At 60.5% G+C, this 48,285-nt stretch carries 39 protein-coding genes and 1 pseudogene; 12 read left to right on the forward strand and 28 right to left on the reverse strand.

Annotated features, from left to right (window positions below; translation table 11 throughout):
- Positions 1–290 precede the first annotated feature (290 nt).
- Genes DWZ01_RS08805 through DWZ01_RS08815 form a run of 3 tightly spaced genes read left to right on the forward strand, consistent with a single transcriptional unit; the run spans position 291 to position 4,516 of the window.
- Positions 291–797, forward strand: coding sequence for a MarR family winged helix-turn-helix transcriptional regulator (locus tag DWZ01_RS08805; RefSeq protein WP_117848682.1), 507 nt, complete (start codon positions 291–293; stop codon positions 795–797).
- Positions 790–2,604 carry an ABC transporter ATP-binding protein gene (locus tag DWZ01_RS08810; RefSeq protein WP_117848684.1) on the forward strand — a complete coding sequence of 605 codons (1,815 nt, stop codon included), beginning with the start codon at positions 790–792 and terminating at the stop codon, positions 2,602–2,604. Before DWZ01_RS08805 ends, DWZ01_RS08810 begins: the two co-directional genes overlap by 8 nt.
- Positions 2,597–4,516: an ABC transporter ATP-binding protein gene (locus DWZ01_RS08815; RefSeq protein ID WP_117848686.1), complete on the forward strand. Its 1,920-nt coding sequence runs from the start codon at positions 2,597–2,599 to the stop codon at positions 4,514–4,516. The genes DWZ01_RS08810 and DWZ01_RS08815 overlap by 8 nt, the downstream gene beginning before the upstream one ends.
- Positions 4,517–4,831: 315 nt before the next feature.
- On the opposite strand, the gene DWZ01_RS08820 is transcribed toward DWZ01_RS08815, so the two are convergent.
- The gene (locus DWZ01_RS08820; protein WP_117848688.1) at positions 4,832–5,710 is read right to left on the reverse strand and encodes a LysR family transcriptional regulator; all 879 of its coding nucleotides are present in this window, start codon (positions 5,708–5,710) and stop codon (positions 4,832–4,834) included.
- Positions 5,711–5,943: 233 nt separating this feature from the next.
- Here DWZ01_RS08820 and DWZ01_RS08825 point away from each other — a divergent pair, with 233 nt between their 5' ends.
- From DWZ01_RS08825 to DWZ01_RS08840, 4 genes are all read left to right on the forward strand, one after another.
- Positions 5,944–6,825: an SDR family NAD(P)-dependent oxidoreductase gene (locus DWZ01_RS08825; RefSeq protein ID WP_117770399.1), complete on the forward strand. Its 882-nt coding sequence runs from the start codon at positions 5,944–5,946 to the stop codon at positions 6,823–6,825.
- A 66-nt stretch (positions 6,826–6,891) separates the two neighbouring features.
- On the forward strand, positions 6,892–8,148 hold the full coding sequence (locus DWZ01_RS08830) for an MFS transporter (RefSeq protein ID WP_117646283.1): 1,257 nt from the start codon (positions 6,892–6,894) through the stop codon (positions 8,146–8,148).
- Between the two features lie 68 nt (positions 8,149–8,216).
- Positions 8,217–9,257, forward strand: coding sequence for a Gfo/Idh/MocA family protein (locus DWZ01_RS08835; RefSeq protein ID WP_006235665.1), 1,041 nt, complete (start codon positions 8,217–8,219; stop codon positions 9,255–9,257).
- A gap of 408 nt (positions 9,258–9,665) precedes the next feature.
- Positions 9,666–11,813, forward strand: a complete 2,148-nt coding sequence (locus DWZ01_RS08840; RefSeq protein WP_117848690.1) for a Tex family protein — start codon at positions 9,666–9,668, stop codon at positions 11,811–11,813.
- A 381-nt stretch (positions 11,814–12,194) separates the two neighbouring features.
- Here the strand turns inward: DWZ01_RS08840 and DWZ01_RS08845 are convergent, their stop codons facing one another.
- From DWZ01_RS08845 to DWZ01_RS08865, 5 genes are all read right to left on the reverse strand, one after another.
- The gene (locus DWZ01_RS08845) at positions 12,195–12,899 is read right to left on the reverse strand and encodes a transaldolase (RefSeq protein WP_199412425.1); all 705 of its coding nucleotides are present in this window, start codon (positions 12,897–12,899) and stop codon (positions 12,195–12,197) included.
- A 324-nt stretch (positions 12,900–13,223) separates the two neighbouring features.
- A complete protein-coding gene (locus DWZ01_RS08850; protein ID WP_117635569.1) occupies positions 13,224–14,615 on the reverse strand; it encodes a PTS ascorbate transporter subunit IIC in 1,392 nt (463 codons plus the stop codon).
- 71 nt (positions 14,616–14,686) lie between these two features.
- Positions 14,687–14,962, reverse strand: coding sequence for a PTS sugar transporter subunit IIB (locus DWZ01_RS08855; protein ID WP_022094539.1), 276 nt, complete (start codon positions 14,960–14,962; stop codon positions 14,687–14,689).
- A gap of 75 nt (positions 14,963–15,037) precedes the next feature.
- A complete protein-coding gene (locus DWZ01_RS08860; protein ID WP_089573145.1) occupies positions 15,038–15,484 on the reverse strand; it encodes a PTS sugar transporter subunit IIA in 447 nt (148 codons plus the stop codon).
- Between the two features lie 9 nt (positions 15,485–15,493).
- Positions 15,494–16,204 (reverse strand): transaldolase, encoded by a 711-nt coding sequence (locus DWZ01_RS08865; RefSeq protein WP_117564350.1) that lies wholly within the window; start codon positions 16,202–16,204, stop codon positions 15,494–15,496.
- Between the two features lie 348 nt (positions 16,205–16,552).
- Between DWZ01_RS08865 and DWZ01_RS08870 the strand changes: the two genes are divergently transcribed.
- Complete coding sequence (locus DWZ01_RS08870; protein ID WP_128620070.1) at positions 16,553–17,344, forward strand: DeoR/GlpR family DNA-binding transcription regulator; 792 nt, start codon at positions 16,553–16,555, stop codon at positions 17,342–17,344.
- Between the two features lie 45 nt (positions 17,345–17,389).
- On the opposite strand, the pseudogene DWZ01_RS08875 reads toward DWZ01_RS08870, so the two are convergent.
- From DWZ01_RS08875 to DWZ01_RS08915, 9 genes and pseudogenes are all read right to left on the reverse strand, one after another.
- A pseudogene (locus DWZ01_RS08875) lies at positions 17,390–17,641 on the reverse strand (HAD family hydrolase); the annotation flags it as partial.
- Between the two features lie 191 nt (positions 17,642–17,832).
- Positions 17,833–18,912, reverse strand: a complete 1,080-nt coding sequence (locus DWZ01_RS08880; protein WP_117635571.1) for an alpha/beta hydrolase — start codon at positions 18,910–18,912, stop codon at positions 17,833–17,835.
- Between the two features lie 2 nt (positions 18,913–18,914).
- Entirely contained in the window at positions 18,915–19,859 is a 945-nt protein-coding gene (locus tag DWZ01_RS08885; RefSeq protein WP_117635572.1) for an aldo/keto reductase, read from the reverse strand.
- 97 nt (positions 19,860–19,956) lie between these two features.
- Entirely contained in the window at positions 19,957–20,793 is an 837-nt protein-coding gene (locus tag DWZ01_RS08890) for a PTS system mannose/fructose/sorbose family transporter subunit IID (protein ID WP_117635573.1), read from the reverse strand.
- Complete coding sequence (locus DWZ01_RS08895; protein ID WP_117635574.1) at positions 20,790–21,602, reverse strand: PTS sugar transporter subunit IIC; 813 nt, start codon at positions 21,600–21,602, stop codon at positions 20,790–20,792. Before DWZ01_RS08895 ends, DWZ01_RS08890 begins: the two co-directional genes overlap by 4 nt.
- Before the next feature lie 46 nt (positions 21,603–21,648).
- The gene (locus DWZ01_RS08900) at positions 21,649–22,152 is read right to left on the reverse strand and encodes a PTS sugar transporter subunit IIB (RefSeq protein ID WP_117635575.1); all 504 of its coding nucleotides are present in this window, start codon (positions 22,150–22,152) and stop codon (positions 21,649–21,651) included.
- Between the two features lie 29 nt (positions 22,153–22,181).
- Complete coding sequence (locus DWZ01_RS08905) at positions 22,182–22,610, reverse strand: PTS sugar transporter subunit IIA (protein WP_117635576.1); 429 nt, start codon at positions 22,608–22,610, stop codon at positions 22,182–22,184.
- A 10-nt stretch (positions 22,611–22,620) separates the two neighbouring features.
- Positions 22,621–23,475, reverse strand: a complete 855-nt coding sequence (locus DWZ01_RS08910; RefSeq protein WP_117635577.1) for a class II fructose-bisphosphate aldolase — start codon at positions 23,473–23,475, stop codon at positions 22,621–22,623.
- Positions 23,476–23,589: 114 nt separating this feature from the next.
- Complete coding sequence (locus tag DWZ01_RS08915) at positions 23,590–24,792, reverse strand: MFS transporter (RefSeq protein ID WP_117635578.1); 1,203 nt, start codon at positions 24,790–24,792, stop codon at positions 23,590–23,592.
- Between the two features lie 300 nt (positions 24,793–25,092).
- Here DWZ01_RS08915 and DWZ01_RS08920 point away from each other — a divergent pair, with 300 nt between their 5' ends.
- Together DWZ01_RS08920 and DWZ01_RS08925 are read left to right on the forward strand one after the other, a co-directional pair.
- Positions 25,093–25,956 carry a MurR/RpiR family transcriptional regulator gene (locus tag DWZ01_RS08920; RefSeq protein WP_117635579.1) on the forward strand — a complete coding sequence of 288 codons (864 nt, stop codon included), beginning with the start codon at positions 25,093–25,095 and terminating at the stop codon, positions 25,954–25,956.
- 49 nt (positions 25,957–26,005) lie between these two features.
- Complete coding sequence (locus DWZ01_RS08925; protein WP_117640421.1) at positions 26,006–26,833, forward strand: HAD hydrolase family protein; 828 nt, start codon at positions 26,006–26,008, stop codon at positions 26,831–26,833.
- A gap of 52 nt (positions 26,834–26,885) precedes the next feature.
- Here DWZ01_RS08925 and DWZ01_RS10740 read toward each other — a convergent pair whose 3' ends face one another.
- The gene (locus DWZ01_RS10740; protein WP_158549343.1) at positions 26,886–27,035 is read right to left on the reverse strand and encodes a hypothetical protein; all 150 of its coding nucleotides are present in this window, start codon (positions 27,033–27,035) and stop codon (positions 26,886–26,888) included.
- A gap of 251 nt (positions 27,036–27,286) precedes the next feature.
- Between DWZ01_RS10740 and rlmKL the strand changes: the two genes are divergently transcribed.
- Positions 27,287–29,854, forward strand: a complete 2,568-nt coding sequence (gene rlmKL, locus DWZ01_RS08930; protein WP_117848696.1) for a bifunctional 23S rRNA (guanine(2069)-N(7))-methyltransferase RlmK/23S rRNA (guanine(2445)-N(2))-methyltransferase RlmL — start codon at positions 27,287–27,289, stop codon at positions 29,852–29,854.
- Positions 29,855–29,948: 94 nt separating this feature from the next.
- Here the strand turns inward: rlmKL and DWZ01_RS08935 are convergent, their stop codons facing one another.
- The 5 genes from DWZ01_RS08935 to DWZ01_RS08955 all read right to left on the reverse strand — a co-directional run bounded on the left by DWZ01_RS08935 (position 29,949) and on the right by DWZ01_RS08955 (position 35,718).
- Positions 29,949–30,662: a response regulator gene (locus DWZ01_RS08935; protein ID WP_040359573.1), complete on the reverse strand. Its 714-nt coding sequence runs from the start codon at positions 30,660–30,662 to the stop codon at positions 29,949–29,951.
- Positions 30,663–30,666: 4 nt separating this feature from the next.
- Entirely contained in the window at positions 30,667–32,292 is a 1,626-nt protein-coding gene (locus DWZ01_RS08940; RefSeq protein WP_117848698.1) for an ATP-binding protein, read from the reverse strand.
- A gap of 111 nt (positions 32,293–32,403) precedes the next feature.
- Positions 32,404–32,598 (reverse strand): hypothetical protein, encoded by a 195-nt coding sequence (locus DWZ01_RS08945; RefSeq protein ID WP_199412426.1) that lies wholly within the window; start codon positions 32,596–32,598, stop codon positions 32,404–32,406.
- Positions 32,599–32,659: 61 nt separating this feature from the next.
- Positions 32,660–34,687, reverse strand: coding sequence for a KUP/HAK/KT family potassium transporter (locus DWZ01_RS08950; RefSeq protein WP_117848702.1), 2,028 nt, complete (start codon positions 34,685–34,687; stop codon positions 32,660–32,662).
- Between the two features lie 158 nt (positions 34,688–34,845).
- On the reverse strand, positions 34,846–35,718 hold the full coding sequence (locus DWZ01_RS08955; RefSeq protein WP_117848704.1) for a nitroreductase family protein: 873 nt from the start codon (positions 35,716–35,718) through the stop codon (positions 34,846–34,848).
- A 213-nt stretch (positions 35,719–35,931) separates the two neighbouring features.
- Here DWZ01_RS08955 and DWZ01_RS08960 point away from each other — a divergent pair, with 213 nt between their 5' ends.
- Positions 35,932–38,232 (forward strand): LTA synthase family protein, encoded by a 2,301-nt coding sequence (locus DWZ01_RS08960; protein ID WP_117848706.1) that lies wholly within the window; start codon positions 35,932–35,934, stop codon positions 38,230–38,232.
- A 301-nt stretch (positions 38,233–38,533) separates the two neighbouring features.
- Here DWZ01_RS08960 and DWZ01_RS08965 read toward each other — a convergent pair whose 3' ends face one another.
- From DWZ01_RS08965 to DWZ01_RS08995, 7 genes are all read right to left on the reverse strand, one after another.
- Positions 38,534–39,232 (reverse strand): hypothetical protein, encoded by a 699-nt coding sequence (locus tag DWZ01_RS08965; protein ID WP_117848708.1) that lies wholly within the window; start codon positions 39,230–39,232, stop codon positions 38,534–38,536.
- Between the two features lie 2 nt (positions 39,233–39,234).
- The gene (locus DWZ01_RS08970) at positions 39,235–39,804 is read right to left on the reverse strand and encodes a hypothetical protein (RefSeq protein ID WP_117655348.1); all 570 of its coding nucleotides are present in this window, start codon (positions 39,802–39,804) and stop codon (positions 39,235–39,237) included.
- 1 nt (position 39,805) lies between these two features.
- Positions 39,806–45,280, reverse strand: a complete 5,475-nt coding sequence (locus tag DWZ01_RS08975; protein ID WP_117848710.1) for a hypothetical protein — start codon at positions 45,278–45,280, stop codon at positions 39,806–39,808.
- 3 nt (positions 45,281–45,283) lie between these two features.
- Positions 45,284–45,931: a hypothetical protein gene (locus DWZ01_RS08980; RefSeq protein WP_117848713.1), complete on the reverse strand. Its 648-nt coding sequence runs from the start codon at positions 45,929–45,931 to the stop codon at positions 45,284–45,286.
- A gap of 96 nt (positions 45,932–46,027) precedes the next feature.
- Positions 46,028–46,714, reverse strand: a complete 687-nt coding sequence (locus DWZ01_RS08985) for a hypothetical protein (RefSeq protein ID WP_117655345.1) — start codon at positions 46,712–46,714, stop codon at positions 46,028–46,030.
- A 70-nt stretch (positions 46,715–46,784) separates the two neighbouring features.
- The gene (locus DWZ01_RS08990; RefSeq protein ID WP_158557021.1) at positions 46,785–47,342 is read right to left on the reverse strand and encodes a signal peptidase I; all 558 of its coding nucleotides are present in this window, start codon (positions 47,340–47,342) and stop codon (positions 46,785–46,787) included.
- Positions 47,343–47,646: 304 nt separating this feature from the next.
- Positions 47,647–48,231, reverse strand: coding sequence for a transposase (locus DWZ01_RS08995; protein WP_233506202.1), 585 nt, complete (start codon positions 48,229–48,231; stop codon positions 47,647–47,649).
- Positions 48,232–48,285: the final 54 nt, after the last annotated feature.

Genomic DNA, 48,285 nt, shown 5'->3' on the forward strand with positions numbered 1-48,285 from the left:
GGTCGGCGGGGCCATTGTGGCTCTTGACAGCGGATTGGGTCATATGAGCGAAAACGGCCCCAAGCGAGCAAGGTGACGTGAAATGAAAGGGCGCTGACCCTCTGGTCGCGCCCTTGAAATTGAACGTCAGATTGCCACTTGGGGCCGTTTGCAGCGTCGAGCAGCTACGCGGTTTGGTAAAACCGCGTAACCACTAGTTTGGTACCTTGACATTCATTTCTCATGCTCCTAGATTGGTTAGGCACAAAACAATTCCACTACCTAACTAAAGAAAGGAGCAAAACTAATTCATGTGCGATGAACCTCTTAACCTTTGTTCGCACGAGCCCGGCGGCGACCCGTCACAGCCGGCGGATGCACCCGAAGCGGTTAGCTCAGAAGACAAGCTTGCCAAACGCATCCTCAATGGCCTGGGCTTTTGCGGCCATTACATGCATTTTCATGGCGGAGGCGTGTCCGGCAAGGCGCCCATCATCTGCCTGCTGGCCAAGCAACCCGGCGGCGAGATGTCGCAGCAAGAACTCGGCATGCACTTTGACCTCAAGCCGGGGTCGCTTTCCGAGATCCTGTCCAAGCTCGAGCTCAACGGCCTCATCGAGCGCAGCCGTAACCCCAAAGATCGACGGCAACTCACCATTCGCCTGACCGAAACCGGCCGGGAAAACGCCCGCATCGACCAGGCAGCCCGCATCCGCTTTAGAGAACGGGCCTTTAGCGCGCTCACCCACGACGAGCGCGAGCAGCTCGCCGAAATGCTCGAGAAAATCCGTGTAACCTGGGAGGAACTGGATGATTAAAACCCTCATGGGAAGCATCCGCGACTATATGAAAGTCACCGTTGCCACGCCGTTGCTCGTGCTTGGCGAGGTGCTCTGCGAGATGCTGATTCCATTTATCACCGCCAACCTGATCGACGCTATCAAAGACGGCGCCACCGTAGCCGAGATGCTTCCCACCGCGGGCCTTTTGGTGCTCATCGCGCTGACATCGCTGGCTTTTGGCGCCGCGGCAGGCGTCACCTGCAGCCATGCGAGTTGCGGCTTCGCCAAGAACCTGCGTCACGACCTGTTCTACAAAATCCAGACGTTCAGCTTTGCCAACATCGATGAGTTCTCGAGCTCCTCGCTCGTCACGCGCCTGACCACCGATATCAACAACGTGCAGCAGGCCTTTATGATGATCATCCGTATCGCCGTGCGCGCGCCGCTGGTATTGATCTTCGCCTTTACCATGGCGTTTATCATGGGCGGCAACGTCGCCATGGTCTACCTGGTCATCATTCCGCTGCTGGGCTTTGGACTGTTCTTTATCATCTTTAAGGTGCGCCCCATCTTCTCGCGCGTGTTCCACAAGTACGATGCCCTTAACGAGTCCGTTGAGGAAAACGTCACCGGCATGCGCGTGGTTAAGAGCTACGTGCGCGAAGACTTTGAGAAGGAGAAGTTCGCGGCCGCCGCGCGCGACGTCCAGATGGACTTCACCCGCGCCGAGAAGCTGCTCGCCTTTAACAACCCCATGATGAACATCTGCGTCAACGGCGCGTTTGTCGTCATCATCTACCTGGGCTCCAAGCTCATCATCACGAGCCAGGGTACGCTGTTCGACGTGGGCCAGCTCTCCTCGACCTTTACCTATGGTTTCCAGATTCTCATGAGCCTGATGCAGCTGTCGATGATCTTTGTCATGGTGACCATGGCCGACGAATCGGCACACCGCATTGCCGAGGTGCTGGCCGCCGAGCCCACGATCGCCAATCCCGCCGAGCCCGTGCTCGAGGTTGCCGACGGTTCCATCGACTTTGACCACGTGAGCTTTAAGTATTCCGCGCATGCGAAGCGCCAGGCGCTCGACGATATCGACCTGCACATTACGAGCGGCGAGACCATCGGTATCATCGGCGGCACCGGCTCGGCCAAGTCCACGCTCGTCAACCTCATCGCCCGCCTGTACGACACCACCGAAGGCGCTGTGCGCGTGGGCGGCGTGGACGTGCGCGACTACGACCTGGACGCGCTGCGTCACCAGGTCGCCATGGTGCTGCAGAAAAACGTGCTGTTTAGCGGCACCGTCGCCGAGAACCTGCGTTGGGGCGACCCGAACGCCACCGACGAGGAAGTCCGCGAGGCAGCGCATCTGGCCTGCGCCGACGAGTTTGTCGACGGTTTCCCCAAGGGCTACGACACCTGGATCGAACAGGGCGGCTCTAATGTTTCGGGCGGTCAGAAGCAGCGCCTGTGCATTGCACGCGCCCTGCTGCGTCGCCCCAAGATCTTGATCCTGGACGACTCCACCAGCGCCGTCGACACCAAGACCGACGCAAAGATCCGCGCAGGACTGGCAAGCTATCTGCCCAACACGACCAAGCTCATCATCGCCCAGCGCATCAGCTCCGTGCAGGACGCAGACCGTATCATCGTCATGGAGGGCGGCCGCATCGCGCAGATCGGCAACCATGACGAGCTGCTTAAGACAAGCGAGATCTACCGCGAGACCTTCACCTCGCAAAACAAGATGAGCGCCGAGGGCGAAGGGGCCATCGAGGCCGACACCGAGGCATCCGCAACGCAAGCTCAGACTCAGGAAGGAGGCGAGGCATATGAGTAAGGCAACGACCGCCGAGCGCGCGCTCAACCGTAAGGGCGGCACCATGTCGCGCCTCATCAAGACGCTCTTTGGCTTCTATCCCGTGCTTTTGCCCCTTGTCGTCGCCGGCGTGGTGCTCTGCGCCATCATCAACTCCATCGGCGCGACCTTCCTGCAGAGCGCCCTGCAGATTATTAGCGAATCGTGGCAGTCGGGCGATTGGGAAGCCGCACAGCCCAAGATTCTGCAGCTCGTGACCACCCTCGCCTGCATCTACGGTGTCGGTGTCCTGTCCTCGCTCTTCTGGAACCGCGCCATGGCTATCGTCACGCAGGGCTCGCTCGAGAAGCTGCGCGAGATGATGTTCAACCGCATGCAGGACCTGCCGATCCGCTACTTCGACACGCACCAGCGCGGCGATATCATGAGCCACTACACCAACGACATCGACACGCTGCGTCAGATGATCAGCCAGTCGCTGCCCAACCTGCTCATGACGATCATCATCATCGTCACGGTGTTCTTTATCATGCTGTACTACAGCGTGTGGATGTGCCTGGTCATCATCGCCGGCGTCGCCTTTATGACCTTTATGACCAAGCTGCTCGGCTCCAACTCCGCGCGCTTCTTTATTGCGCAGCAGACCGAGCTCGGCGTGGTCGAGGGCCATATCGAGGAAGTTATGAACGGCCAGAAGGTCGTCAAGGCATTCTGCCACGAGTCTGCCGCCGAGGCCGATTTTGACGAGCGCAACGAAAAGCTCTTCGAGGTCTCCCAGAAGGCCAACATGTACGCCAACATCCTCATGCCCATCCTTATGAACCTGGGAAACCTGCTCTACGTGCTGGTCGCACTGGCGGGCGGCATTTTCCTGGCGCTGGGCGTGCCCAACCTGAGCATCTCGGGCATGGCGCTGTCCATCGCAGTCGTAGTGCCGTTCCTCAACATGACCAAGCAGTTCTGCGGACAGATCGGTCAGATCTCGCAGCAGATCAACGCCGTGGTCATGGGTCTGGCCGGCGCCGATCGCATCTTTGAGCTGCTCGACGAGGAGCCCGAGGCCGACGAAGGCTACGTGACGCTCGTCAACGCGCAGGTGAACCCCGAAACCTGGGAGCTCGAGGAGGCCGACCACCATACTGGCATGTGGGCATGGAAGCATCCGCACCGTGCAACCGGCGAGATCGAGTACGTACCGCTGCGCGGCGACCTGGTCATGGACAACGTCGACTTTGGCTACACGCCCGATCACGAGGTGCTGCACGGCGTATCCGTGTTTGCCAAGCCGGGCCAGAAGGTCGCGTTTGTCGGCGCCACCGGTGCCGGTAAGACGACCATCACCAACCTCATCAACCGCTTCTATGACATTGCCGACGGCAAGATCCGCTACGACGGCATCAACGTCAACAAGATCCGCAAGGCAGATCTGCGCCGCTCGCTGGGCGTGGTGCTGCAGGACGTGAACCTGTTCACCGGCACCGTGATGGACAACATCCGCTACGGCAACCTGGACGCCACCGACGAGGAGTGCATCGCAGCGGCCAAGCTCGCGGGCGCAGACGACTTTATCACCCGCCTGCCCGACGGCTACGACACCATGCTCACCGGCAACGGCGCACAGCTGTCGCAGGGCCAGCGCCAGCTGATCTCGATCGCCCGCGCCGCCGTCGCCGATCCGCCGGCGATGATTCTGGACGAGGCCACGAGCTCCATCGACACCCGCACCGAGGCCATCGTGCAGGCCGGCATGGACAAGCTCATGGAAGGCCGCACGACGTTTGTCATCGCGCATCGCCTGTCCACCGTGCGCAACTCCGACGCGATCATCTGTCTGGATCACGGCCGCATCATCGAGCGCGGCAACCACGACGAGCTGATCGCCAAGCGCGGGTACTACTACCAGCTGTACACGGGTGCGTTTGAGCTCGAGTAGGTAGGTTTGTTTCACGGAGGACCCCCAGGCGGGCCGGGGTGTAACCTCCGTGCTCAAACATTCTCGCTTCGCTGCGAAACTGCGCGCGGAGGTTACACCCCGGCCCGCCTGGGGGTCCTCCTGCGCGCAATCAGCCCGTCGTTTAGAACGGAATAAAAGTTTGCGAGGCCCTGGCCATTTGGCCAGGGCCTCGTTTTGTAAGGATGATTTTTCTGGGACGGGGGTTAAATAAACATTTTGTACCGAATGATTATTTAATCCCCGTCCCAGAAAAATCATCCTCGAAGTAACTAAAAGAGCCCCGTCCCAGGTGAGCTAGGTGAGAAGCTGGGCCATGGCGTTGACGAATTTTTGCACTTGGAGGGTGGGCTCGAGCGGGTAGTGCAGAAAGACTGGCACCTCGCGGCCGCACAGGAACGGCACGCCCACAAAGGCCGGGCGCACGCCCGACCACGCTCCGCAGGTGAGCACCGCATCTCCCTTTTCCTCCGCATCGTTAAAGAGCGCAAAGTCAAAGCTGTCCACGTCGATCACGTCCACGCCGCCATCGGCCAAAAGATCAATGCGCAGGCTGTCCATAGCGTCGTTGCCGTGACGAAGCACGCGCAAGCGCATGCCCTCTAGGTCGGCAACCGTGATGCGCGTCTTGCGCGCGAGTCGGCTTGTGCGCGGCAGATCGATATAAAACGGCACGTTGACGATGCGGAGCTTTTGACAGGCATCGCCCCAACGCGGAGTCGAAAAACTCGACTGCACCACATCCACCTCGCGACCCAGGCTGCGCATGACGGTTTCACGCTCGTCATAGAGGTCGCTCACCGGCACAATCTCAAAGCGCAACGACGGCTCAAGCTCGTGCACGTCCGTCCACATCGACAGCGTCTGGCGCCCCGGGCACATCATCGACACGCCCAGGCGCACGGCACCGCCATCGCCCGCCGCGCGTCGGGCGCGGCGCAACGCGTCCTCGGATTGGCGCATGATCGAGCGCGCATCGTCCACCAACAGAGCACCCGCCGGCGTCACCTTGACGCCCGAGTGCGAGCGCTCGAACAATGTGATGCCAAACTCGGCCTCGAATCCCGACACCTGTTTGACGAGCGCCGGGGTCGACACGCGCAGTTTTGCCGCCGCGCGCGAGAAACTTCCCAGCTCTGCGGCGACCGCTATGGCCTCGAGTCGTCGATCGTACACGTCAATCTCCCGTTTCCAGACGTATGGCCATGCGCTGCCAAAGGGGGTTGTTTTGGCAGGTCACACACTTAATTAAGAACAAATCGTCTTGCAGGCTATAAACCATAGGTTTACGCCATTCTAACAAATATGCAATTCACCTGCGCAAATTCAAAGCATACGATAACCAGCGAAAACCACGTGGGTCGATTAATGGGAGCGGCCCACAAGGAGGCACAAGAAGGGAAGTTCCTATGAGCAACTGGCTTAAGCTCGAGGGCGATGTCTGCGCTGTGACCGGCGCGCTCGGCGGCATGGGCGTCGAGATCTGCCGCGAGTTCGCCCGCAACGGCGCCAACGTTGTCCTGCTCGACCTGGACGAGGAGAAGGTCAAGGCCGCTGCCGCCGACCTCGCCGCCGAGTTTGGCATCCACGCCGAGGGCTACAAGATGAACGCCACCGACGAGGCCGAGGTTCAGGCCGCCGTCGATGCCACCATCGCCGACTTCGGGCGCGTCGACGTCCTTGTCAACACCGCCGGCATCCTGCGCTTTGCCGCTATGGAGGACCTGCCGCTGAGCGACTGGGAGCAGGTGCTCAACGTCAACCTCACCGGCTACTTCATCACCTCGCAGCGCTTTGGTCGCGAGATGATCAAGGCCGGCCAGGGTCGTCTGGTGCACATCTCGACCGTCGCCAGCCACTCCCCCGAGACGTTCTCGGGCGTGTACAGCTCCACCAAGGCCGGCGTCAACATGATGTCCAAGATGCTCGCCGCCGAGTGGGGCCCCTACGGCGTCCGCTCCAACTGCGTCGAGCCTTGCTTCGTTAAGACCCCGATGTCGGCCAACTTCTACGCCGACCCCGAGGTCGAGAAGAGCCGCAGCCGCCTTATCGCCACGCGCCGCATCGGCGAGGTCAGCGATATCGCCAACGCCGTCATGTTCCTGGCGTCAACGCGCTCGGACTTTACCACCGGCGACGCCATCAAGGTCGATGGCGGTTTCTCCAATATGATGGGCGACCTCACCGCCAAGCCCGGCGGCCGTCGCGCCTATGCCGACAACTACCTTAAGAACAAGGGTGTCGAGCTTTGGTCCGACGAGTCCGGCGTCGCAAAGCCGACCGACCAGTAAACCAGCCTGACAGGGAGGCCCCGCGGACGCGTCCGCCCCTCCCCCGCATCGATTAGAAAGAGTCCAATGGCTTCCACCAACTCCAACAAGGGTCGCGCCGTCGTGCTTTCCGCCGCGTGCGTCACCATGTTCTTCATCAGCTCCATCGCGCTGTACTCCGTCGTGAGCAAGAACCTGCTCGCCGTCTATCCCGAGTGGTCCAGCGCCCTTACCTGGGCTTTCCCGGTCTTTCAGACCATCATGGCCGTGACGGGCATCTTCGCCGGTCGCATCTCCGATAAGATCGGCCCGCGCAACGTCGTAATCGCCGCCGCCGTGTGCTACGGCTTGGGCTGGTTCATGTCCGGCACCGTCACCGAGCCGTGGCAGTTCTACCTGTGGTTCTCGCTCGTCGCCGCCATCGGCAACGGCCTGGGCTACAACCCCGCGCTCACCACCGGCCAAAAGTGGTTCATCGACAAGAAGGGCCTGGCCTCCGGCATCACCCTGGCCGCTTCGACCGCCGGCCCCGCCGTGCTGTCCCCGGTGCTCGCCTCGCTGCTCATCCCGAGCCTCGGCATCTTTGGCGCCCTTAAGGCACTCGGCGTCATCTTCTTTGTGACGATCGCCGCCTCCGCCCTGTTCCTGAAGGCCCCCGAGGCCGGTTGGCTGCCCGAGGGCTTCGAGGCCCCCAAGGGCGGCGCGCACGCCGGCACCTTCGGTGACCTCACCCCGGGCGAGATGGTCAAGACCCCGCGCTTCTGGGTCCTCATCGTCACCTTCGCCTTTGCCGCCACCGCGGGCACCCTGCTCGTCGGCAAGGTTGCCTCCATCGCCGCTGTCCAGCTCTTCGCCGACCCCACGAGCGCCGCGGCCGTCGCCCTCGGCGGCGTGGTCGTCTCCGTCAACACCTGCGCCAACCTGGTCGGCCGTCTGTCCTTTGGCCAGATCATCGACAAGCTCGGCGCCTACAAGTCGCTGCTCATCAGCCTTGTCGTCACCATCGTCGCGCTCGTCATCATGTCGATGAGCTTTACGCAGAGCATGTTCTTTGTGGCGCTCGCCCTGCTCGGCTTTAGCTTTGGCGCCCTGCTCGTCATCTACCCGCCGCTCACCGGTGGCGCCTTTGGCACCAGCAACATCGGCGTCAACTACGGCATCATGTTTTTGGGCTATGCCGCTTCCACCTGGATCAGCCAGCCCATCACCGCCGTGCTGTATCACGCCGAGGCCGGCAGCGCCGCCTACCAGCAGTCCTTCTACGGCGCCATTGTGATTGCCGCCATCGCCGTCGTGCTCACCGTCTACATGATGGTCTCCGACAGCAAGAAGAAGTCCGCTTAGTTTTGCTTGACGCGGCAAGGGCCGTTCTCTTGCCGCATTCCACCGGTCACCAGTATTAAGGAGTCGAAATGTCTGAGCTCAACCCCGTCCGCATTGCCGTTATCGGCGCCGGTGCCATGGGCCGCAACCACATCCGCTTTGTCACCGAGGAGCCCGAAGCCGAGCTCGTCGCCATCGCCGACGCCTTTGAGGGCGCCCGCGCCACGGCCGAGGCCGCCGGCGTGCCGTTTTACACCGATCCCGCCCAGATGATGGACGAGGTCAAGCCCGAGGCCGTCATTATCGCCACCCCCAACGACCTGCACCTGGGCGTTGCTCGCGAGGCTGTGAAGCGCAACATCGTGCCGCTGGTCGAAAAGCCGATCTCCAACGATCTCGAGGATGCCCAGGCCTTCGCCGCCGAGGCCGAGACCGCCGGCGTGCCCGTGCTCGTGGGTCAGCACCGTCGCCACAACCCCTTCGTCAACAAGGCCAAGGAAATCATCGAGTCCGGCGAGCTGGGCAAGCTCACCGTGTCGAGCTTCCACTATATGATCTATAAGAATGACGAGTACTTCGATGTCGAGTGGCGCCGCAAGAAGGGTGCCGGCCCGATCCTGGTCAACCTGGTGCACGACGTCGACCTGCTCCGTTACCTGCTGGGCGAGCCCGTTGCCGTCCAGGGTATGCAGTCCAGCGCCGCCCGCGGTTTTGAGACCGAGGACTCCGCCGTGGTCAACGTCCGTTTCGCCGATGGCGCGCTCGCGAGCATGACCATCTCCGACGCCACCGCCAGCCCCTGGAACTGGGAGGCAACCGCCCGCGAGGACCCGCAGTACCGCCCCTTCGACGCCGACGCCTACTTTATCGGCGGCACCAAGGGCGCCCTTTCGCTGCCCCGCCTGCACCAGTTCTCCTACGACGGCGCCTCTAACTGGCACAAGCCGCTGCAGATGGAGATTCCGGCCGTCGACCCGGCACTGCCGCACAAGATGCAGCTTAAGCACTTTGTGAAGGTTGTCCGCCGCGAGGTCGAGCCCGTCGTGACCCCCGCCGATAACGTCAAGACGCTCACGCTTCTCAACGCCATCAAGGAGGCCGCCGAGACCGGCCAGCTCGTCGAGCTGTAACGCCTTAGGGCAGACCGCGGCAAACTTCCCGCCGAGCGCCTCGGCCCGCCACCAACAAGCCCCTCTTCTTTGCCCCGCGAGCAGCCTCCTGCCCGCGGGGCTTTTTGCTACTTCGCTGACGATTTTTCTGAGACGGGGGCCTTTTGCACCTCGGCTTGGTTCGTTCGCCACGAAATGCGCCTATCTACTACGTTTAACCGATCGCCCTCAAGCATGCCGAATTTCGCGAGATAAAAACCGCAGGTAAACGGCTTGCCGACTTTCGGAAAACCCAGGTATGGTCAGCCCCTACGGGTAAAACGTAGTAGATAGGCCGTTTTCGTGGCGCGGCCCCAAAACAGCCTTTTGGGACGGGTGGTATCCTTGGTAGCCCTGTGCCGCAAACGCACCCTAAACGCAAGGAGTCCCATGGATCTTATCGCCCAGCTCGCCCGCGAGCTCAACCTTAAGGCCGCCAACATTGAGGCGGCCGTCAAGCTCATCGACGAGGGCAACACCATTCCCTTTATCTCGCGCTACCGCAAGGAAGCCACGGGCGGCATGGACGACGTCGCCCTGCGCGCCCTCGACGAGCGCCTGTCCTACCTGCGCAATCTTGAGCAGCGTAAAGAGGACGTCATCCTGCTTATCGACGCCCAGGGCAAGCTCACGCCCGAACTCGAACAGCAGATTCGCGAGGCCACGCAGCTCCAGCGTGTCGAGGACCTCTACAAGCCCTACCGCAAAAAGCGCATGACCCGCGCGCAGAAGGCCCGCGAGGCAGGCCTGGAGCCGCTTGCCAACATGATCATCATGCAGGCATCCGCCAAGGGCAGCGCACTCGACACCGCCGCGGCCTACGTCAACGAGGAAGCCGGCTTCGGCACGCCCGAGAAGGCGCTCGCCGGCGCGGCGGACATCGTGGCCGAGACGGTGGCCGAAGACCCCGAGAACGTCGCCGACCTGCGCGCCTTTACGCAAAACACCGCCGACATCATCGTCGAGGCCACCGACCCCGCCGAGAAGACCCCCTACGAGCCGTACTACAGCTATGATGAGCCGCTGCGCCGCATCCCCAACCACCGTGTGCTGGCTATCGACCGCGGTGAGCGCGAGGGCAAGCTCCGCGTGCGCGTGAACGTCGACGGCGCCGCTGCCACGGCACGCCTCGGCAGCCGTTGGCCCCGACGCCAAGGCGTCTTCGCGCCCGTCTTTGACGCCGCCATCGCCGACGGTTACAAGCGCCTGATGGCCCCCTCGCTGGAGCGCGAGGCCCGCGCCAAGCTCACCGTTCGCGCCCAGACCGAGGCCATCAACGTCTTTGCCAAGAACCTTGAGGGCCTGCTCTCGGCACGCCCCGTGCGCGGCGCCCGCGTGCTCGCGCTCGATCCGGGCTACCGCACCGGCTGCAAGGTCGCCGTTATGGACGAGACCGGCAAGCTGCTCGACCACGGCGTGGTCTACCCCACCAAGCCGCGCCACGACGTCGCCGGCACCAAGCGCGAGCTCGCCCGCCTCGTCAAGAAGGACGGCGTCAACACCATCGTCATCGGCAACGGCACCGCCAGCCGCGAGACCGAGGAAGTCGTCTCGGAGTTCATTGCCGAGCAGGCGCCTGGACTGCGATACACCATCGTCAACGAGGCCGGCGCATCGGTATACTCCGCCTCCGAGCTCGCCAGCCAGGAATATCCCGACCTGGACGTCACCGTGCGTGGCGCCATGAGCCTGGGCCGTCGCCTGCAAGACCCGCTGGCAGAGCTCGTCAAGATTCCGCCCCAGTCCATCGGCGTGGGCCAGTACCAGCACGACCTTGACCAGGCCGAGCTTTCGCGCACTCTGGGCCACGTGGTGGAGGACGTCGTCAACCGCGTAGGCGTCGACGTAAACACCGCAAGCGCGAGCCTGCTGGGATACGTATCGGGCATCACGCCAAGCGTGGCCAAAAACATCGTGGCCTACCGCGAGGAAAACGGCGCCTTTACCGATCGTCGCCAGCTCAAGAAGGTCCCCAAGCTGGGACCCAAGGCATATCTCAACGCCGCGGGCTTTTTGCGCATCAGTGGCGGCAAGAACCCGCTTGACGCGACAAGCGTCCACCCCGAGAGCTACGAGGTGGCGACGGCCGTCCTGGAGCGCGCCGGCGTTGCGGCAAGCGAGCTCAGCCGCGGCGGCGTGCCCGACATCGAGCGCCGCCTGGGCAGTATCTCGGCGCTGGCAAGCGACCTGGACTGCGGCACTCTCACGCTCATCGACATTGTCAACGAGCTCAAGAAGCCCGGTCGCGACCCGCGCGACGACGCGCCCGAGGTGGTCTTTAGCCGCTCAGCACTTTCCATCGATGACCTGGAGCCCGGCATGGAACTCAAGGGCACGGTGCGCAACGTCGTCGACTTTGGCGCGTTCGTCGACGTGGGCGTGCACCAGGACGGCCTCGTGCACATCTCCAAGCTGGCCAACCGCTTTGTCAAGCACCCCAGCGACGTGGTGCGCGTCGGTGACACGGTCAAGGTGTGGGTCGAAAAGGTCGATCGCGACCGCAAGAAGATCTCGCTCACCATGGTGCAGGGAAAGTAAACCGCCAAAGCAAGGGTACCCCCTGTAGCGACGTGCAAAATCGCGAGTATTCTGCATATTCCACCGTTCCGGATGCCCCTCAGAGACGAAAAAGCAAGAAACAGCCCCCGTTTTAGCGTCATCAGAGCCAAAACGGGGGCTGTTCCATGCTTCACCCAGCTGGTAAAAGCCTTTACCTTGCTGAATACTCTCAATTTTGCACGGCGCAGGCGGGGGTACCTTTGTCCACGGCAGGATATGGAAGCCTATCACCAACCTACCGGCAAGTTCGTGTCGGCAGCCCCGGCCTTTCCTTTGCCTAGCGCGACCCTCGCGAAGCGCGTGAGCGATAGGGAAAGGAAAGGCCGGGGCGAACAACCCGCGATGTAGCCAGCGTTCGCGTTACGGCAGGATATGGAAACCGAGCGAGGCGATATCCTTGGCAAAACCGCGCACGGTATCGAGCGAGACCTCATACGGGTCACGGCCGATGTTCTTACGCTTGGCCAGGATGCTGTTTGGCACCGTGATGATCTGGCAACCGCATCCTTCCGCCTGGTAAATATTGATAAGCTCACGCGTGGACGCCCACAGGACCTCGCAGTTGGGCTTGGCGGCGGCCTTCTTCACCGACTCCGTCATAAACGGAATGGGATCGACGCCGGTGTCAGCGATACGGCCGGCAAAGAGCGAGATGATGGATGGCGTCTCGGCATCAACGGCCTCGACCATCTCGTCGACCTGCGTAGGCGTAAAGATGGTGGTGACGTTGACCTTGATGCCGTCGGCCGAAAGCTTGCGCACCAGCTCGGCGGTGGACTCGCCCTTGGTAGTCACGCACGGAATCTTGACGTAGACGTTCTCGGCCCAGGTAGCGATCTCGCGGGCCTCGACCTCCATGGTCTCGACGTCGTCGGCAAAGACCTCAAACGAGACGGACACATCGGTGATGTGGGCCAGGACCTCCTTGGCAAACGCGCGGTAATCCGTCACGCCGCCCTTCTTCATAAGGGACGGGTTGGTCGTGAAACCCTGAACGTTGCCGTTCTCGTACATGTCGAGCATGCCCTCGAGGTTTGTACCGTCAGCGAACACCTTGATTGCCATCTGCCTGATTCCTTTCGCTTGCACATGGGCGATAAACTGCTAAACACTTTACCTACGTTTATCAAGGCGTGAGCTGCGGGTTTTCATCTTCTCGGCGAACGGTTTTGCAGTTTTACCATTTTTATATCGACACCCCAGCGGCAAAACGTTTTTGCTGATCATCGCGGTTGATTCCGTTCGCGGCGCAGAGACAGCGCTTCACCGGTGCGTTTTCACAACCAGTCCAAAACAAAAAGCGGTGACGCCTCATTTGAGACGTCACCGCTTCCGTGTAGGAGCCGGTTATCGGAGCTCCGCCCGATTAGGGCTTAACGTATGCCTGGATTACTCTTCCTCAACGTGATTGATCACAGCACCCTTGGTGTGGATGAAGTTGGGGACGAAGGCGACGATCAGAAGGACAGCAAGAATCGCGTAGACACCGGTGGTACCGAAGGCCTCGGCAGCGCGGCCAAGCGTAATACCAATGACGGAGAAATCGAAGTCGCCGAACGTAGTGTTCTTGAAGCCAAAGACGTCAAGAACGGGCAGGAGCAGGGCCGGGGCAAAGGTGATGAGCAGGCCGTTGACGAAAGCGCCAAGAGCTGCGCCCTTGCGACCGCCGGTAGCATTGCCGTAGATGCCCGCGGTAGCACCGCAGAAGAAGTGGGGAACCATGCCCGGGATGATGAAGATGCCCAGGGTAGCGCCCACGATGAACATACCGACCACGCCACCGATAAAGGAAGCGACAAAGCCGAGGATGACGGCGGTGGGAGCATAGGGGAAGAAGACGGCGCAGTCGACGGCGGGGATGGCACCGGGGATCAGCTTGTTGGAGATGCCCTGGAAAGCCGGGACCAGGTCGGCAAGGATCATACGAACGCCGTTATAGACGATGGTGACACCAACGGCGAAAGACAGAGCGCAGGTCAGGGCATAGACAATCACGTTGTCGCCACCAGCGGTCTTGGTAACGACCGCAGGATCTGCAATGTAAGCGGCGAAAGCGGTAACCAGGTAGAAGAAGGCCATGGTAAGAGCCGTGGAGATGGTAGTGTCGCGCAGGAAGGCGAACTTCTCGGGAACCTCGATCTTCTCGGTGCTGTTCTCCTCGGCGTCCTTAGCAAAAAGCGTACCGACTGCAGCGGAGATGTAATAGGCGAGTGAACCGAAGTGGCCCATGGCGATTTCATCGCCATCGGTAACCTTCTCGGTGAAACGCTGACCAACGGCGGGAAGCATAGCGCTCACGAGGCCCAGGAACATGCCGCCCACGATGACAAGCTGGACATCCTGGAAGCCAGATGCCTGCAGAACGGCAGACAGCAGGCAGGCCATAAACATGCTGTGATGGCCCGTCAGGAAGATGTACTTAAACTTGGTAAAGCGGGCAATGATAATGTTCACGACATAGCCGAGAATCAGGATCATCATGGTCTGAACGCCAAGGACGCTCTGAGCCATCGAAACGACGACCTCGTTGTTGGGCACGACGCCGGTGATGTGGAAACCGGTCTCGATGAAGGTACCCAGCGGAGCAAGGTTCTCCTGAACAACAGCGGCGCCGGCGGACAGCATGATGTAACCAAGAATGGGCTTCAGGGTGCCCGTCATCACCTTGTGGGCAGGACGCTTAAGCGCGACAAGGCCCACAAAGGCAAATAGGCCCATAATCCACGCTGGCTTGGTCAGAATCGATTGGATAAACTCAAGTATGGGAAGGATGGCTTGCATCTGCGCTTCCTTTCTCTCTAACGTGGGCGCGTTTCCCTCTTCCACAGGGAACCGCCCTTTTTTGTGCCGCTTTAGGCGTTAGCGGCGGCCGCCTTGATTGCCTCGAGGGCGTCTTCGCGGATCTTCTTCTTGTTCACATAGCTGCGAACGATCACAACGTTGCCGTGGAGCTCGGGGGCGAGTTCCTTAACGGTGATGAACAGATCCGGATTTGCGGAAGAAGCACCGTTCAGGTCCATAGACTCAACGTCGGCCTTGATGCCCTCCTCCTCGCAAAGCTCCTCGACTTTGCCAGCGAGCATCAGGCTGGACCCGATGCCGTTTCCGCATACGGTGATGATATGCATGGCAACCTTCCTCTCCTACACGTGACGGTTTTCCGTCTATCCAAAAGCGGCGACGCATCGCCGTGCCATTAAGGCCTAAAAGAATGAACGCATGGTCTCCAAAACCTGCTCGGGCGTATCGCATGCGCTGAGCTTGGCAACGCAGTCCTCGTCCTCGAACATCTGCGAAAGCTCCGCCAAGCAGCCAAGATGAGCCTTGGGGTCGGGTGCGCAAATACCCACGAGCACGTGAACCGGATCGAAATCCTCGTGTCCAAACGCAATGGCAGGGTCAAGTGTGACGATACAGATCCCCGCTTCACTCACATTGCCATCTGCCTGAGCATGGGGCATAGCGATGCCCTCTTCCAAGACCATATAGGGGCCGAATTTGTGAACCGATGAAATCATGGCGTCAACATAGCTCTGGTCGCATTTGCCAGCGTCTACGAGCAACTTACCGCATGCCCTGATCGCTTCCTCCCAGTCGGAGGCCTCGACGTGGCAGGCAACAAGCTCGGGCTTAAGAAGATCGGTCAGCATGCTCGTCCCCTACTCCTCGGGCAGGATATGAAAACCAAGCGCCTGAATGTCGCGGGCAAAGCCCTTGACCGTATCAAGCGAGTACTCAAGCAAATCTTTCCCGAAATTCTTGCGTTTGGCAAGAAGGGCATTGGGGACCGTAATGATCTGGCATCCAACGGACTCCGCCTGGAAGATATTGAGGACCTCGCGCGTAGACGCCCAGAGAACCTCGGCAGCAGGCTTAACGGCAGCCTTCTTTACGGACTCCGCCATGAGGGGCAGCGGATCGACGCCGGTATCGGCAATGCGACCGGCAAAGATGGACAGAATAGAGGGGGTCTCAGCAGAAACGGCATCGACAAACTCGTCGACCTGCTCGGGCGTGAAGATAGTGGTGACATTCACCTTGATGCCGTCGGCAGAAAGGCGCTTGACCAGCGCGGCAGTGGACTCACCCTTGGTGTTGAGCGCCGGGATCTTAACGTAGACGTTGTCTGCCCAGGTTGCGATCTCGCGAGCCTCGGCTTCCATACCTGCCTCGTCGTCGGCGAATACCTCAAAAGAGACCGACACATCAGTAATGTGCTCAAGAACCGTCTTGGCAAAAGCGCGGTAGTCGGTCACGCCGCCGGCCTTCATAAGGGAAGGATTGGTCGTGAAGCCCTGAACGTTGCCATTGTCATGCATGTCAAGCATGCCCTCGAGGTTAGCGCCGTCGGCAAACACCTTGATCGCCATGTTCGGTCCTTTCTCATCTAACACTATTGCTATCGAAAGCCTTCTTCTTTGTTTCAAAAGCTTTTCGGTTTTCTTTTATAAACCATTTCAAAAGCTATCGAAAGCTCAATTGTCAACTTTCCGTGAACGGTCGAATATCGGGCGTGAACGTACTTCTTTTGGGCGGCACCTTCAGAATGAGACTCTTTATAGCCCGTTTACGTGCGAACTATCTGCTACGCATGCATTTGTGACATGCCATTCCGTTCTTTTGATTCATTCGAATTTGCCTTGTTCTTTTCATATCGATACGTTATATTTCGATTACGAAAGGCGCATCTTTTACCTTTTGTTCAAAAGGAGCGGCACATGGCATCTACTTCAGACCTTTCACCGGCCGAGCGTCAGCGATTTATCATGAATTGGCTGGCCGAAAAGCCAAATATCTCGGTATCCGACATCGTTCGCCGTTTTTCGGTTTCGGAAGTCACCGCACGACACGACCTCATCTCGCTGGAATCCGAAGGCAAGCTGCGTCGCGTACGCGGCGGAGCGGTATCGCTTTCTCGCTCCAACGCAATCTCGTATCCCGAGGAGCGCATCAATGTCCAAGTCGAGGCCAAGGAGGCCATCGCCGCAACCGCAGCAACTCTTGTTGATGATGGCGATGTTCTGGTAATTGATATCGGCACCACAGGCTTTTACTTCGCTAAGGCCCTCATGGACAAGCGTGAGATCACCATTATCACCGGCGATCTTGCAATCGCGAACTACGCCAGCTTCAATCTCCCCAATGCTTCGGTAGTGCTGCTGGGCGGCTCCGTGCGCAAGGGCCACCTCTATCTCGCGGGCGCACTGACGCTCGACTGCATGAGCAAACTACATGCCGACAAGGCGTTTGTCAGTGCTGACGGATTCCACCCCGACCACGGTTTTACCGTCGAGCACGACTTCTCGGCCATGATCAAGCATATGTACCTTACCAACTCAAACCAGGGCTACATGATGGTTGACCAGGGAAAGTTCAACAAGACCAGTTTTTATCAGTCCGCGCAGATCGATGACCTCGACGGCATCATCGTTGATGGAGACAACGAGGGCATCATGACGGCGGCGATCGAGAGCAGTCGCAGTCATCCCAAGCTCTATATTGCAAAATAGCTCAAATGGCCGGGTCGCCCCCACTGCGGGCGACCCGGCCATTTATTAAATCAACCCAAAATGCTGCATCGCTGTGACGGTGCCGTCGTGTGCGACGTCGTCGGTCACGTAGTCGGCGATCGCCTTGACCTCGGGCATGGCGTTGCCCATGGCGACAGCCGTCTCGACGGCGGCGAGCATGCCCAGGTCGTTGCCCGAATCGCCAAAGCCAAAGGTGCGCTCGTTGCCAGCGCGACCCAGATACGCCAGCGCCCGCGCCAGGCCCACGCCCTTGTCGATGCCCTTGGGGCTCAACTCGCGATTTGTTTGCTGGGCTCACTTGGAAGAGCGGCGGTAAACGCATCTCCCGGTTAATCCGGCACCGCCGAAGCGAACCCCACACACGCCCTCCGGCAAGCGGCACGCGCCCGTCAACGCAAAGGTCCGGCGGGACGCACCTAGCATCCCGCCGGACCGCCACTCGTCCAGGAGGCCGCCGCGACGAGCCCCTAGATCTTCGCAAGCTCCTCGGAGATGACGCGGCAGACGTCCTCAGCCTGAGGCATCACGCCGTACATCTCGAAGAAGCCGTGGTCGCAGCCGCGATAGCGAATCGCGGTGACGTCAACGCCCGCATCCTGCAGCCTCTTCGCGAATAGCTCGTCCTGATAGCGCAGGTAGTCATACTCGGAAGAGATGATGACCGTGCGGGGGAACGCGCTCACGTCCTCCGCGAACAGGGCAGACACCCTCGGGTCGAGCATCTCCTCCGCATTGCCGTTGGTATACATCACTGGCAGGTCGTCGTTGGCGTTGCGGATGCGATCCACCCTGCTCAGAGCCTCGGCCCTCTGGTCGTTCACGATCTCATAGAGGTCATAGGACCATTCCTCCGGAACAGGGCCGCCGTCGACGAGCGGATACAGCTCGGCCACGAGCTTGATCCTGTCCGCATGGGACCCGTCGAGGACGACGGCGTTGGTCAGGCTTCCGCCCGCGGAGTCGCCAGCCACGGCGACCCGCGTCGCGTCGACACCCAGCTCATCCGCATGCTCGACAAGCCAGTCGAGCGTCTTCACGCAGTCCTCGACACCACCGGGGAACATCGTCTCGGGAGACAAGCGGTACTCCGGGTAGATCGCGACGCAGCCCGTTCGCTCCGCGATGTCGCGCAGGCAGTTCTCGTACTGGCCAATGTTGCCCACCATGAAGCCGCCGCCGTGGATGAACACGAGCGCGGCGGAGCCGCACCCGTGGCCCTCGGGCGTGAAGACGTGCAGGGGAATGCCCCTGTCGCCAAAGTTCATGACGACGGTCTTCTTGGCGACGTTCGAGCCCCTCACGACATGGGTCTCCTTGTTGGGAGCGGAGCGCCACGCGATCACGTCCACCGGCCCCGCCGGCGCCGGGCCGGCGGCGAGCTTCGCATGGGCGCGCGCGTAGACGCGCGGATCGAGCACGCGCTCGCGCTCGTCTCCCGGCACGGGCTTCAGCAGGAGCTTCAGCCCGTTGGGCTCCACGACCTCCCTAGATCCACGCTCAAGCACTTCAAGCTCGGAAGTGGGGTACTTCCTCTCCTCGGTGCCCATGGCTAGCCGATCTTCAGCTCGTCAAGCTTGGCGTCAAGCTTGGCCATCTCATCGGCGGAAAGCTCCCACTCGAACGTCTCGCAGTTCTGAATCGCGTGGGCGTCCGTGCGCACGCCAACGAGCGCGGTGCCCACGTACTCCTTCTGGGTGCTCCAGTTCACGGCGACCTGTGCCACGGGCTTGTCATGAGCCTCGGCGATCTCGTCCATGACCTTGAGCAGCTCCTGGACGCGCGAGAACTTGGGCTCCTGGAAGTAGTCGTAGAAGCCGCCACGAACATCGCCCTCCTCGAACTTCGGCAGCTCGCGGAACTTGCCCGACAGGATGCCCGCGCCAAGGGAGCCATAGGTGAAGGAGTCGATGCCACGCTCGTAGCCCCACTTGATAAGGTCCTCGGAGGAGCGGTCGACCATGGAGTAGGGCGGCTGCTGGACGTCGACCTGAGCGACCTTCTCGCACTCCTCGATCATCTCGGTCGTGAAGTTGGAGACGCCGATGTGGCGAATCTTGCCTTGCTCCTTGAGGAGCTGGAGGGCGCACATCGTCTCGGAGAACGGGGTCTTGGCGTCGGGCCAGTGCACGAAGTAGAAGTCGATGTAGTCGGTGCGGAGATTGCGCAGCGAGCTCTCGACCTCCCTCATGATGTTCTTGAACGAAGAGTCGCGGTCATAGCCGGCGGCGCTGGTGATCAGGCCAACCTTGGTCGAGAGCAGGTAGCTCTCTCGGTCGACGCCCCTGAGCGCGTTGCCGACGACCTTCTCGGACGCGCCGTTGCCATAGCACGGCGCGGTGTCAATGAGGTTGACGCCGTGATCGAGCATGGTGCGGATGGCGGACATGCTGGCGGCGTCATCGTTCTCACCAAAGGAGTCGCCGCCGATCGCCCAGGTGCCCACGGCGAGCTGGGAGACGTCAACGTCGGAGTTCTTGAGGTGCGTGTAGCGCATATTCTCTCCTTCTAATGGGGCGGCACGCGTCGAATGTCCTCGATCGCGTGCCGCCAGGAATTGCCTTGAACAGGCTTCGGATGATCCGGAAACCGCCTTACACGATGCCCACGAGGCCGAGGACGAGCGCCAGAACCATGATGCCGACCAGGATGATGTTGACGTTCACGTTCTTCTTGCGCAGGAGCCAGAGGACGACGAGCGTAAGTCCCAGAGGCACGATGCCCTTGAAGATCGAGTCGAGGTAGGTCTGGATCATGACGGGGTCGGAGTCCTGAACCGGAATGGACAGGATCGTGTTGAATTGGACGTTCGCCGCGGTCATGGCGCCGATCATCACCAGGCCGATCGTGGAGGTCGCCTTGGTGATGAGCTTCATGAGACCACCCTCGTACATCTCGGAGATGAAGTTGGTGCCCATGCTGAAGCCGAGGTAGGTCATGAAGTATCGGCAGAGGATCGACGGGATGTTGTAGATCAGCAGGAACATGATCGCGCCGAGGGGCGAGCCGCTCATGGCGAGGTTAATGCCGATGCCGGCGGCGATAACACGCAGGACGCCCCAGAAGATTGCGTCGCCGATGCCGGACATCGGGCCCATCAGGGAGACCTTGATACCGTCGATGGACTCGGTGTCGAAGTCTTCGTGCTGCGAGTTCTCCCTCTCCATGGAGGCGACGAGGCCCATGGCGAACGTGCCGACGTTCTGGGTAATGTTGTACCAAGTCGTGTGACGCTTCATGGCGTCGGCACGAGCCTCGGGGTCATCGGCGTAGTAGCGGTTAAGCGCGGGCTGGACGGAGTACAGCCAGCCGTCGGCGCCAGCCTTGACGGAACCGCCGGCGCAGGAAGCGAACACGGAGAAGGAGCGCAGGAAAATGCTGTTGAGCATCTTCTTGTCTTCAGGGCTCACATTCTTGGTCAGGTTGCTCATGCGAAGAAATCCTCCTCGTCGCTGGTTACAGAGTCGCCGGAAACGGCCTGGGTGGCCACTCCCTTCTTGGTGAGATCGAAGATCTCCTTGTCGCGGAGGGCGGAGGCAACCGCGATGATGACACCGAGAACTGCGATGGCGATCATCGGGAGGCCGAGGTACTGGTAGAGCGTAAAGCCCAAGAAGAAGTAGATGCTGAGCTCGGTGCTCCACAGCATCTGGAGCAGGAGCGCCATACCAACGGCGGGCAGGAGGGCACCCACGGCGTTGAGGCCGCTCATGACATTGGCCGGAATCTGGTTGACAATGGCGGCAACGGGCTCGGCGCCAAGGTAAACGCCGAGGAAGGCGATGAGGCCAAAGGCGGCGTACTTAACGAACCAGAGAACGAAGTGCTGAAGCGCGAGGCCCTTCTCGTTGCCCTCGGCGGCCATCTTGTCAAAGGTGGCTGCGAAGAACGCGAGGAACACGTTGTTCATGAAGATCGAGAGAAATGCGGTGACGACGCCCACGGGAACGGCCAGTGTGATGGCGGCACCCTGGTCGATACCAGCGCCAACGGTGAAGGCGACGGCGAGGGCGGTCGCGGTAACAGGCTCGGCGGAGATAGCGCCACCAATGTTAACCGCGCCCATGAAGATCGCCTCGAGAGAGGCACCGATGATGACACCGGTCTTGACGTCGCCCATCAGGAGGCCCGCAACGAGACCTACCACGAGAGGACGCTCGATCATGCACTGACCGAGAACCCAGTTGCCGCCGTAGCAAATCAGCACGGTCAACCAGGCCATTATTGCCAACCCAACCATTTGACTTCCTTTCTTTCATTTCATTTGGCCGCCTGGCCAAATCCCCTTATTTCCCCGCCGCCTCGATCAGACTCTTGAGAGGAGTCTTGGGATTGGACGGGATAAGCTGATGGAAAACCGGAATACCCTGCTCGCAAAGCTCCTTCGCGGCCTCGAGCTCATCCGGGTTGAGCATGATCGTGGAGTTGAGGGCGACCTTGCTATCCGGATCGGACTTGTCGAAGCGGCCGACGTTGGCAACGTTCACGCCCTCAATCTTGCCCGGCGCGCCCTTAACGAGCTCAAGCACGTCACGCACGCAGTTGGTGAGCGCGAAGATGCGCATGGAGTCCGCGCGCGGATCGTTCGCGATGCGGCAGGCATCCGGAACGTCCTTGACGAGGAGTTTCTGGCCCGCCGGCGTACCCATGGAAAGCGTCATGCGAAGGGCGTCGCTCTCCACGGCGTGCTTGTTGGCGACGATGATCCTGGTGGTGTTGAGCTCCTTGGTCCACACCAGGGCGACCTGTCCGTGAATCAGACGGTCATCGACTCGAACCTGAACAATCATTGCTTCCTCTCTCTACTTGTTAGTACTCTCTAATCAAAGAAGTCTCCCTCGGACTCCTCGTTGTCCGCGGCCTTGCTCGGAGGCTCGACGACCTGCATCGTCGCCCTCGCCAGCTCGACGCTCTGCTTGATCGAATCTGCCGTGACCGGCTCGGCGCCGAGGAGCGTCTCGATCACGAGGCCGAGGTTCATACCGGTGACGTGGACGATCCCGCGCTTCTCCGGCTCCATAAGGACGACCTTCTGGAAGACGGAACCACCGTAGATGTCGGTGAAGATGATGGCCTCGTCCTCAGGGCCCACCGAGTCAATAAAGGCCTGGATGCGAGGGGTGAAATCGGAGTCGTCCACGTAGCAGTCAACTGCCTCCACCATGTCCGCCATGCCGGTCAGGATTCCGATCGAGCTCCTGATTCCGCTTGCGAGGTGGCCGTGCGACGCGACAAGAACTTTCTTCATCGAGTCTCTCCTAGAGCGAATAGTGGTTGGGGTTCAGAAGCTGGATCTTGCTGACGACGAACGCGCGCATGTCGGGGGCGGCGTCCATCAGGAGGCCTATGCCGTTGCCGTCGTTCTTACCGGAGTTGATGTCCTTCTCGAAGGCGCGGTACATGGAACGGAAGTACTCCGTGGCGATGTTGAACTTACTCATGCCGAGGTTCACGGCCTCCTGGAGCTGCTCGTCGGGGATGTCGGAGCATCCGTGCATGACGAGGGGGACGCTGACGGCCTCCCTGCAGGCCTTGATGCGCTCCATGTCGAGGTTCGGGACCTTGACATAGGGGCCGTGGGCATTGCCGACGGCGATGGCGAGCGAGCCGCAACCGGTGCCCTCGACAAACTCCTCGGCGAGGTTCGGGTCGGTGTAGTGGTCGCTGTTCACGAAGTCGTTGGCGTCAGAGCCGTTGCCGACATGGCCGAGCTCGGCCTCGATGTCGACGTCGAAGATCTTGGCGACCTGGACGACGTCCTTCGTGAGCTGGAAGTTCTCCTCATAGGGAAGTGAGGAGCCGTCGACCATGACGGATGGGAAGCCGGCCTTGACGCCCTTGACGGCGATCTCGTAACCAGCGGAGTGATCCTGGTGGACGGCGACGGGCACGCTCGCGCGCTCGGCGTAATAGCGGGCGGCGAAGGCGATGATGTCGAGGGCGCAGTGGTCCTCGAAGCCAGGCCAGTACTGGATGATGATGGGCATGTGCTCATCCTCGGCGGCCTGGATCGCATAACGGATGGTCTCCGTATTGATGACGTTAATCGCGGGCACGCCATAGTGGTGCTCGGTCGCATGTTGAAGAAGCTCGTTGACCTTGATGAGTGACATCTTTGTCTTCCTTTCACCTGAATAATCATTGGATCGGACAGTTCTCAGCTCGTCAGCTGGTTGAACACGAAGCGAAGCGCGAGGCAGGCAGGCGCTTGCGAGGCGCGGTGGAGCCTATGCGGCCGCCTGGCCCTCAGGCTGCGGCGCCGCGCTTCGACGCCATAGCACGTACGCCACAAGAGCAGCGACTGCAGCAATCGTTGAAGCGAGGGCGAAGGCCAGGAAACCCGCGTGCGTGCCGAGCGCATCGCACGCCCAACCGCCAAACAGGTTCGCAACCACGACGGACAGACCGCTCTGGACCATCGCGAAGGCGCTCTGACCTCGAGCGCGACAATCCTCGTAAGTGTGGTTGGCAATGTAGGTAACGCAGGAGTAGTAGACGGTCATGTAACTCACGCTCTGCAGCAGCTGGCCGCAGACCATGACCGGGACGATGCCGGTGCCCACAAGCACGAGCCTGAGCGCCGCCATGAAGCAGGAAAAGATCAGGAGGTTCATCTCGCCGAAGCGCCTGACCAGCTTGGAGGAAACGAGCAGGATGGGGATCTCGCTCGCAGCGGAGACCGCACTCAGGACGCCCACGAGGTTCTGACCCTCGCCAAGCTCGACCGCGTAGCGGCCCAAGAACGCCCCGATGAAGCCAATCGCGGCCGAACTGATGAAGGCGAAGACCAAGACGAAGGCGATCTCATTGCTGGTGAACAGCGAGAGGAGGCCCTTTCCGTGGGAGACCTTGGGATCGTCCGCGGCATTGGCGCGAATTCCCGCCTCGGGGAGGCGCCACATGTGAGCCGCGAAGACCACCAGCGCGGCGGAGACCACCGTGAACTGGATTTGAGGAGCCATGTCGAGCAGCCGACCGACGATCAGGACGACGATGGCATAGCCGATAGTGCCACCCATGCGAATGCGAGAAAAGTCCAGGCCAGAGCGATCCGCGAGCTCGATGACGAGGGAGTCGCTCAGGGGCAGGAGCCCCGAGAAAAACGCCGAGAATGCAAAGGTTACGAGAAGGACCGGGACGAACGTCGACGCCAGGTAATACAGCGGAGCGAGTACCGCCGCCGCAAGGCAGAGGGCCACGATGACCGCGCGGCGGCGCCCGAGCTTGTCGGCGATCGTCGACCAGAGCGGCTGGATGGCGAGCGCACACACCGGGGTCGCCGCGAGGAGAATGCCGGTCTGGGCCGCGCTGAGGCCGAGGCTCGTGTAGTGAGCGGAGAGAAACGGCGAGTACACACCCGCGCAGACCCAGTAGAGTACGTTCGCGAAGAACAGCGAAGTCATGCTTGCGTTTGTCTTGGCGTTGTGCATCGTGCTTCTCCCTTCTTGCTCGCCGGGTGCCTGTCTGGGCTTCGAAGTGATTCACCATCTAGCGTGAAACGGAGTTGCGAGGCGTTGAAACAATGTTCTGTTGTTTCAACGTTTTCGTGCCGTTGTTTCACGGCTCATAAGATAGCAGCTCAAGCTGAGATTGCGCCGAGGAAGTACCGATTTACCGTGAACGGTAGGAAATCAGCGGTGAAACGCTATTTCACCGCTGATGAAACATTTTGCTTATTTTTCACCTCTCTTGACCTAAGATACAAAGCAAGCTAGGACCAAGGAGTAACCATGGATAAGACAGGGGATGTGCTCAGCCACATCTGCGCGGTCATGAGCAGCCTATCCCCCTCGGAGAAGGCAATCGCAACGTATGTGCTCGACCACCCGTCGGATGTCGCAACGATGACCGTCCGCGAACTCGCCGCAGAAACCGGTACGTCACCGGCGTCTGTTTCGAGATTCGCAAGGACGCTTGACTACCGAACCTATTCGGACATGCGTCTGGCGCTCGGCATATCCATCAGCAGGGCATCCGGCGAAGAAAAGGCCACGGACGGCAGGATTACTCTGGACGACGTCGAGGGCTCCATCAAGTACGTCCTGTCTCACAAGGTCAAGGAGCTCTCCCAAACCGCCTCGCTCATTGACTCCGATGACTTTTCGGCAGTCGTCAATCTGCTCCACAACGCCAACCTCGTCCTGATCGCGGGCGTCGGCAACTCGATTAACATGGGCGTAAACGCGGCGTTCAAGCTCTCGCAGGTTGGAGTCAGAGCGTTTTGCCCCAGTACCACCGAAGCCATGGTCTCCGTCGCAACCAGCCTCAAGGAGAATGACGTTCTGCTCGTCATTTCGACGTCCGGATACTCGAAGCGCCTCGTCAACATATTCGACTCTGCCGAGGATTCGAACACCCCCATCATCATGATCACAGACAACCCGGATACGCCGCTCGCGAAGCGTGCCACGCATATCATCCGAGCCATCTCGCGAGATCAGGCCATCACCGGAACCGAGATCGCCTTCTCGCACAGCTCGATCAACTTCGTCATCGAGCTGCTGTTCCTCTTCCTGACCTCTTGCTGGGATGACCCGGTAGAGTTTAACAGGATCATCTCGAAGAATCTCATGGGAGACAAGCAATACAGCTAGGACGACGCACGCCGGCGCACCGATGCCCAGACCGAAACGGAAGGACCCCTTGATAAAGCTCATCCTCGCAGACATGGATGGGACCCTGTTGCCGTTTGGCTCAAGGGTCGTATCGGAGCGCACGCACAGCGCGATTCTTTCGGCGCTCGATGCGGGCATCGCGTTCGGCCCCGCAAGCGGGCGCGACTACGCCGACCTGGCCGATGCCTTTGACGGCGACGCGCGCTGTTTCTCGACCGGCATCATGGCCAACGGAAAGAAGGTCTTCTCCAGCGGCGAACTCGTGTTCAAAAAGACGCTCTCGACGGAGGCCCTCGTCAAGCTCGATAGCGCTGTACGCCCCTACGCGGGGACGTCACTCTGGCTAGTCGCCGATGTCGATGAGACAGGCAAGCGCTGCGAGCAGTTCCTCTGCGCCGTCGAGCCTGGCGACGAATTCGCCCTGGAAGTCGTTAAGGACTCCGGAAGAGACATGGCGCTCGGAGACGTGCCCACGAACCGTGACGTCATAACCGCCGGCATCTTCGTCAACGTCAGCTCCGCCCCGACGGAAGTCGTTCGGAGTCGATGCAAGGAAGCCTGCCCAGAACTTGATTTCCCCTCGCCCGTCCCATTCTTCCTCGATGTTGTTCCGGCTGGCTGGAGCAAGGTAAACGGACTCGACGCGCTTCTCGGCAGCCTTGGGGTCACGCTGGACGAGGTCGCTTTTATCGGAGACTCGGAAAACGACGTGACGCTCCTCGAAAAGGTGCCGAACTCCTACGCAGTCGCGGGCGCGATGCCAGAGGCGAAGGCCGCGGCCCATCACCTGATCGGGAACGCAGCCGAGGACTCCGTCGCGAAGCTCATCGAACAGATTGTCCAGCAGCGAGGCTAGGGTTCCGCCAGCGTGGCATGCGCCGCGTGCCTCGTCATCCGTTCGTGGCGCGCTACCTCGTGACGATCCAGAGCGTGGCCATCGTCGCGACGCCGATGCCTACGATGAGCGCGGCCCACAGGACGCGGACCACGGGGTTCATGTCGCCCGTCACCACCATGTCGTTCGCGTGCCAGAACCAGCTCTCGTTTCCCTTGCGCATGATGCACTCCCTTAGCCTCGATTACGCCATCTATGGCCGAGCAATCGCAGGTCACGTGCCATAGATTTACCCTACGCCCAGCTTTCAGTTCTGTAAGGCGGCGGGAGCCTGTGCGAGGCCCCGAGTCCTGAGGCCGTTGCAATGAAAATGGGAATCAAGGGGCACGCATCAATCATATGGGTTCCTTTCGAGGGCGATGGCAAACGAAGCATCCATCATATAATGGAGCGACGCAACCAGAGAGGTCACCCATGGAATTTTATGCAAGCTGCCCCGAGGGCTTTGAATCCGCACTCGCCGACGAGCTCAAGTGGCTCGGGCTTTCGCATGTCCGCCGCCTGAAGGGCCGCGCTACGTTTGAGGGCGAGCTCGAAGAAGGCTACCGCGCCTGTCTGTGGTCGCGCCTGGCCAGCCGAGTGTTTGTGGTACTTGGGCGCTTTGAGGCGCAGGATGCCGATGCGTTGTACGACGGCGTTTACGACATTGCCTGGGAAAACATCGTCCGCCCCGGCGCCACCATTGCCATCACTGCCCGTGGTGTGACCGAGCAGCTGCGCAACACGCGCTTCTCGGCCCTGCGCGCCAAGGACGCATTGTGCGATCGCCTGGCCGAGACCACGGGCCGTCGCGCCGATGTCGATGCTGCCGACCCCGATGTCCACCTGCTGCTTTCGCTACGCCAGCGCCGTGCGAGCATAAGCCTGGACCTTTCGGGCGACCCGCTGTTCAAGCGCCTGCCGCCCGCCGCGACTCGAGCCGGCGAGGGCGCGCACGTGCTGCGCCCCGACTACGCCGCCCTGGTGTTGGCGCAGGTCGGCTGGACCGCGCTGTGCGAGCGCGAGCTGACGGCCGACGACTACGAAAACGAGGCCCTACCTACGCTGATCGACGCCTCGTGCGCCGGCGGCGGCCTGCTGCTGGAGGCCGTGAACATTCTGACCGACCGCGCCCCGAGCGCCGCACGCGAGCGCTGGGGCTTTGAGGGCTGGCAGCTGCACGACGCCACTCTGTGGGAGCAGCTGCTCGCCGAGGCACGCGAGCGCGAGGCGGCGGCGCGCGAGCGCCAGGCGCGCATCGTTGCCGTAGACATCGACCCCGCCGCCCGCAAAACCGCCGAGTGCATGGTCAAGTGCGCCGGCTACAAGCGCTTTGTCGATTTTTGCGGCGCAAAATCTGCCACCGTACTGGACCACGCGGGCGCCGTCGCCGGTGCCGCCCTCGTCGCGGATACGACCGAGACACCGCTGTCGCTTATGCATGACGCCATGACGCTGGTCGGCGAGCTGCGTCGCGCGCCCGAGCTTACCGCCGCGCCGGTCGCCGCCCTCACCCGCGACGGCCTTATGGCCCGCGCGCTCCATGCCGAGCCCGCGCGCTCCATTGCCGTCATGCCCAACAACGAAGAGGCGACTATCGAGGTTTGGCCCTCGCTCGACCACGCCGCCGCAGCGTTTGAGGCTGCGACCAGCGCGGATGCCGAGGCCGAGGTTGCGGATGCCAACGAAGTCAACGATGAGGCCGCAGCTTCTGCCATGCCCGAGCCCGCTGCCACGCTCGACCTGGGCGACGGCAAGCCGCTGCCCGTGCTCATCCCCGAGTCCGAGCAGTTCGCCAACCGCCTGCGCAAGAACGCACGCCTGCGCCGCAAGTGGGCCAAACGCGAGGGCGTAAGCTGCTACCGCGTCTACGATGCCGACCTGCCCGACTACTCCGCCGCCATCGACCTGTACGAGGGCTGTCCGCAGACGCCGGGCCGCTGGCTCGTCATCGCCGAATACGCCGCGCCCAAGTCCATCGACCCCGCACTGGCCCAAGCCCGTATGCTCGATATTCTGGCCATCGCGCCGCGCATCCTGGATGTCCCAGCCGAGCACGTGCACGCCAAGGCCCGCATGCGCTCGCGCGGCGGCTCGCAGTACGGCAAGCAGGGCGCCGGCAAGGGTGGCTCGGGCGAGCGCGCCAACATCGCACGCCGTCGTCTGCCGCTCATCGAAGAGGGCGGCCTTACCTTTGCCGTCAACTTTGACGACTACCTGGACGTCGGCATCTTCCTGAACCACCGCGTCACCCGCAACTTGGTGCGCGAACACGCCAAGCAGGCGCGCCGCTTCCTCAACCTGTTTGCCTACACCGGCACTGCAACCTGCTACGCGGCCGACGGCGGCGTCGAGGAGACCGTGACGGTCGACCTCTCCAACACCTATCTGGACTGGGCCGAGCGCAACATGCGCCAGAACGGCTTTGTGGGGCCTCAGCATCATTTTGTGCGCGACGACGTGCTCGCCTGGATTCGCGACCAGCGCCAGACGCGCAACCGCTGGGACCTGATCTTTGTCGACCCGCCCACGTTTTCGAACTCGTCCAAGATGGGCCGACGCACCTGGGATGTCCAGCGTGACCATGTTGAGCTTTTGGCCGGCGTGTCGCGCCTGCTCGCGCAGGGCGGCCATGCCATCTTTAGCTGCAACCTGCGCGGCTTCCGCCCCGAAACGCGCAAGCTCGCCCGCGCGGGCGTGGTATTAGAGGACATTACGGCGCAGACCATCCCCGAGGACTTCGCGCGCAACCAGAAGGTGCACCACTGCTACATCGTGCGCCGCCTGCCCATCGAGGACGCCATGGCAGAAGTCGGCTTTAGCGCCGAGGAAATTGCCGAGCGCGTCGAGGAGCTGCGCAACCCCGAGGCCCGCAAGTCCCGTGCAGCAGTGCCCACGCACGCGCAGGCCGGCCACGGCAAGTCCAACTTTGCCGGCAAACCCTCCCCTGCCGGCAAGTCCAAAAAGAAGAAGTTCTACGCCAGCAAGCCCAAGGGCAAATAACAAAGTTGCGGTGGAATACGGACTGTTTTGCCTGGAATTAGGCAAATTTAGACCGTATTTCACCGCAACTCATATTGGGATGGCGGTTGGCGATCTAGCCTTGGGTGACCAATCGGTAACCAATACCCACGTGCGTCTGGATATAGCGCGGATGCGCGGGGTCGGACTCGATCTTCTTACGCAACGTGCCCATAAAGACACGCAGGCTCGCCAGGTCGCTCTTGGTCGCCGTGCCCCAAATCTCGTGCAGGATAAACTGGTGCGTCAGTACCTTGTCGGCGTTATGCGCCAGCAGGCACAGGAGCTTATACTCGATCGGCGTCAGATGCAGTTCCTCGCCATCCATCGTGGCGATGCCGGCATCAAAATCGATATGCAGCTCACCGGTATCGAACGAGCCCTCGGAGACAACGCCGCCCGTCTGCGCATACGAAAGGCGCCTGAGCGTCGTGCGAATGCGCGCGAGCAGCTCCTCGACCGAAAACGGCTTAGTCAGGTAGTCATCGGCGCCGGCATCGAGTGCGCGGATCTTGTCCGCATCCTCGCTGCGCGCCGAGACCACGATAATCGGCATGCCCGACCATGCACGCACCGACTCCACCACCTTGACGCCGTCCATATCGGGCAGGCCCAGATCGAGCAGCACAATGCTCGGCGCCTGCGACGAGGCGGCGGCGATGGCGGCATGGGCGGTCTCCACGGCCATATGACGTAAGCCGTGCGCCTCGAGCGCGGCAACGATAAGGTTGCGAACGGCGGGGTCGTCCTCAACGACCAAGATGAGCGGTTTTACGGCAGAGTTCGGCACAGCGCTACTCCTTATCAAACGAAACGTCGGCGGCGGGAAGTTCAATCGTAAAGACCGAACCGTGCGGGTCCGCCGCGGCAACCTCTATGCTACCGCCATGTGCCAACGCAATGGAACGGCAGAGCGAAAGACCCAGGCCAACGCTGCGGTGGCTGTCGGCCAGACCATGGTTGGCGGTATAGAACGACTCGAAGATCCGCTCGCGATCCTCGGGTGCGATGCCCGGACCATCATCGGCCACCGAGCACGCCACGCGTCCTTCGTCGACGCTAATCGAAATCATGATATGCGAGCCCACGGGCGTATAGGTGATGGCGTTGTTCACCAGATTCACCACCAGCTGCACCATCAGACGCGCATCGACGTTGACGAGCGCCGGCTCGTCGCACGGCACCACCTTAAGATCGTGCTCGTGCACGGCCGGGCTCACATGGCGCAGCGCTTCTTCGACGATATCGTCCATGAGCTCCAGCGTGGTCGACAGGCGCATACCGCCACCCTCGAGCTTGGTGATGGCGAGCAGATTCTCGACGGTGGCGTTGAGCCACAGCGCATCCGAGCGAATGGATAGAAGCAGGCCGCGGCGCGTCTGGGCATCGAGCACCGCGGTGCCGGTCGAGCCCTGGTCGAGCAGCACGTCGGCATTACCCGAAATACTGGTAAGCGGCGTGCGCAGATCATGCGAGATGGAGCGCAGCAGGTTGGCGCGCAGCTGTTCGTTTTTGGCGAGCACCGCCGCTTCCTCGCGGGCCTCCATGGCGCGGGCGCGGTCGAGCGCCAGCTCGCCTTCGCTCACGATGGCATCGGCAAGCGTCCGCTCCTCATGCGTCAGCACGTCGGGCTCGGCAACGATAGCCAGCACGCCCACCACCGAGGCGGGGTCGCCCGAGCGCACGAAGCCGTCGCCCGTGCGAACCGTCAGGTAGATGCCATAAAACGCCGAGCCGCCATAGGTGGCATCGAGCGGCGTTCCCACATAGGCGGACGCCGAGAGCCGCGGTGGCATCTGCGGCGCCAGTTCATGCACCGGCGCGGCATCGCCCACGGCCGTGTATGTCGCACGCGGCAGCAGGTCATCGCCCTCGGCGTCGGCGCTGTACCACACGACCGGGCAACCCGAAAGACGCGCCAGCTGCGTTGCCATGGCATGGACAATCTGCTGCTGATCGGCGCACCGCTGCAGCATGCGGTTGGTCTCGAGCACCATATGCGTGCGGCGGTCGCTGGCAGCAGCCTGTGCCAAGGCACGGCGCAGGGCCAACGCAATCGAGCTCGACACGAGCGAGACCACAAACATGATGAAGAACATGCCGGGATAGACGCGGTCGATAAGCGACAGCGAGTAGCGCGGATCGACAAACAAGAAGTTGTAGAGCGCCACGGCGGCAGCCGAGCTCAGCAAGCAATACAGGCGACTCCAGGTAAAGAATGCGCACAGCTGAACGGCGAACACATAGACGATCATGATGCTCGGCGCGAGACCCGGATGGTCGAGCAGCGCACCCACAATCGTCGCCGCGACCAACAGCCCCACCGATACGCAAGCGTCATACAGAGGAGTGCGGCGCGTCAGCGTTGTGCGCCGCCACCAAAAGCTATCGGCAATATCGCCGTCCGTACGGACGTCCATCAGCGCCCCGCCCCTCTCTCAAAAACAAAAACCACCACAAAGGGACAGGCACCTTTGTGGTGGTTTCCCTTGTGGTGGTTCCAAGTGTATAGCCTTTGCAGCCGGCGGTCGCTAGACAAACAGCACGTGCGCGAGCAGGGCGCACACGCACACCGCGACAAGCAGCGTCACCACGATCGAGATCACGCGGTCGGCCATGTCCATGTTGGCACGGTTCGTCAAAAACCGATCTTCGGCGGCGTCGGCGCGTGCCTCACGTACCAGCTCGGCAACCACCTCGCGGCCATCAAGCATCTTTGCATCCATGTTTGCCTCCCCGGTCTCAATCTTGTCCATCGAAAACCAACTCCGTGCAACCTGTCGGCGCCTACGGCCGCTCGTTGGGAGCCAGGCGCTGCATCTTGTTCACGGCCTTGAACTTGGTGAACAGCGGCACGTACTCAAAGCTCACGTTGGAGTTCTCCAGGCCGTACCAACGCGCGGGCGTGCCGGCGGCACGGCGGATGATGTACTTGAGCGTGATGGCCGTACGCTCGCTCGGCTCCACGTCGCTTTCGGGCGCCAAAAGCTTACGGATCAGGACGAACTTGAACGTGCCGATGTTACCCGGGTCCTTGTAGACCGAGTAATCATGCGTCTGCGCCGGCAGCTCGCCAGTGGCAGCCAGGTCCTGAACAACCTGACGCAGGTAGGCATTGACGCGCTGGTTGATCTTGTAGCCCAGGTACAGATGCACGCGGAACACGTAGTCGGTGCCGAACGTCTCGACCGAATAGGCAAAGGTGTGCGGTTCGTCCATGGTCTCGACATTCACAAACCACCAGGCGCGGGCGCGCTTGGGATGCTTGTCCAGAATCGAGTAGACGATATCACGGTCGATATAGTCGGTATGGGTGTCCTTGGTCAGGTACACGATGTTGTCGCTCAGACGTTCGTAGCGATCGTCATCGCGCAGGCGCTTGAGCTGCGGCAGGTAGCTGCGCAGCGGCAGCAGCGTAAACTGGCGCTGCTCAACAGCCGTACCGTTGTACCAGCACACCATGATACCCATGATGAGCGCGGCCATGAGGATGGTGAAATAGCCGCCGTGGAAGAACTTGGTGAGCGAGCTCACGAAGAAGAAGCCTTCGAGCAAAAGGAAGAAGGCCGCGAAGATCCACGGCGCGACCTTGAGCTTGCGCTCCTCGTGCAAGTAGAAGAAGAGCAGCAGCGTGGTGCACATCATAGTCAACGTAATGGCAAGGCCGTAGGCGGCTTCCATATGCGCCGAGTTCTGGAACAGCAGCACCACGATGACGCAACCCACGAGCATGACGTTGTTGACCATGGGGATGTAGAGCTGGCCCTTGGTCTCGGCAGGGTAGAAGACCTGCATGTGCGGCATAAGGTCCAGGCGGCTGGCCTCGGACACCAGCGAGAATGCGCCGGTGATGAGCGCCTGCGAGGCGATGATGGCGGCGACGGTGGAAAGGCCGACGGCAAAGGGACGCAGGCCCGGGGTGAGCATCTGGTAGAAGGGGTTGAGGTCGGCGATGCCCATGAGCTCGGGGTTGGCAGCGTTGTTGATAAGCCACGCGCCCTGACCCATGTAGGACAGCAGCAGGCAGCACTTAACGAACGGCCAGGTGGCGTAGATGTTGCCGCGGCCCACATGGCCCATGTCGGAATAGAGCGCCTCGGCACCGGTGGTGGCGAGGAAGCAGCTGCCCAGAATCATGATGCCCGCATGGTTGTTGGGGCTCAGCAGAAAGCCGATGCCGCGCAGCGGGTTGAGGCACAGCAGCACCGCGGGATGCTGGAAGACAAAGAATAGGCCCGTACCGCCCAGGAACAAAAACCACAGCGTCATGATGGGGCCAAAGGCGTGACCGATCTTGGCCGTGCCGATGCGTTGCACCAAGAAGAGCGCAATGATAATGGCGAGCGTAATCGCGACAACGCGACCCTGGTCGTCACCGAGCACGGCGTGGACCGCCGGGATGGTGCGCAGGCCCTCGATGGCCGTGGTAACGGTAACGGCCGGCGTCAGGATGCCGTCGGCGAGCAATGCGGCGCCGCCCAGCATGGCGGGGATGATGAGCCACTTGCCACAGCGCTTAACCAAGCTGTACAGGGCAAAGATGCCACCCTCGCCATGGTTGTCGGCGCGCAGCGAGATCAGCACGTACTTGACGGTCGTCAGCAGCGTGACCGTCCACACGACAAGGGAGAGCGCGCCAAGCACGAACTCCTCCGTCACACTTCCGATGCCGCCGTTGCCGGCAACGAGCGCCTTGGTTACATACATAGGGCTGGTGCCGATATCGCCGTACACCACGCCCAGCGTGACGAGCATCGCCGAGATGCTCACAGGAATCGCAGCGTGCGAGGCTGCCTCCTTGGCCTTTTGTTCCATAAGCCGGTTTCCTCCCAACTTTAATGTTCGAAGGGATTATAGGCAATCGGCCCATGTTTTAATGCACTGTTTTCCCAGCTAGATAAAGATTTATACAGTCTTTAGGCTACCGCGGCGATATGGAATGTGACAAAGGGACTGCCCCCTTGTCACATTCGTCATTTTCCAAGCCAGTTTTTGAACCACCATTCCATGGATCGGCTCATCTCGGCCATAAAGGGACTCGTGTGCTTGCGGGTATAGATGTCCACGACGCGCTCCCCCACCTCGCGGGCGTGCGGGCGGAACATCGCATCCATCTCGGCCACCTGCGCGTCCATAGTCGCGGCATCGGCGCGGCAGTAGCGCTCCTCGTGCACCAGGTTCACCACGGGATGCGCAATGGCCGGACGCTCCTTACGGGGCGTGCCGATAATAAGCATCGACAGCGGCATGGTATAGGGCGGCAGTTCGAGCAGCTCGGCGACTTCCTCGGCATTCTCGACGATATCACCGATGTAGCAGCTCCCCAGGCCCAGGGCCTCGGCGGCAACCACGGCGTTTTGCGCGGCGATCACGGCGTCCTGGGCCGCGATGGCAAAGTCGCCCAAACCCGGTGCACGGCGAGGTGCCTTACCTGTGCGCTCGACAAACTCGGGCTCAAAGCAGCCCACGTGCTCAAACAGATCGATCCACTTGGCATAATCGACCACAAATATGAGTGCCCAGGGCGCCTTGGCGATCATGGGCTGGTGGTCGCACAGGTCGGCCAGACGGTCCAGCGTAGCCTGCTCGCGAATGCTCACAATGGAATACATCATCATGGCGCCCGCCGACGGCGCGCGACTCGCCGCATGCAAAATCGCCGCCCGCTGCTCGTCAGTCACCGCTACGGGACGGTCGTTGTCATCGCGCGCAAAAGCGCGCGTGGACGAACGATGCTCCAAAATGTCCAGCACCGCGTTGCCCGTAGTCTCGACCGGATAGCCGTACGCATCCACGACCGCAGCTCCGTCGCCGCCCATGTCCGCCTTGCAAACCTGCTCGCTCATCGCCCTACCCTCGCCATTTCTTTAAGAAGCCTTTACGTTTCCGTGTAATTCCCGTCCATTATCGCGCAGGTGGGCGCTCCATTGCGCCACACTGCCATACGCGCGCGTTATTATGGCTGGTTGTTGTACGCGGCCGTCAAATGCTGCGCATATCTTGGTAACAATCGGGTAAATCCCCGCTTTCGTAGGTTTTAGTTTGTGAGGAGTCTCAGCATGTTCGCTGCCGCCATCTCGCTCGTCGGTCTTGCGGCGACCGTCTACCTTGTCTTGCGCGAGGCCAAGGCCATTCGCGCTCAGTCGGGCACCGTTGCCAAAAGCGCTCTTGGGTGGAGCGTCGCCTTTGGCCTGTTCCAGCTCTTTTTGACCATTTGGGGCGCCATTGGCCTCGTCGCTCAAAACGAGCCGCTCGCCTTTGTGATGCTCATCCTGACCAACGCCATTCTCACCGGCTGCGCCTGGGCCAGCATCGCCCGCGACCGCATCGCGCCGCGCGTCTTTGCGTTCGCTGCTACCGATGCCCCCGCCCCCACCGGCAAGCTCGCCCGCCTGCGCGGCGCCTTTGTGGGCAAACCGCTCGTCGCCGCGGTCTTATGCCTGCTGCTCGCCGGCGTCTTTGCGCTGCTGGGCATGGAGGTCTCGTCCAACCACGACTTTACCTGGGTCTACCCCCTGTGCATCCTGCTCGAATGGGCCATTATCACCGTGCTCATGACCGGCTTGTTCTTCCTATTCCAGCGCCACGGCGCAGCTCCCGCGGTCCTGGCCTTTGCCCTCTTTGTCCTGGGCATTGCCGAGTTCTTCGTCATCACGTTTAAATCCATGCCCATCCAGCCGGGCGACCTTTCGGCCATCTCCACCGCCGCCGCGGTCGCCGGCACCGGCTACACCTTCTCCATCTCGCTGTTCTGCGTGCTGTCCATGGGCTTTACCGCCATCGCCATGCTGCTGTGCGAGTACGCCGGCCTGGTCGCGCCGCATCGCCAGAAGGGCGCCACCAACGCCAAGCGCATGCTGCTCACCAACCTGCTCGTCGCCGTGCTGTGCCTGGGCGGCGTGACCGCGCACGTCACGCTTATCGACTACTACAACACCCTCGGCATCACCGTCTACACCTGGCGCCCGCTCGAGAGCTACTGGCGCGAGGGCTACCTGCCCGCCTTTATTAGTGCGGCACAGTCCATTAAGCCGCCCAAACCCGCCGACTACTCCGTCGACGATGCCAAGGCCACGCTCAAAAAGTACGCCAAGGCCTACGACAAGTCCGACGCGGCCAAGAGCGACGAGCGCGCCGCCGCAAAGGAGCAATTCGACAGCGAGAAGCCCACGGTCATCGCCATCATGAACGAGACCTTCTCGGACCTGTCCATCTACCAGAACATGCGCGCCGGCTACGAGGGCCCGCAGTACTTTAAGAACCTGTCCAACTGTCTCAGCCGCGGCAAGCTCTATGTGAGCGCCTACGGCGGCGGCACGGCCAATACCGAGTTTGAGTTTATGACCGGCAACTCCATGGCCAACCTGGGTTCGGGCGTGTACCCCTACACCATCTACAACATGGAGACGACCGGGAACCTGGCAGAGCAGTTCAAATCGCTCGGCTATTCCACCACGGCCATGCACCCCAACCACGCCACCAACTGGAACCGCGAGAACGTCTATAAGGACTTTGGCTTTGACCAGTTCCTGTCCATCAACGATTTCCAGGGCGCCGATACCCTGCGCGGCATGGTGACCGACCAGGCTACCTACGACAAGATTCTGGAGCTGCTCGACCAGAACGCCGACCCGCAGTTCATCTTCGATGTGACCATGCAGAACCACTCGGGCTACGATACGGGTCTGGTGCCGGTCGATAAGCAAATGCACCTGAACATCGACACGACCGATCTGGATGCCAAGACCGTCGAGGACGGCACGCTGTCCGATGTCGACGAGTATGTCTCGTGCATCGAGCAGTCCGACCAGGCGCTGCGTTACTTCCTCAACGCCCTGAGCAAGCTCGATCGCAAGGTTGTCGTGGTGTTCTGGGGCGACCATCAGCCGTTCTTCCCGTCCAAGTTCAACGATAAGTGGTTTACCGGCGAGGACGACGCCACGCATCAGGAGCGCTTGTGGCAGACCGACTACATCATCTGGGCTAACTACGACGTTGCCGGTTGCAACCAGACGAGTGAGGTCGACGACCTGTCCACCAACTATCTGTCCACCCAGCTGATGCAGCTGATCGGCGCACCGCTGACCGACTACCAGAAGGCGCACATGACGCTGCGCGAGTCGCTGCCCGCCATCAACTCGGTGGGCTACGAGGACGCCAGCCTGCGCTGGGCGCTCTCCTCCAACGTCACCGGTGACGACGCCGCTGCCGCAGCCGCCACCAAGGCGCGCGAGGATTACGCCAAGATGCAGTACTACGAGATGTTCCGCGACGGCAAGAACGTCTACACCGAGCACTTCCAGACCGAGGCCAACGAGACCGACCCCAACCTGGCGCCGGGTACGACCAAGATCAAGTAGCGACACGTCTTAACTGGTTCGTCTGCCCGGCGGCGCGAAACGTAAGGTTCCCTGCTCGGACAGTCCTGCTCGCACGGAGAGCACATTAAGTGCTCTCCGGCTCGTGCGGAACTCGCGATGAACCTTACATTCCGCGTCGCCGGGCAGACGCCTCGGTGTTGAAGCGCGGCTTGTCATGGGGGCATCCGCTGAACATATATAAGACGAAGGCCACGTCATGTGGCCTTCGTCTTGCGCAGGACTGTAGAGCAGGGAACTTCGTGCCCGCCGCCCGGGAGGGCGTTGCGTTTAGAAGATGGACCTAGCGCTTGTTCCTCCGGGACAAAAGAAGCGCGGCTATAAAAGCGATGATGGCAAGCGCCAGCAACACCAAAAGCAAAGCGAGCGTGTTGTCGCCCGTTGCCGCCAGACCAAGCAAGCCGGGCTTCTTGCTGCCAGCAGGTTGTACGGGGATCTTCTCGCCATCGTCTTCGGCGGTGATTTCCCAGCGAATTGCCTTGTTTGCGTCGGCAAGCTCGTTGCCCACCGACGTCGGGACACTTAGTTGCAAATTGAGTACCGTGCTGCCATCGCTCGTAAACGTTGCTACCTGCGTGGGATAGGCAAACACGCTGCCCGGCGTTCCCGTCTGGAGCCAACCGGCAGACGCATCGGCCGCCGACGCCGTTAGGGTAATGGGCGACAGCAGATGTGCCGTCTCGTGATCGACAACGGCCCGCACAAACACACGTACCTGGGACTTTACACCCGTGGCACGAACCCCAATCTGTTGCTCGCGTACATCGCCGGGCATTAGATCTTTAAAGGCTGGAAACAGATCGGGCTCCCCCGAGGAGTCCGTCGCTCCCGATACCGTTAGCTGGCGTGCATTTCCGTCATAGGCAATCGTGGGAATGTCAGCAAACGCACGTGCAGGAACGGCGAGCGCGATAAGGCAGACGATTGCCGCCATCACGCAATGCAAGAAACACGCAACGTCTTTACGAATCGGAGAGGCCATACTTACGCACCTCCATGCGGCGGCACCAGCACGCCATCCTTGACTGCACAGCCCCATGCCTCTGCAGCTGCATCGCCGGGCGTGGATTGAATTGCCTGGGTCGAAATGTCAACGACCAGGTTCTTCCCATCTGCCTTCTGCTCAGTCACGCTCTTGATGAGCACATCGGTTTTGCCCATCGGAGCAACGGGAGACGTCCAGTAGTAGTACCCGTCGGACGCGACAACCCAAGACGAGGCGGTGTTAGAAGCAGATGCCTTGGACACACTGCCCCACGCAATGACGTAGTCGGTGCCGGCAACTGGTTCATCCCACAGGCGCGCGCCATTCTGGTCCTGCCAGTAGATATCCACCGCAACACGCAGGTATGCCGGGGCCGAGCCGTTGTTTGTAATCATGACGTTGCTCTTCACATTGCCATCGAGCTTCTCATCTACCGAGGGCGCCACCGAACCAAAACCAAACTCGTTGACCAGCACGCCCGTAACCGAAAGCCACGCAAAGGTACCGGCAGCGCCAGCCAACAGGAGAACGCCAACAAGGAGGGCGACGATTTGCTTGCGCTTAGTCATCCTAGTCCTCCTTCTTCAGCGTGCCGTTTTTCCAAACATTCTTGGCACGCGAGCCACCATCGACCCATTTGTCATTCGCGCGCGTGTTGACGCACGTCACCACGGTGTCGCCCGCACTCGAGGCAGACGAGATGATGAGCTCGGCAGATTTGCCGGGCGCCTTGCCCGGCGTACTCAGTTCACCCTCGTAGCGCCATGCCCAAGCCGTGTCTTCCTCGACGGTATAGGTGCCCGCCGGAGCAGCAAATTGCACGCTGCCGACATACCAGACCTCACCGTTTTCGTCGCGCTGCTCGCTAACTTTCACCTCGACCATGCGCGTCTCGGCAGGAGAACCCTCCGACGCCTTTCGCGTTACCTTAAAGCGGAACGTTTGCCCCATTGCGCTGGCGTCGGTAGTCTTTTTAACGATCGTCAGCGCATGATTCTGGGTAAATTTGAACACGGCATTACCGGGACCTTGCTCGCCTTCGCCTGTCTTCTTGGACTCCAGACGGTTGGCCAGGTCAAACGAACCATTACCCGAACCCAGACTGTAGAGCGAGACAAACTTGCCGTTCACAGGCTTTTCCGCCGCAGAAACGCCCTCTGCACCAGGGCCGTAGCTTGCCTGCGTTATCGTAACGGTCAGTTGTGTTCCCATAAACGGCTCGGCAAAGCAGACCTTAAACGGCGCCTGGTCGGCACCGTCATCGACGGTGTTGGCGGCGGCGGGATCGAGCAGCCATTTAAGCTGCGCGGTCATGGTTACGGGTTTCGCGGGATCAGACGTATCGTTGGCAACCACGCGATACGTCACGGGATACAGGTCCATGTCGCCCTTGACTGGCTCGCCCTTGAACTCATCCCAAGACTTTGCAGTGCCATCGGCACCCACATATCGCCACTCCAAGAAGAGCTCGCGCTTATCGCCATTGGCAGCAGCCTGTTCATCGAGCAGCGCGACGATCTTGGAGTGGGCGTCCGGATCGTACGCCACGGATTTTTGCTCCATCACAGGATTGCCGCTCTCGTCCATTTTGGGAACATCGACCGTGTAGACAAAGCCAGGCTTACCGTCCTGCGCGCGCTCGTCGCCCGAGTCGACCGTCGCCGTAAAGATGACCGCCCCGTCGACGCTGTGATAGCGCACCTTATACGGCGTGACCTTGTACACCGCGGTATACGTCGCGCCCTTAAAGGGTTCACTACCCTCGAGGGGATACTTATCGTCTTCGGTCAACAGGGTGTATTTGCCATCGGGTTCATAGTCGCGCGACCAGCCGACAAAGTCGTACTTGGTGCCGTCAATGCCGACAACCTCAGCTGTAGCTCTTACTTCCAGCGAAATTTGATCGCCAGAGTCGGTGCGCGAAAGAGAACGCACGGAATCGGGGTTATCCAGATTGGCATCGATATTCGATTGGACAATTACCGCGCTGGCACGGTAGACCGGGTACAGCTCCATGGGCGACTTGACCACGGTGTTTTTATTCACCATGGAAACGCCGTCCGACCAAACGACATAACCGCTGCCAGCTACCGGCTTAGTTTCCGTCCAGCCCACGAAGGCATTGTATGCGTTCGTCGCAGCATCGATGTCGCCAACGTTATACGTTGGCAGCGGGATGCCGTCTTTAAGGCTGCCGAGAGAATCGCCCTGCTGGGCTACCTTACCGTCCACATCCCTGGCATTGAGATGGTACACAACCGCCAACGGCGAATAGTACGCCACAAATGTATAGGTCCCGCCGGGCTCCACCTGATAGGAATATGAGTTACCGTCGGCAGAATCGAGCTCCTTGACCTCACCATTCGGAAGTTCGACCTCGACCTTATTTAGCTTATATAACTCGCCGCCGGACTTGTATACCGTCGTTTCGATATCAGGGGTCACCGTTGCCGTGGCAGGATCGGTGTCCACATTGAGATTAGGGGTGATGTCATACCTAGGAACATTCACCTCGGAAGTACCCTCAAAACCGGAACGATGCAGGTTGGTGGTGTAGGTAACGTCGTACTTCGCGTACACGGGATAGGCATCCTGCCACTTGGTGACCTTGGACGCGTCGGTCGCCAGATACGGCGCCGCCTTATCCGGATCGGTCGTCACATAGGGGTCGCCGGTGACGTCATAGATATAGTCCCAGACGGCAGAATCCCTCTGGACCTCGGCGGTCGAAATCCAGCCCAGGAACTTATAGCCCGGCACGGCCATGTCGGCATCGGTCGGAGAGGCTTCGAGTGTCAGACTGGGATTGACGTCACCATCCTTTCCGTCGTAGGGCCTTGTATTAACCGTCCTATTCTTATAGAGATGCGGATAGCAATACAGGAACGTCGGATCTTTACCTTCCGCCGTTTTCTGCTGAAGCAAGTTGCTTTCATAGCGTCGAGTAGCAGCCTGCTTTACGTTGCCATCCTTGTCATAGAAGTTGACGTCCGTGGTCACCATGGCGCGGACATAATATTGCTCTGTCGTTAAAACAGCACTCGAAAAAGGATTCTCTATATACGTCCAAGAACCGTCGTCGGGTCTTTCGAGCGTCCAAAAACTGAAGTGGTACCTATCATGTGCGGGGGAAAATTGAACTTTAATACTTGACGCTTTCCACTCATCACTCAGTTTACCGGCTCCTGGAAAATCAGTGTCGGCAATCATATCCTTGATAGTATTTGCGCCAGTGTCGTTACGCACATTATGTGAGTAGGCGTTAATAGGCGCAACGATTCGCGTCGCATCAGAGAGAACCGTAGTGCACTTATCCGCTGGATTCTTATCATCGTGTAACACGTGAGCGGAATCATCCGTACCAGCACCCCAATGGACAATGTTTTCACGAACATATGTCGCGCCAACGTTTTCCTCAAAGGGCGACTTGTACTTATTCCAAACCGAGCAGAGGAGCTTGCTGTCCGTTAGACCGCTATTTGTGAATGCCCGGATGTAGTAATCCACGCGGTACTCAAAGCGTGCGGTATAGGTATGCGGAACGGTCAGGTCCACGTTGCCGGGAAGCTTGTAGCTCGGATCGCGGCTCACGCGAACATCAACCGGGGATCCATCGGCAGCCTGCTTGTCTTCATACCAACCCAGGAAACGATAGCCGTCGGGCAGCTGGCCCTCCTCGGATATAGCTTTACCGGATACGTCGAGCACCTGTACGGTATACGCGCTTGTGCCATCTTCTGCAGTCTCAACCTTAACGTCAGTTTTGCCTACACCGTCGCGCCGAGTCTGATCGTCGGTTGCATCCTGCTCATTGCCCTCAAACACCGTCATGATGTTCGACACATAGTCGGTGTACACCGGATAAAAATCGGTAGGGCCAAGCACAGTGATCTCGGTGCCGGCAGGATAGAACGCACCGGCGTTTTTTAGCTCGGCAAGCTCAGGCGAGGTAATGGCCGCATAGCCGTCATGCATCCCTTCCTCGCCGCTCGGCTTCGTCGTCCAACCAATAAAGGTGGCGCTGGCAGATAGAGCGCCGCGGTCCACAGGAGCAGCCGGCGTTAGACCGACACCATAGCGATACCAATCCGTCGACTTGTCATGCGCAGCGCCGCTCTGCCACGCGAGTGTCTCGCCCTTGACGTTATAGAACAGCACCTGTGCCTCGTACGAAGCAATAAACAGGTCGTTGCCCTTAAAGGCCTCGGCCCCCTTCGCGTTATCGGCGGTATAGGTCGACGTCTTCTCGTGCACTTCATTCTTCTGGACCTGCTTGTCAGCAGCGACAGCAGCAGCATCGGTCTTGCCGTCAAACCAGCTGTTGTCTTGTCCAATTCGATTCACACGCACCCCGGGCTCGCGGAACCAGCCCATAAAGCGGTAGCCGTCGTTCGCCTCGCTCAGCCCCTCAGGCTTTGCGGAGGTATCCTGCCTAAACGTCACCGACGTATCGCCCTGGGCCAAGCCCTGGGCCGTTCCCGCCAGCACGGCGCTCACGGCAAAGGCGTACGGATCCGAAGTCGCTTGATCAATACCGAGTTTGGTTGCCGTAATTGTCGCGGTACCCGCACCGGGAAAATCGATCGTCGCCTTAACGCTCTGGCCATGCACGGGGATATTCAGCTTGTAATCCATCGCCCACTCATTGGTGTGCTGGCCACCCAGGGCATCGTCGTTGGCGGTCGAGCGCATGGTGCCGGCACAGAAGTCGTAGTCGTGCTCTTCCCACAGCTCGCGCGTGGTGTAGCGCTCGTCATCCCACGGACCATAGCCATCACCCTTAGTGGTGCCGTCGCCACCAAACGAGGGGATTTTCTTTTTGGCAGGGTTGCCCTGGCTGCTGCCGTTTAGGCTCACGCTCGGCTTAAAGTAGCATTCGGTAACCGTGGCGTCACCCTTGTTGGCGCGCGCAGCAATACCGCCCAGGTTCACATCGTTTTGAATGATGGGGATCACGGCGATGGGATTATACTGACGCGAGCTCAAGTCACCCGCAAAATGGCTTCGGACGAGCTCGTTGCCCTTTTCGGTTAGAATACGACCCGCCAAGCCACCCGTCCACGCGCGCGTCACGGCGACGACGCCCACGTACGACGCGGCATAGCTGTAGCACTGCGCCGTCGAGAAGCAGTCGATAATCTTGGCGTCACCCGCCATACAGCCCACAAAGCCCGAGGCGTACACGTTGTTGCCGCCCAGGGCGCCAACGGCCACATCGTACTTATTGGTGACGTCGGTCATGCCCTTCGCGGCAATCGAGCCGTCCTTGTTGCGCGTAGGCGTAACGCGGCAGTACTCAATCGTCGAATTTGTAACGTAGCCGGCAAACGCCGCCATATACAGACCCTCACCGCCGAGCGCCTGCACGCCCGAGGTCGTATTGTTGACGGCACGGCCACCACGGACCTCGCAGTTATAAAGGGTGCAGCCGTCGAGCTCGCCGGCGATGAGACCGCCCTCAAAGCCTGCGTTGGTAATGAGGTTGAGAGCATTGTTGGCGCAGGTCACGTGCAGCGTGCTCTCCATGACCATAACGTTTTCGAAACGCGTATTGACGGCCTTGCCCACGATAATGCCACCGCGGAAGTCCGCCCACACGTTGGCGTCCTTGACCAGGAAGTTTTTGATGGTGGCACCGTTGGTCTCGGCAAAAAATCCCGTATCGCGCTCGGGGTCAAAAGCGTCTTTATCGTAGTTCAGGCCCTCAACGGTGTGGTTTTGACCATCGAACACGCCCTTAAACGGATGCTCCTTGTTGCCAAACGACAGATGCTTAACGGTGTGCGAGACAATGGTCTTCATGTCGTCATCATTAAGCACGATATCGTTATCGAGATAAACGTGCCAGCCGGACGTATCGCGCTCGCGCGACAGCGCCACATACGTCAAAAAGTCAGCCTCGTTTTTGATGTGGAATTCGGTTTTGGCCTCGGGCACATCCTCGGCATGCACCACCGTTGGCAGCGCCATAACGCAGCAAAGGGCAATCGCTGCGACGGCAACCAGCCTGCTAAGCATACCCCGGTTCATATTCTTGATCTTCATAGGCTAGTTCGCCTCCGGCCAACCCACAACGTCAAGTACGTCGAGGGCGGTATCGCTTGCCTGCTGGTTTTTGGCCTGCACGGCCTGAACATCGATATCGAGCCTGAATGAGCCGCCGCGCGCGGCATCGTGGTAGTCGCCCACAAAGCGCAGCGAGTCCATGAGGCTTTCCGTCATGGCGCCGGGGTCGAGCGTGCTGCCACGCCCGGCCAATCCGCGGTAGTAGTACCACCCATCGCCGCCATCGATCCACGGGGACCCCTCGCCCGCGTTCACATGAAACGCAACGCTGCCCGAAGCATCCGCGCTCGAACCGTCGGGCGCCACCGACGTCATGCGCAGACGCGCGCGAACGTACTCAGGCTGCGTGCCAGCGTTCTCCACGCGCACAATGCGGCTGATGTCAGAACCCCCGGCCTTGGTGTCGGGATAGTCCCCGTGCTCGTTGGGCTCAAACGGAATCTCCTCGCCCTGCTCGTTGAGGGTGTATTCGCAGACTCGTACCTTCACGCTGCCAAACGATAGAACGTTGTTCGCCGGAACCATATCAACGGTAAAAGCCAGCGTGCCGCACAGGCACGCCAGGGCCAACAGCGCCATCGCAGCAAGCGCCAAGGTGCGTTTCTGATTGTCGGAAAGATTGTTGAGCATTACGTTCGCCAATCGTCGATAAAAAGGGGACCGAGATCCCGGCCCGAAAATGGGGATGGGGAGCGGGCCGGGATCTCGGTAGAGGGGGTGGGATTACTACAGGTCCTTAGCCCAATTCTTGGCAGCAGCCAAAGCAGACGCAGACGAACCCTCAGCGGTATTGTCTGCCGCGTAAATGAAGCAGTTGACATCCATCGTGGCAGAATTGGCGAAATCCTTTTGCTCGGTGTCCTTGGGCGTAGTCACCTGGCTGAACAGCTCGCCAGTCCACTTATCCTCATTCTTGCTGGCAATAAGCGGGGTAGCCTCGGTTCCTTCGCCAACATAAACGAAAAGGCCACCGAGATAATGAGTCGGCTCGCCCTCAACGGCGGTCGCATCAACGGCCTTCCAGCCAGAGTTAATGGTGAAGTAAGTCGTCTTGGAATGATCGGCCCCGGCAGACGCCGTCTTGTTGTTCACGAAGACGTACACATATGCATCCTCGGATCCCTTGCCGATACCGACATTAGGATTCTTGGGTACAGACACGCCAGGGGCGAGCTTAGAGTCCTTAACCCATTTGGTCTCGGTCAGGTTGCCGTTGACCTTATTGTTATCATCCGGAAGCGGCTGATTCGGATGGTCGGGATCGGTAGTGGGCTTGTTGATGCCCGCAGTGGTGAAGTTGTTGGTCAGGCTCGACTGCGCCGTCAGCCAGGCGTAGGTACCCACGCCGGCAGCCAGCACCAACAGCAGCAGGGCGGCAATGATGCCGTAGCGCTTTTTCTTCTTGTTTTCCATCGTTCTCTTCCTTTCGAGAATCGTCTTCCCCGGCAACGGCCCCTACCGCCGCCGACGTTTTTCCCTGCCGCTATGAACGCCGCTCCCTCGCATGCACGCGGGTATGCTTGCCCGCAGGCTCGTCGGGAACCATCCGATCGAGCACTATCGACGCCGTGATCAGCAGCGCCAGAACGGCCACCACAACAAGCAAACCGGGCATCGTCGTGCAATATGCGTTAACGAAGCCCAGGTAAGGGACACAAAAAGAAACGACACCGATCACGCGTGAAAAAGGCGTCTGCTCGGCGTCGTGCATGATGGTTCCATCTGCATTTTTGTTTGCGATTCCCTGCGTGCTAATCGTCTGCGCCACAGGGTCGATCTCGTACACCTGATGCGTCACCACGGCACCGTCCGATCGGTAAAAGGTTGCATTGTCGCCCACGGCAATATCCGCTGGCTCAACTTGGCGAACAAACACCATGGAGCCAACGGGAAGCTCGGGTTCCATAGAGCCAGAAAGAACAGCAAAGGGCGTGTATCCAAATGCGCGAGGCACAAAAGAAACAACGGCAAGGGCTATGACAAGCGCGAACGCCAAGCTACTCAAAAGTGCAATAAATCGTTTGAGTCTACGCGCAGCCAAAGTGATAATTCATCCCCCTTGAGGCCCTATTCGACCCATCCAAAGGTCAGCAAGTTTCAACAGGAACCGCAAGGCGCTTGAAAAGTGAGTTCGAAATAAGCCAATTTGGAATCTTTTCCTAATAAAAACATAGCGATGTGCTACACATTTTTCAATGTTTTGTCGTTAAATGCTACTTATTTTGGCGTAAGTGGTCATTTATCCCCAAATTGGTCTGTTTTATCCAATATCTGTGACTAACCCCGGTGGCGCGCGCAGACGTGGTGTAAGAGCGTCCCGAGGTCCGTCGCTGCAAGTCCCGATATTACTCCTTCTTGAGACCGCGCCTCTCGACTATCTCGTCCACTATCTCCCTGGCGCGCCGCCCGAGCGCGCGGCGCCTCCCCTCTGTCGGGGCCGGCCTGTCCGCGGGCTCGGCGAAGCCCTCGGCGGCCGAGGCCTCGGAGAACACGCGCTGCTGGGACCACTGTCCCTCGGTCTCCATGAGGCTCGCGCACGTCAGGCGCAGCATCGACTCCCTCGAGGGGAAGGACTGCACGACCCTGTAGCGGCGCTTGATCTCGCGGTTGGCGCGCTCCTGGACGTTGTTGGTGCGGAGCTTGGCCCAGTGCGCCCTGGGGAAGGCCGTGAACGCCAGCGCGGAGTCCTCGGCCTGCTCGAAGACCTCGCCGGCCCTGGCGGACACCGACGCCACCCAGGGCGCCGCCTCGGCCCACACGCAGCGCGCGAGGTCGGGGTCGTCCTGGTAGACCGCGGCATGCACGAGGTCCCTGACGGCCGCCTTGGAGTCCTCGGGCCTGCCCGAGCAGGCGCTCTGGAGGTTGCGCTGCAGGTGCGTCACGCAGCGCTGCCAGGCGCAGCCCTGGAACAGGCGCGAGACGGCGGCCACGTGTTAGCGCTAATCTAAAATTAACCACTTTCGCAAACGCATCTCGCCGAATGC

Source organism: Collinsella sp. AF28-5AC, from assembly GCF_003457875.1.
In the GTDB taxonomy this organism is placed as follows: Bacteria; Actinomycetota; Coriobacteriia; order Coriobacteriales; family Coriobacteriaceae; genus Collinsella.

Excerpts from the sequence above, each read along its gene's own strand:
- DWZ01_RS08805 (WP_117848682.1), top strand. The coding sequence starts at position 291 with ATGTGCGATGAACCTCTTAACCTTTGTTCGCACGAGCCCGGCGGCGAC.
- DWZ01_RS08955 (WP_117848704.1), bottom strand. The coding sequence starts at position 35,718 with ATGAGCGAGCAGGTTTGCAAGGCGGACATGGGCGGCGACGGAGCTGCG.
- DWZ01_RS08965 (WP_117848708.1), bottom strand. The coding sequence starts at position 39,232 with ATGGCCTCTCCGATTCGTAAAGACGTTGCGTGTTTCTTGCATTGCGTG.
- DWZ01_RS08945 (WP_199412426.1), bottom strand. The coding sequence starts at position 32,598 with ATGGATGCAAAGATGCTTGATGGCCGCGAGGTGGTTGCCGAGCTGGTA.
- DWZ01_RS08830 (WP_117646283.1), top strand. The coding sequence starts at position 6,892 with ATGGCTTCCACCAACTCCAACAAGGGTCGCGCCGTCGTGCTTTCCGCC.
- DWZ01_RS08950 (WP_117848702.1), bottom strand. The coding sequence starts at position 34,687 with ATGGAACAAAAGGCCAAGGAGGCAGCCTCGCACGCTGCGATTCCTGTG.
- DWZ01_RS08960 (WP_117848706.1), top strand. The coding sequence starts at position 35,932 with ATGTTCGCTGCCGCCATCTCGCTCGTCGGTCTTGCGGCGACCGTCTAC.
- DWZ01_RS08845 (WP_199412425.1), bottom strand. The coding sequence starts at position 12,899 with ATGGCAATCAAGGTGTTCGCTGACGGTACAAACCTCGAGGGCATGCTC.
- DWZ01_RS08970 (WP_117655348.1), bottom strand. The coding sequence starts at position 39,804 with ATGACTAAGCGCAAGCAAATCGTCGCCCTCCTTGTTGGCGTTCTCCTG.
- DWZ01_RS08980 (WP_117848713.1), bottom strand. The coding sequence starts at position 45,931 with ATGCTCAACAATCTTTCCGACAATCAGAAACGCACCTTGGCGCTTGCT.
- DWZ01_RS08865 (WP_117564350.1), bottom strand. The coding sequence starts at position 16,204 with ATGGCGATCAAGGTGTTTGCCGACGGCGCTAACCTCGAGGGCATGCTT.
- DWZ01_RS08915 (WP_117635578.1), bottom strand. The coding sequence starts at position 24,792 with ATGCACAACGCCAAGACAAACGCAAGCATGACTTCGCTGTTCTTCGCG.
- DWZ01_RS08920 (WP_117635579.1), top strand. The coding sequence starts at position 25,093 with ATGGATAAGACAGGGGATGTGCTCAGCCACATCTGCGCGGTCATGAGC.
- DWZ01_RS08940 (WP_117848698.1), bottom strand. The coding sequence starts at position 32,292 with ATGGACGTCCGTACGGACGGCGATATTGCCGATAGCTTTTGGTGGCGG.
- DWZ01_RS08880 (WP_117635571.1), bottom strand. The coding sequence starts at position 18,912 with ATGGGCACCGAGGAGAGGAAGTACCCCACTTCCGAGCTTGAAGTGCTT.
- DWZ01_RS08895 (WP_117635574.1), bottom strand. The coding sequence starts at position 21,602 with ATGGTTGGGTTGGCAATAATGGCCTGGTTGACCGTGCTGATTTGCTAC.
- DWZ01_RS08890 (WP_117635573.1), bottom strand. The coding sequence starts at position 20,793 with ATGAGCAACCTGACCAAGAATGTGAGCCCTGAAGACAAGAAGATGCTC.
- DWZ01_RS10740 (WP_158549343.1), bottom strand. The coding sequence starts at position 27,035 with ATGCGCAAGGGAAACGAGAGCTGGTTCTGGCACGCGAACGACATGGTG.
- DWZ01_RS08835 (WP_006235665.1), top strand. The coding sequence starts at position 8,217 with ATGTCTGAGCTCAACCCCGTCCGCATTGCCGTTATCGGCGCCGGTGCC.
- DWZ01_RS08975 (WP_117848710.1), bottom strand. The coding sequence starts at position 45,280 with ATGAAGATCAAGAATATGAACCGGGGTATGCTTAGCAGGCTGGTTGCC.
- DWZ01_RS08905 (WP_117635576.1), bottom strand. The coding sequence starts at position 22,610 with ATGAAGAAAGTTCTTGTCGCGTCGCACGGCCACCTCGCAAGCGGAATC.
- DWZ01_RS08850 (WP_117635569.1), bottom strand. The coding sequence starts at position 14,615 with ATGCAAGCCATCCTTCCCATACTTGAGTTTATCCAATCGATTCTGACC.
- DWZ01_RS08855 (WP_022094539.1), bottom strand. The coding sequence starts at position 14,962 with ATGCATATCATCACCGTATGCGGAAACGGCATCGGGTCCAGCCTGATG.
- rlmKL (WP_117848696.1), top strand. The coding sequence starts at position 27,287 with ATGGAATTTTATGCAAGCTGCCCCGAGGGCTTTGAATCCGCACTCGCC.
- DWZ01_RS08860 (WP_089573145.1), bottom strand. The coding sequence starts at position 15,484 with ATGCTGACCGATCTTCTTAAGCCCGAGCTTGTTGCCTGCCACGTCGAG.
- DWZ01_RS08810 (WP_117848684.1), top strand. The coding sequence starts at position 790 with ATGATTAAAACCCTCATGGGAAGCATCCGCGACTATATGAAAGTCACC.
- DWZ01_RS08815 (WP_117848686.1), top strand. The coding sequence starts at position 2,597 with ATGAGTAAGGCAACGACCGCCGAGCGCGCGCTCAACCGTAAGGGCGGC.
- DWZ01_RS08985 (WP_117655345.1), bottom strand. The coding sequence starts at position 46,714 with ATGGAAAACAAGAAGAAAAAGCGCTACGGCATCATTGCCGCCCTGCTG.
- DWZ01_RS08825 (WP_117770399.1), top strand. The coding sequence starts at position 5,944 with ATGAGCAACTGGCTTAAGCTCGAGGGCGATGTCTGCGCTGTGACCGGC.
- DWZ01_RS08885 (WP_117635572.1), bottom strand. The coding sequence starts at position 19,859 with ATGCGCTACACGCACCTCAAGAACTCCGACGTTGACGTCTCCCAGCTC.
- DWZ01_RS08870 (WP_128620070.1), top strand. The coding sequence starts at position 16,553 with ATGGCATCTACTTCAGACCTTTCACCGGCCGAGCGTCAGCGATTTATC.
- DWZ01_RS08900 (WP_117635575.1), bottom strand. The coding sequence starts at position 22,152 with ATGATTGTTCAGGTTCGAGTCGATGACCGTCTGATTCACGGACAGGTC.
- DWZ01_RS08840 (WP_117848690.1), top strand. The coding sequence starts at position 9,666 with ATGGATCTTATCGCCCAGCTCGCCCGCGAGCTCAACCTTAAGGCCGCC.
- DWZ01_RS08910 (WP_117635577.1), bottom strand. The coding sequence starts at position 23,475 with ATGTCACTCATCAAGGTCAACGAGCTTCTTCAACATGCGACCGAGCAC.